Annotated in this window: 41 protein-coding genes, 2 tRNA genes and 4 pseudogenes (1 of these 47 running past the window's edge); 19 read left to right on the top strand and 28 right to left on the bottom strand. The window is 66.8% G+C overall.

Features of this window, described 5'->3' with window-relative positions:
- Both KF791_15095 and KF791_15090 read right to left on the bottom strand, forming a co-directional pair.
- On the bottom strand, nucleotides 1–1,186 hold the 5' portion of the coding sequence (locus tag KF791_15095) for an ABC transporter substrate-binding protein (protein MBX3733901.1). It extends 14 nt beyond the left edge of the window; only the first 1,186 of its 1,200 coding nucleotides appear in the window; the start codon lies at nucleotides 1,184–1,186; the stop codon falls past the left edge of the window.
- The gene (locus tag KF791_15090) at nucleotides 1,183–2,262 is read right to left on the bottom strand and encodes an SPASM domain-containing protein (GenBank protein ID MBX3733900.1); all 1,080 of its coding nucleotides are present in this window, start codon (nucleotides 2,260–2,262) and stop codon (nucleotides 1,183–1,185) included. The genes KF791_15095 and KF791_15090 overlap by 4 nt, the downstream gene beginning before the upstream one ends.
- Nucleotides 2,263–2,464: 202 nt before the next feature.
- On the opposite strand from KF791_15090, the gene KF791_15085 reads away from it, so the two are divergent.
- The gene (locus KF791_15085) at nucleotides 2,465–3,193 is read left to right on the top strand and encodes a hypothetical protein (GenBank protein ID MBX3733899.1); all 729 of its coding nucleotides are present in this window, start codon (nucleotides 2,465–2,467) and stop codon (nucleotides 3,191–3,193) included.
- A 12-nt stretch (nucleotides 3,194–3,205) separates the two neighbouring features.
- On the opposite strand, the gene aceE is transcribed toward KF791_15085, so the two are convergent.
- Nucleotides 3,206–6,052, bottom strand: coding sequence for a pyruvate dehydrogenase (acetyl-transferring), homodimeric type (aceE, locus tag KF791_15080; protein MBX3733898.1), 2,847 nt, complete (start codon nucleotides 6,050–6,052; stop codon nucleotides 3,206–3,208).
- A gap of 348 nt (nucleotides 6,053–6,400) precedes the next feature.
- Here aceE and KF791_15075 point away from each other — a divergent pair, with 348 nt between their 5' ends.
- Nucleotides 6,401–6,613: a 2-oxoisovalerate dehydrogenase gene (locus tag KF791_15075; protein MBX3733897.1), complete on the top strand. Its 213-nt coding sequence runs from the start codon at nucleotides 6,401–6,403 to the stop codon at nucleotides 6,611–6,613.
- Nucleotides 6,610–6,855 (top strand): type II toxin-antitoxin system HicA family toxin, encoded by a 246-nt coding sequence (locus tag KF791_15070; GenBank protein MBX3733896.1) that lies wholly within the window; start codon nucleotides 6,610–6,612, stop codon nucleotides 6,853–6,855. Before KF791_15075 ends, KF791_15070 begins: the two co-directional genes overlap by 4 nt.
- A 94-nt stretch (nucleotides 6,856–6,949) precedes the next feature.
- Here the strand turns inward: KF791_15070 and KF791_15065 are convergent, their stop codons facing one another.
- Nucleotides 6,950–7,162, bottom strand: a complete 213-nt coding sequence (locus tag KF791_15065) for a hypothetical protein (protein ID MBX3733895.1) — start codon at nucleotides 7,160–7,162, stop codon at nucleotides 6,950–6,952.
- A 360-nt stretch (nucleotides 7,163–7,522) separates the two neighbouring features.
- Between KF791_15065 and KF791_15060 the strand changes: the two genes are divergently transcribed.
- Nucleotides 7,523–9,661 carry a vanadium-dependent haloperoxidase gene (locus tag KF791_15060; GenBank protein ID MBX3733894.1) on the top strand — a complete coding sequence of 713 codons (2,139 nt, stop codon included), beginning with the start codon at nucleotides 7,523–7,525 and terminating at the stop codon, nucleotides 9,659–9,661.
- Nucleotides 9,606–10,352 carry a type II secretion system protein gene (locus KF791_15055; protein ID MBX3733893.1) on the top strand — a complete coding sequence of 249 codons (747 nt, stop codon included), beginning with the start codon at nucleotides 9,606–9,608 and terminating at the stop codon, nucleotides 10,350–10,352. The genes KF791_15060 and KF791_15055 overlap by 56 nt, the downstream gene beginning before the upstream one ends.
- A gap of 55 nt (nucleotides 10,353–10,407) precedes the next feature.
- Here the strand turns inward: KF791_15055 and KF791_15050 are convergent.
- Nucleotides 10,408–10,493, bottom strand: a tRNA-Tyr gene (locus tag KF791_15050).
- Between the two features lie 659 nt (nucleotides 10,494–11,152).
- Between KF791_15050 and KF791_15045 the strand changes: the two are divergent.
- Nucleotides 11,153–12,912 (top strand): annotated as a pseudogene (locus tag KF791_15045) (IS1634 family transposase).
- A 1,204-nt stretch (nucleotides 12,913–14,116) separates the two neighbouring features.
- Here the strand turns inward: KF791_15045 and KF791_15040 are convergent.
- The gene (locus tag KF791_15040) at nucleotides 14,117–15,121 is read right to left on the bottom strand and encodes a HEAT repeat domain-containing protein (GenBank protein ID MBX3733892.1); all 1,005 of its coding nucleotides are present in this window, start codon (nucleotides 15,119–15,121) and stop codon (nucleotides 14,117–14,119) included.
- A gap of 1,142 nt (nucleotides 15,122–16,263) precedes the next feature.
- The gene (locus KF791_15035) at nucleotides 16,264–17,721 is read right to left on the bottom strand and encodes a hypothetical protein (protein MBX3733891.1); all 1,458 of its coding nucleotides are present in this window, start codon (nucleotides 17,719–17,721) and stop codon (nucleotides 16,264–16,266) included.
- A 124-nt stretch (nucleotides 17,722–17,845) separates the two neighbouring features.
- Here KF791_15035 and KF791_15030 point away from each other — a divergent pair, with 124 nt between their 5' ends.
- The 3 genes from KF791_15030 to KF791_15020 all read left to right on the top strand — a co-directional run bounded on the left by KF791_15030 (nucleotide 17,846) and on the right by KF791_15020 (nucleotide 20,741).
- The gene (locus KF791_15030; protein MBX3733890.1) at nucleotides 17,846–18,664 is read left to right on the top strand and encodes a 1-acyl-sn-glycerol-3-phosphate acyltransferase; all 819 of its coding nucleotides are present in this window, start codon (nucleotides 17,846–17,848) and stop codon (nucleotides 18,662–18,664) included.
- The gene (locus tag KF791_15025; protein ID MBX3733889.1) at nucleotides 18,645–19,346 is read left to right on the top strand and encodes a GNAT family N-acetyltransferase; all 702 of its coding nucleotides are present in this window, start codon (nucleotides 18,645–18,647) and stop codon (nucleotides 19,344–19,346) included. Before KF791_15030 ends, KF791_15025 begins: the two co-directional genes overlap by 20 nt.
- A gap of 132 nt (nucleotides 19,347–19,478) precedes the next feature.
- Nucleotides 19,479–20,741: an MFS transporter gene (locus tag KF791_15020; protein MBX3733888.1), complete on the top strand. Its 1,263-nt coding sequence runs from the start codon at nucleotides 19,479–19,481 to the stop codon at nucleotides 20,739–20,741.
- A gap of 26 nt (nucleotides 20,742–20,767) precedes the next feature.
- Here the strand turns inward: KF791_15020 and KF791_15015 are convergent, their stop codons facing one another.
- Nucleotides 20,768–21,397, bottom strand: coding sequence for a hypothetical protein (locus tag KF791_15015; GenBank protein MBX3733887.1), 630 nt, complete (start codon nucleotides 21,395–21,397; stop codon nucleotides 20,768–20,770).
- Between the two features lie 145 nt (nucleotides 21,398–21,542).
- On the opposite strand from KF791_15015, the gene KF791_15010 reads away from it, so the two are divergent.
- Nucleotides 21,543–21,824 (top strand): hypothetical protein, encoded by a 282-nt coding sequence (locus KF791_15010; protein MBX3733886.1) that lies wholly within the window; start codon nucleotides 21,543–21,545, stop codon nucleotides 21,822–21,824.
- A 25-nt stretch (nucleotides 21,825–21,849) separates the two neighbouring features.
- Here the strand turns inward: KF791_15010 and infC are convergent, their stop codons facing one another.
- Entirely contained in the window at nucleotides 21,850–22,560 is a 711-nt protein-coding gene (gene infC, locus KF791_15005; GenBank protein ID MBX3733885.1) for a translation initiation factor IF-3, read from the bottom strand.
- 211 nt (nucleotides 22,561–22,771) lie between these two features.
- Between infC and KF791_15000 the strand changes: the two genes are divergently transcribed.
- Together KF791_15000 and KF791_14995 are read left to right on the top strand one after the other, a co-directional pair.
- Nucleotides 22,772–23,779 carry a hypothetical protein gene (locus KF791_15000; GenBank protein MBX3733884.1) on the top strand — a complete coding sequence of 336 codons (1,008 nt, stop codon included), beginning with the start codon at nucleotides 22,772–22,774 and terminating at the stop codon, nucleotides 23,777–23,779.
- Nucleotides 23,776–25,242 carry an O-antigen ligase family protein gene (locus tag KF791_14995; GenBank protein ID MBX3733883.1) on the top strand — a complete coding sequence of 489 codons (1,467 nt, stop codon included), beginning with the start codon at nucleotides 23,776–23,778 and terminating at the stop codon, nucleotides 25,240–25,242. The genes KF791_15000 and KF791_14995 overlap by 4 nt, the downstream gene beginning before the upstream one ends.
- Here KF791_14995 and KF791_14990 read toward each other — a convergent pair.
- The 3 genes from KF791_14990 to rph are packed head-to-tail and all read right to left on the bottom strand — an operon-like array spanning nucleotide 25,181 to nucleotide 27,467.
- Nucleotides 25,181–26,116, bottom strand: coding sequence for a 50S ribosomal protein L11 methyltransferase (locus KF791_14990; protein MBX3733882.1), 936 nt, complete (start codon nucleotides 26,114–26,116; stop codon nucleotides 25,181–25,183). The genes KF791_14995 and KF791_14990 overlap by 62 nt on opposite strands.
- Nucleotides 26,113–26,745 carry a histidine phosphatase family protein gene (locus KF791_14985; protein ID MBX3733881.1) on the bottom strand — a complete coding sequence of 211 codons (633 nt, stop codon included), beginning with the start codon at nucleotides 26,743–26,745 and terminating at the stop codon, nucleotides 26,113–26,115. Before KF791_14985 ends, KF791_14990 begins: the two co-directional genes overlap by 4 nt.
- Nucleotides 26,742–27,467, bottom strand: a complete 726-nt coding sequence (gene rph / locus KF791_14980) for a ribonuclease PH (protein ID MBX3733880.1) — start codon at nucleotides 27,465–27,467, stop codon at nucleotides 26,742–26,744. Before rph ends, KF791_14985 begins: the two co-directional genes overlap by 4 nt.
- 509 nt (nucleotides 27,468–27,976) lie before the next feature.
- Here rph and KF791_14975 point away from each other — a divergent pair.
- Nucleotides 27,977–28,061, top strand: a tRNA-Leu gene (locus tag KF791_14975).
- Between the two features lie 56 nt (nucleotides 28,062–28,117).
- Here the strand turns inward: KF791_14975 and KF791_14970 are convergent.
- A complete protein-coding gene (locus tag KF791_14970) occupies nucleotides 28,118–31,414 on the bottom strand; it encodes a hypothetical protein (protein ID MBX3733879.1) in 3,297 nt (1,098 codons plus the stop codon).
- A gap of 201 nt (nucleotides 31,415–31,615) precedes the next feature.
- Here KF791_14970 and rseP point away from each other — a divergent pair, with 201 nt between their 5' ends.
- From rseP to KF791_14950, 4 genes are all read left to right on the top strand, one after another.
- Nucleotides 31,616–33,022, top strand: coding sequence for an RIP metalloprotease RseP (gene rseP, locus KF791_14965; GenBank protein ID MBX3733878.1), 1,407 nt, complete (start codon nucleotides 31,616–31,618; stop codon nucleotides 33,020–33,022).
- Nucleotides 33,023–33,075: 53 nt separating this feature from the next.
- The gene (gene ispG / locus KF791_14960) at nucleotides 33,076–34,875 is read left to right on the top strand and encodes a (E)-4-hydroxy-3-methylbut-2-enyl-diphosphate synthase (protein ID MBX3733877.1); all 1,800 of its coding nucleotides are present in this window, start codon (nucleotides 33,076–33,078) and stop codon (nucleotides 34,873–34,875) included.
- 106 nt (nucleotides 34,876–34,981) lie between these two features.
- Entirely contained in the window at nucleotides 34,982–35,182 is a 201-nt protein-coding gene (locus KF791_14955; GenBank protein MBX3733876.1) for a type II toxin-antitoxin system VapB family antitoxin, read from the top strand.
- A gap of 4 nt (nucleotides 35,183–35,186) precedes the next feature.
- Complete coding sequence (locus KF791_14950) at nucleotides 35,187–35,612, top strand: PIN domain-containing protein (GenBank protein ID MBX3733875.1); 426 nt, start codon at nucleotides 35,187–35,189, stop codon at nucleotides 35,610–35,612.
- Nucleotides 35,613–35,664: 52 nt separating this feature from the next.
- On the opposite strand, the gene KF791_14945 is transcribed toward KF791_14950, so the two are convergent.
- The 6 genes from KF791_14945 to KF791_14920 form a co-directional block, all read right to left on the bottom strand.
- Nucleotides 35,665–36,525 (bottom strand): TIM barrel protein, encoded by an 861-nt coding sequence (locus tag KF791_14945; GenBank protein ID MBX3733874.1) that lies wholly within the window; start codon nucleotides 36,523–36,525, stop codon nucleotides 35,665–35,667.
- 23 nt (nucleotides 36,526–36,548) lie between these two features.
- A complete protein-coding gene (locus KF791_14940; GenBank protein ID MBX3733873.1) occupies nucleotides 36,549–38,003 on the bottom strand; it encodes a DUF1501 domain-containing protein in 1,455 nt (484 codons plus the stop codon).
- Nucleotides 38,004–38,418: 415 nt separating this feature from the next.
- Nucleotides 38,419–39,306, bottom strand: coding sequence for a complex I NDUFA9 subunit family protein (locus KF791_14935; protein ID MBX3733872.1), 888 nt, complete (start codon nucleotides 39,304–39,306; stop codon nucleotides 38,419–38,421).
- Between the two features lie 96 nt (nucleotides 39,307–39,402).
- Nucleotides 39,403–41,496, bottom strand: coding sequence for a hypothetical protein (locus tag KF791_14930; GenBank protein MBX3733871.1), 2,094 nt, complete (start codon nucleotides 41,494–41,496; stop codon nucleotides 39,403–39,405).
- A 330-nt stretch (nucleotides 41,497–41,826) separates the two neighbouring features.
- The gene (locus tag KF791_14925) at nucleotides 41,827–42,264 is read right to left on the bottom strand and encodes a hypothetical protein (GenBank protein ID MBX3733870.1); all 438 of its coding nucleotides are present in this window, start codon (nucleotides 42,262–42,264) and stop codon (nucleotides 41,827–41,829) included.
- A gap of 61 nt (nucleotides 42,265–42,325) precedes the next feature.
- A complete protein-coding gene (locus KF791_14920; protein ID MBX3733869.1) occupies nucleotides 42,326–43,597 on the bottom strand; it encodes an L-rhamnose isomerase in 1,272 nt (423 codons plus the stop codon).
- Nucleotides 43,598–44,190: 593 nt separating this feature from the next.
- On the opposite strand from KF791_14920, the gene KF791_14915 reads away from it, so the two are divergent.
- A complete protein-coding gene (locus KF791_14915) occupies nucleotides 44,191–47,922 on the top strand; it encodes a VCBS repeat-containing protein (protein MBX3733868.1) in 3,732 nt (1,243 codons plus the stop codon).
- 21 nt (nucleotides 47,923–47,943) lie between these two features.
- Here KF791_14915 and KF791_14910 read toward each other — a convergent pair whose 3' ends face one another.
- The 5 genes from KF791_14910 to KF791_14890 all read right to left on the bottom strand — a co-directional run bounded on the left by KF791_14910 (nucleotide 47,944) and on the right by KF791_14890 (nucleotide 53,448).
- Nucleotides 47,944–49,662 (bottom strand): TIGR03790 family protein, encoded by a 1,719-nt coding sequence (locus KF791_14910; GenBank protein ID MBX3733867.1) that lies wholly within the window; start codon nucleotides 49,660–49,662, stop codon nucleotides 47,944–47,946.
- Nucleotides 49,634–50,338, bottom strand: a complete 705-nt coding sequence (cmk, locus tag KF791_14905; protein ID MBX3733866.1) for a (d)CMP kinase — start codon at nucleotides 50,336–50,338, stop codon at nucleotides 49,634–49,636. The genes KF791_14910 and cmk overlap by 29 nt, the downstream gene beginning before the upstream one ends.
- Nucleotides 50,338–51,603 carry a 3-phosphoshikimate 1-carboxyvinyltransferase gene (locus tag KF791_14900; GenBank protein MBX3733865.1) on the bottom strand — a complete coding sequence of 422 codons (1,266 nt, stop codon included), beginning with the start codon at nucleotides 51,601–51,603 and terminating at the stop codon, nucleotides 50,338–50,340. Before KF791_14900 ends, cmk begins: the two co-directional genes overlap by 1 nt.
- On the bottom strand, nucleotides 51,581–52,501 hold the full coding sequence (locus KF791_14895; GenBank protein ID MBX3733864.1) for a prephenate dehydrogenase/arogenate dehydrogenase family protein: 921 nt from the start codon (nucleotides 52,499–52,501) through the stop codon (nucleotides 51,581–51,583). Before KF791_14895 ends, KF791_14900 begins: the two co-directional genes overlap by 23 nt.
- A 92-nt stretch (nucleotides 52,502–52,593) precedes the next feature.
- Nucleotides 52,594–53,448, bottom strand: a complete 855-nt coding sequence (locus KF791_14890; GenBank protein ID MBX3733863.1) for a cobalamin biosynthesis protein CbiX — start codon at nucleotides 53,446–53,448, stop codon at nucleotides 52,594–52,596.
- A gap of 480 nt (nucleotides 53,449–53,928) precedes the next feature.
- Between KF791_14890 and KF791_14885 the strand changes: the two are divergent.
- Nucleotides 53,929–54,591 (top strand): annotated as a pseudogene (locus KF791_14885) (transposase).
- A 312-nt stretch (nucleotides 54,592–54,903) separates the two neighbouring features.
- Here the strand turns inward: KF791_14885 and KF791_14880 are convergent.
- The 4 genes and pseudogenes from KF791_14880 to KF791_14865 form a co-directional block, all read right to left on the bottom strand.
- Nucleotides 54,904–55,407 (bottom strand): annotated as a pseudogene (locus KF791_14880) (UDP-N-acetylglucosamine 2-epimerase).
- A 715-nt stretch (nucleotides 55,408–56,122) separates the two neighbouring features.
- Nucleotides 56,123–56,215 (bottom strand): annotated as a pseudogene (locus KF791_14875) (transposase).
- Between the two features lie 457 nt (nucleotides 56,216–56,672).
- Nucleotides 56,673–57,104 (bottom strand): type II toxin-antitoxin system VapC family toxin, encoded by a 432-nt coding sequence (locus KF791_14870; GenBank protein ID MBX3733862.1) that lies wholly within the window; start codon nucleotides 57,102–57,104, stop codon nucleotides 56,673–56,675.
- Nucleotides 57,101–57,349, bottom strand: a complete 249-nt coding sequence (locus KF791_14865) for a hypothetical protein (GenBank protein ID MBX3733861.1) — start codon at nucleotides 57,347–57,349, stop codon at nucleotides 57,101–57,103. Before KF791_14865 ends, KF791_14870 begins: the two co-directional genes overlap by 4 nt.
- Nucleotides 57,350–57,671: the final 322 nt, after the last annotated feature.

The raw sequence follows: 57,671 nt of genomic DNA, 5'->3' as shown, positions 1-57,671 counted from the left end.
AGCGCCGTTCCCATTCCTGCTCCAGCCGGTCCATCCAATAGGGATGCGGTTCCGGGAGGAGCGGTCCGAGATCGCCGGGCGATGGACTTGCCTCGTGCCTGGGAAGCCGCTCGAACAGGTCCCGGTCTGCCGGATCCAGCCGCTCCACCGCCAGCACCGTGCGCGCTCCCATCTCCGACGGATCCTGCTTCCGCGCCTGGGCGACCGGGGAAAGGAGAAAGTTCGCGAGCACCAGGGCTCCGGATCGCGAGCGGCTGTTGAACGGAATTGCGAGGAAACTCACGTTGCCGATGGATCCGCCCTCGAATCCCGTGGTCCGCGCCGTGCCGGGGAGTTGCCCGCTGAGAATCCCGGATGCCGCCGCCTCGGGGCTGAAGGCAAGGGTCAGGTCCACCTCGGCGTCCGCCAACAGTCGCACCAGGGCCGGCCCTCCACCCGGGAACGCCCGGGCCTGACGCCACACGTGCGGATGCAACGCATCCAGATACTGCCACAGGGGGGTGGTCCACCGCTGGAATTCCGCGGCCGTCGCCGGGGATCCCAGTGCCGGGTGGTTCGTGGTCAACTGAAGCAGCAACTGTTTGAGAAAGGTCGTCCCGAGAAAATCCGGCGGTCGCGGGTAGGCGAACCGACCGGGATGGGCACGGGCCCACGCCAGCAGCGCGTCCGGCGTGCGCGGCGGCGTGGTCAGCCGGTCGCGGTCGAAGAGCAGCACCAGCTGTGCAACGCTCCACGGGGCCTCCAGGCCATCCGCAGGCACCGTGAAATCCGAAAGCAACGGCAGGTTGTTGGTGTCGAGCCAGTGATGGTTGGGCAGGAGGTGGACAAACGGGCCGTACAACAGCCCGTGCTGCTTCATCGCCGCAAAATTTTCCCCATTGACCCACAGCAGGTCCACGGACCCTCCCGAAGTCCGGCCCGCCGACTTTTCGGCGAGCACGCGGGACACCGCATCGGCGGTGTCCGCCAGTTTCACATGCCGGACTTCGATGCCAAACGCTTGCTGCGCCGCCGCCGCCGCCCAGGCGATATGACGGTTGACCCGCGCGTCACCACCCCAGGCATTCCAGTAGACGGTCTGACCCCGGGCTTCGTTGAGGATGTCCGCCCAGTCCGGGGCGGCAGCGCTCTCGACAACAACAGCGATCAGGGCGAGCAGCGCCCGAAACCGGCGTGACGCGATCATTGGGACTCGGCCCCCGGTCGCGGATGGGCGAGACGCGCGTCGCGCAGGGCGGCCAGCACCGGCCCCAGGACTTCCTCATGGAAGCGGTCGCAGCCGATGCACAGGTTCTGGTACGGACGACCCTTGGGGGTCTGGGTGCGTGAAGCCTCAAGGAACCGCTCCACCGACCATCCCTGACTGAGCCCCATGCGCTCCGGATGCCCCATGGTAATGGCCTCAAACACCGGATGTCCGATGAGGCTGGACAGAATGTCCATCAGGGGCTCCTCGACGAGGTTCCCCAGCGGCACCCGGGTCTTCATGCAGCACGGGTACACGGCGCCATCGGGCTCAATCGAGACCTCCGAGCCGGCGCGCCCCAAGTTCAGGAAATTCAACCCTCCCGACCACGCGTTGCAGAAATTGTCCGAGAGCGTCGCCTCCGACAGGTCGTTCGCCCAGGCCCGTCCCCGGGGCCAGATCTTCCCGATCCAGCTGTCCGGGGTGGCGCCAAAAAAACTGAACACGGGCCCCGTTTCGTCCTGCCACCGGTGCCGGCCGCCACGCGAACCGGAGCGGGTCATGCCCACACGTTCGAACACCCGGGTCAGATCCGCCTCCAGCGCCCCCCGCCGCGCAGGCGTCATCCCCGCGTGGAAATCATCCAGGCCTGACACGGAGATCATCCACACCCCGCGGGCCAGCAGTTCGTCCACAATGGGAGGCGTCAGCAAATCCCCCGTGGTCTGCACGACGACGTTCACGCCCCCGGCGGCGCGATACCGGTCCACAATCTGCTCAATGGCCGGGTACAGGATGGACTCGCGCACCTCGGGCACCAGGACCTCGCCTCCCGAGAGGACGATCCGCCCGGTCCGGACCGGCACCTGCTCACCGGGTGCCGCAGCCGCCGGGTCCTCGTAGCGCATCGTGTCGGGGAAATGCGCGATGATGCGCGAAAAGCGGTCCTTCACCCCGCCAACGACCTCCGCGAGCGCGTCCCCGTGGTACGGCCGGAATCGCTCCTCATAACAATGCGGGCACCGACGGTGGCAGAGCCACGAAAGGACATAGTAGATGGACTCCACCGATCGCATGAAATGCTCCTGACAACACTTGGAGCCCCGGAAGGCGGCCCCACAGCGGTGCAGCCTCCGTCACGTGCCACGGAACGCTCAACCCCAAACTCCTTCAAACTCCCGGCACAGGGTGCCGGACGGGCCGGTCCCGGACCCGGTTGGGCCGCGAACGATGGAGTCTTGCCCGGGTTCGTCGCCCGGTTAGCCTGCCTCCGTCGCCATGAACAGACTACCGCTCCTCCTTCTGGCCGGGGTCCCGTGCATGATTCCGGTCCTGACCGCGGCAGACGCCTCCAAGGTGGATGTCTCCCGGATTCCCCCGCCAGTGACCCGCAACGTGGATTTTGTTGCCGACGTCTATCCGATCTTCAAGGAGTCGTGCATCTCCTGTCACGGTCCGGAAAAGCAGAAGGGCAAGTACCGGATGGATACCCGGGAGGCCACCTTCAAGGAGACCGATTACGGCCCGACGATCGTGCCGGGCAGCAGCGAGAAGAGTTCGCTGATTCACATGGTGGCCGATCTCATTGACGAGATGCTCATGCCGCCCCCGAGCGACAAGCCGGGCCAGTCCGAGCCCTTGACCCCCGACCAGATCGGGATCCTGCGGGCGTGGATTGACCAGGGGGCGGCGTGGCCCGACGGCCCGGTGGACGTTCCGCGCACACTGACCTTTGACGCCGACATCCTCCCGGTCTTCCGCGAGCACTGCGGCTCCTGCCACGGAGGCACGGATCCCAAGGGTGGCTTCAACGCTGTGACGCTGGCCACAGTGCTCCAAGGTGGTGAAAACTACGGCGCCATCGTCCGCCCCGGGGACGCCGCGAAGAGCGCCCTGATCACCATCATCTCGGGGCTTGATGAAGACTTGCCGGAGCCGGAAAAACACCAGCTCACTCCCAAGCAGATCGAGCTGGTACGCCAGTGGATCGCGCAGGGCGCGCGATAGGCGCCCCACACTTTAAACGCATTCGGGCGACGACTTGTCCGGATCCACGCCCAGCTCCCGGATCGCCTGGGCGACCGTTGTTGCGGGAATTGCCCCGCGCTGCGCCAGCGCATGGAGCACCCCGATGGCCGTGCATTCGGCGTCCACCTCGAAAAACCGTCGCAGGCTGGGCCGGGAATCACTGCGACCGAACCCGTCGGTGCCCAGCGTGGTCAGGCCTCCCGGAATCCACGGGGCGATCTGATCCGCCACCAGCTTCAGGTTGTCGCTGACCGCAATCCAGGGTCCCGTTTCCCGGGCCACGGTCTCCTCCAGAAAGCTGCGGCGCGGAGGTTCCGTGGGATGAAGCCGGTTCCACCGGGTGGCGGCCAGGGCGTCGGAACGGAGCTTCTTGAAACTGGTCACGCTCCAGACGTCCGCACTCACGCCATACCGCTCCAGAAGGGTCTGCGCCGCGAGGGCCTGCTGGAGGATGGCTCCCGAACCGAGAAGTTGCGCCTTGTGCGGAAGCCCCTCCGCGCCCGGACGACACTTGTGGAATCCCTTCAGGATGCCGTCAGCCACCCCTTCGCCCTCGGGCATCGGGGGATGCGAATGGTCCTCATTGTGGAGGCTGATGTAGTAGAAAACATCCTCCTGCCCGCCCACCATGCGCCGCAACCCGTCGCAGAGGATGACGGCGAGCTCGTAGGCGAATGCGGGCTCGTAGGCCAGCAGGTTTGGCACACTGGACGCCACCAGATGACTGTGGCCGTCCTGGTGCTGCAACCCTTCGCCATTGAGCGTTGTGCGCCCCGAGGTGGCCCCGAGCAGGAAGCCGCGCGCCCGGCTGTCCCCCGCCAGCCAGATCTGGTCCCCGACCCGCTGGAATCCGAACATCGAGTAGTAGATGTAGAAGGGAATCATCGGCACCCCGTGGGTGCAGTACGCCGTGCCCGCAGCGACGAAGTCGGCCATGGAACCCGCCTCATTGATGCCCTCCTCGATCAATTGGCCGGTCTTGGACTCGCGGTAGTACGAGGCATTGCTGCGGTCCACCGGGTCGTAGAGCTGCCCCTTCGAGCTGTAGATCCCCACCTCGCTGAACAGGCCGTCCATGCCGAAGGTCCGGGCCTCGTCCGGAACGATCGGCACCACGTACTTCCCGATGTCGCGGTTCCGGAGGAGGGCGCTGAGCATCAGCACAAATGCCTTGGTCGTGGAAGCCCCCTTGAGCCCCTTGAGCATCTGCGGGAAGTCCTTGGGAACGGGCGTGGTCAGGGACGGAGCCCGTGGATCCCGGGAGGGAATCAGCCCGCCGAGGGCGCGACGCCGCTCCAGCAGATAGCGCACCTCGGGGCTGTCCGGAGACGGACGAAAGAACGGCATGTCCGCAATGACATCGTCCTCCACAGGGATGTTGAACCGCTTGCGAAACTCGCGCAGCTCCCGCTCGTTGAGTTTCTTCTGCTGGTGGCTTGGATTGCGCCCCTCTCCGGCCTCGCCCAACCCGTAGCCCTTGACGGTCTTCGCGAGGATCACCGTGGGCCGCCCCCCGGCCTTCGTCGTCGCGAAGTGATAGGCGGCATACACCTTCCGGGAGTCGTGGCCGCCCCGCATCAGCTTCTTCAACTGGTCGTCCGTGAGGTGGTGCACCAGCGGGAGGAGTTCCGGGTACTTCCCGAAAAAGTGCTTCCGGATGTAGCTGCCCGGCTCGACCACGTACTTCTGGTACTCCCCGTCCACCACCTCCTCCATGCGCCGGGCCAGCAGACCGGTCTGATCCCGGGCGAGGAGATCGTCCCAGTTCCCGCCCCAGACCAGCTTGATCACATTCCAGCCGGCCCCGCGGAACAGGCTCTCGAGTTCCTGGATGATCTTGCCGTTGCCCCGGACGGGTCCATCGAGGCGCTGCAGGTTGCAATTGACCACCCAGACGAGGTTGTCGAGGCCTTCGCGGCCGGCCATGGCGATCTGCCCGAGGGTTTCCGGCTCGTCCGTTTCGCCATCCCCAATGAAGCACCAGACGCGCGGTTCATTCTCCGTGGGGATCAACCCACGGTGCTGCAGGTAACGGCTGAATCGGGCCTGGTAGAGCGAGTGGATCGGGCCGAGGCCCATGGAGACCGTCGGAAATTTCCAGTAGTCCGGCATCAGGTAGGGATGCGGATACGAACTCAACCCGGGGTGGTCCTGGAGTTCCTGACGGAAGTTCAGGAGGTGCTGCTCCGTGAGACGCCCCTCAACGTAGGACCGGGCGTAGTTCCCGGGGGAGGCATGGCCCTGGAAGTAGATGAAATCCGGGGTGCGGCCCCCGTCCCCGCCCCGGAAGAAGTGGTTGTAGCCCACCTCGTACAGCGTCGCCAGGGACGCATAGGTCGAAATGTGCCCGCCGACGCCGAGGTCTCCCGAGTTGGCGCGAACCACCATCGCCATGGCATTCCACCGCACGTACGACTTGATCTGGCGCTCGATCGCCAGGTCTCCGGGATAGGGAGGCTCCTGGTCTGCGGGGATCGTGTTGAGATAAGGGGTCGAGGTGACCGTGGGGATCGCGTGTCCCCGTGCCCGGAGGCCCTCGATGAAGTCCGCGATGAGGAACTTCTGCTGCTCCGGGGATCTGCCGGTCAGCAAGGTCTCCGTGACGTCCTCCAGGGAGTCACTGAGGCGGATGAGGGAGGCGCCGGGTCGGGCCGGAGCCGAAGAGCGGGAGGCACCGGACGACCGGCCGGTGGGGGAGGGGGCGGTGAGGGAATTCACGTCCAAGCACCGGAGGTTACCCCAAAGCCGTCGGGTGCCAAGCGCAAGTCCTGAGCGCGCAGGCCCGGGGCGCGTCCAACGGGATTTTGGTGGTGTCCCCACGCGGCAAGGCCGGCGCATCCCCGCAGCGGGCAGAAACGGTCGAGCCACCGCCAGCCACCTCCAAAAAAGCCGCCGCCCGGAGGGCTGTCGCGCCAAAGTCCCTTCACCACCCGCAACATGCAGTGGTCATGGGCGAAGGGGAACGAGGCGGGGGCCCCGCGCCGGCGCCGGCGCGTGGGACCAGGATCACCGGTCGCAGCGGACCGCCGCCATCCCCAGATCTACTGCTGGATGTCCTGTCCCTGTTGGCTCTGTTGACTCATGTCCATTGGTGTTCCCCTGGATGGGGCAGCGCCGCCACCTTGCTGGTGGCCCCGAAGGGAGTCACGGCTTCCCCATGGGCGGGTCAGGTGATTCCCTCCCGCCGTGAACGAAGTAATCTTCGAGGTCCGCGAGGACGAGTCGGAAGGCGGCTTTGTGGCGCGGGCCCTGGGCCATTCCATCGTCACCCAAGCGGACACTTGGGAGGCCCTCCGGATCAACGTCCGGGATGCCGTTCGCTGCCACTTCGATGAAGGCAAGGCGCCGCCGGTCATTCGACTTCACCGTGGATACGATGAAGTGCTGGCTCTGGCATAAAACAGCCACGCGACCTCGCCTTAGGTGAGCTGGAAATGGCGTTGCGCCGGACGTTCGTGCATCAGTTCACCCGGCAGTCCGGCTCTCACCGGCGGCTGACGACTCAAGCCGGTGGCGAGCACCATCTGACCCTTCCGGCCCACGACCCGCTCAAGCCCGGAACCCCGCGCTCCATTCTGAGCGAAATCGCCAGCCATCACCATCTGAGCGTGGACGAAGTACTGAGGCGGTTGGACCTGTAGGACGACCTTCCGGCCGCCGCCGAACCATCGCAATGACCTCAGCGATGGCTTCCCGGGCCGTGGCTTCCTCGGCAGCCGCCGCCCCGTAACTGCATCAGCGGTAGTCCTTGGGATCCTTCACCAGAGGGGCCCGTACCGGATTGAGGTCAAAGGACGCCGCCATGGTGGCCGGCGGATCTCCAACCCCCTCCACCAGCACGCTCTTGAAACGATCTTCCCACGGCACCCTCCGGCGTCCCTTCCCCCGGTTGAACCACCGGGTGAACCGCTGCCTGAGGCGGTGGAGGTGGCCGCTGATGTCCCACATCGTGGCGCAGATCCGGTCGAGAAACGCACGTTCGCCGTCGGAATCACCGGTGGTCCGGAGCTTTTCGAGGCGCTGGCGGAGGCGTTTCGGGGTCAGGGCAGAGCAGGATCACCGGATTCCGCCATCGTCCGGCCCCGAAAAACCCTCATTTCACCCCGCCGGGACAGCGGCCGGACCCTCGACCTCACCAATCCCCACGGCCGTGGACACGATCACCGCACATCCCATGCGGTCTCGATTTCGCAGAATCTCGCGCGGCGCCCTGGTGAACTCCCACCCGCGCCTCGCTCCCCGCACCGCACCCGGCCAGGGAGCGCGACGGTCCGGGACCGCCGGAGGAACAAAAAACCTGTCTGAGCCATGAACAAAACCACCCTCAATTCCCAGTCTCGATCGAAAGCGCGTTGGACGCATCTCTCCGTCGCGTGGGTCATGCTCGCCGCCGCGTTCAGCTGCGGCGCGCAGGGCATCGTCTGGTACGTCCCCAACCCGGACTACTCCATCGCGCGCAACTGGAACGAACGCGCGCTGGAGGGGATCCGGATGGACACCCCGCATCCTCCGGGCCAGGCCCGCAACCTCTTCAGTTTCTCCGTTTGCATGTATGACGCGTGGGCCGCGTACGACGCCAACGCCGTGGGCTTCGTCTATCGCGGGAAGCACACCGCGACCGACGTGGCGGCCGCGCGGCGCGAGGCGATCAGCTATGCGACGTACCGGATGATGCTGGAGCGCCACGCCTTCTCGCGCACCGCCACGAACCAGGCAACGGCGAATCCAGCCTTCATGACGGCCCTCGGCTACGACCCCGAGAACCTTTCGCGCGACACCAGCACGCCCGCCGGTGTCGGCAATTCCATCTACGACGCCGTCTCGGCCTACTTCCTTGAGGACGGTTCGCGGCAGACGGCGGGAACCCCCTTTCCCGCCGCCAACCCGCCCGTGGCGTATCCCGACTATCCCGTCGGCCACCCGCGCCGCTATGACTTCGTGAACCCGCAGATGAATCCGTTCCTTCCCGGCATTAATGACGGAAACAACAACACGGTTGTGGACGTCAACGTGTGGCAGCGCCTCATCGTCGCCGGCTCCATTGATCAGAATGGCTTTCCGCAGAATCCGCTCCAGGGCTTTCTGGGGGCTCAATGGCTCTGGGTCCGCTCCTTCTCGCTCAGCCGGACCGACGGGGACAGGCCGTGGATTGATCCCGGCCCGCCGCCGTTCCTGGGCACGGATACCCACGCGGAGTTCCTGGAGAATCTCGTCGCGGTGATCCGCGCCAGCAGCGAGCTCACCACCGAGGACGGCGTCATCGTGGACATCTCGCCGGCGAGCATCGGCAACAATTCGCTCGGGGCGAACGACGGTCACGGCTACACCTCCAACCCGGTGACGGGCCAGCCCTATGTGCCCAACAATGTGCTTCGAGGTGACTTCACCCGTGCCCTCACGGAGTTCTGGGCGGACGGTCCGTCGTCCGAAACGCCGCCCGGCCACTGGAACTCGATCGCCAATCACGTATCCGACGATTTGACCTCGCTTCGCATCGGCGGTACCGGGCCCGAAGTGGACCGGCTGGAGTGGGATGTCAAACTCTACTTTGCCCTGAACGCCGCCGTGTTCGACGCAGGCTGTGCGGCATGGAGCGTCAAGCGCCACTACAACGGCTGGCGGCCCATCAGCGCCATCCGGTTCTGCGGTGGCCACGGGCAGTCCAGCGATCCCACGCTGCCCTCCTTTCATACCAATGGCCTGCCATTGGTCCCGGACCTGATCGAGCTGGTCACCGAATCCACGGTGAATTCAGGGCGCCATGCCGGACTCACTCCCGGAAAAATTGCCGTCCTTTCCTGGCCGGGGCAGCCCGAGTTCCCCGACGAACAGACCAGCGGGGTGCGTTGGGTGCACGCCGAGGACTGGATGACCTACCAGAAGAAGACGTTCGTCACTCCAGGCTTCCCGGGCTACATCTCGGGTCACAGCACCTTCAGCCGGGCCGCAGCGGAAGTGATGACGGCGATCACGGGCTCCAAGTGGTTTCCGAACGGCCTCGGCGTCTACACGCTGCCCGAGTTGGTGAACGAGGTCGGCCCGACCCAGCCCGTCACCCTGCAATGGGCCTCCTACTACGACGCCGCGGATCAGGTGGGCCTCTCCCGCATCTGGGGCGGCATCCATCCTCCAGCCGACGACCTCCCCGGCCGCCGCGTCGGGGCGCAGGCCGGACAGAGCGCGTGGGCGCTTGCCAGCAAATTCTTTGACGGCACCGTTGCGGACTCCGAGATCCGCCTTGCCGCCCGCCCGCTGAGCGACGGCAATGTGGAGCTGCGCTTCAACGCTGTCCGGGGACTCTTCTACACGATTCACAGTGCAGCGAACGTGGAGGGCCCCTACAATGCCGGGGAAAGCACCATCGCCTTGGAGGCCTCCATCGCCAGCACGAATGCACCGGCCGACCCTCAAAAGTTCCACCGTGTCTCGTCCTCGCTCACCCCATGAGGGCCGGCGGCCCGGCGTCCACGCCTTCACGCTCATCGAGTTGCTGGTCGTGATCGCGATCATCGCGATCCTTGCTGGAATGCTCCTGCCGGCGCTCGGCAGGGCCAAGAGCAGGGCGCAGCGCGTCACCTGCATGAACAACCTGAAGCAGATCGGGCTGGGGATGCAGCTTTGGGCCGACAACAATGAGGGAAAGTACCCCTGGAGACTGGACCAGGAGCGGGGCGGCGGAAGGCCAAACGGCACCGGCAACGCCCGCGTGAACTTCCAGTTCTCCCTGGTTTCGAACGAGCTCGCGTCCACCCGGATTCTGCTCTGTCCAAACGACGTGCGCCGCGTGCGGGCCACGAACTTTGCGAGCATCGCGCTGACCAACATCAGCTACGCCCTCTGCAACGAGGCGGACGACAAACGACCCCGCGTCATCCTGGCCACGGACCGGGGCATGAGCGGGTTCGACTTCACGGGACTGCCCAACAACATCAATTGCTTCATCCTGTCCTCACCGGAAACCGCGGCGCGCACCGCCAGATGGCGGCGGGACGTCTGCCACGGCGCCAATGCGGGGATGGTGGTGCTGGGCGACGGTTCGGCCCACCAGTGGAACGACTCCCGTCTCGTGCAGACCCTGCTGGGCTACGACATCACCACGGAGACCGACGACGGGAACCTCCAGTTCTACTTTCCCTGACGTCGTGCCGCCGGTGTCGCCGGTGTCGCCCGTGCCGGAGGGGGCGCCGCGGAATTGGTGGTGGGAACTGGATTCGAACCAGTGAAGGCGTAAGCCAGCAGATTTACAGTCTGCCCCCGTTGGCCACTTGGGTATCCCACCCCGTTTCCATCGGATGCCGCCCCGCGCGGCGAACGGTGAGTGAATGCGCACCGCCACCCGTCGCTCAAGCGCATTTTTGCCCAAATTTTTGTTCGCCCGGGATCGGACCGGTCCTGGGATCCGATCCATCCCAGGATCACCGGGATCGCCGTCGCGGCCAGTTCAATGTCCTGGCCCTCCGGACGTCTTGCCAGCCGTAGGACGCGTCGCTTCCTCCGTTCGCCCGAAACTCCCAGAAGATGCCACGCGCCGCCCCCGCTGTTCCACCCTATGCTGGCCGAGGCACGTTCACCTTGGGGCCTGGCGACCCTGCGTGGTTCTCGCAACGCTATCCTGGGCGACCACCCGGGCGGCATCACTCATCGTCTGCGGCCTCAACGGTGAGGGCCGGTTTCGAGGTGCCACCGCATCCGGCTCGACTTGTCCAATCGGGAGACCCTGTCGCGCTGGGAGAGAAAGCGGCAGAGGGCTGCCGCACTCCACGACGCTTCGCGACCGCCACTAGCCCGACTTTCGCAACTGACGTCGGGAAACGGGGATTTTTTGAGAGTGAAGCGAGGCAAGTGGCTGTGAATGAGGGGAGCGCATTTCGAAAGTGCGTGTAGTGAAGACCTGGCCTCTTCCCAAGGCGGGATTTTTGAGGAGGATATTGAGGCGTCATGTTCTTGCGGCACACGCGACGGTGGAAAGACGGGAAGGAGCACCTCTATTGGTCGTTGGTGGAGAACCGCCGGTGGGAGGCACCCGGGTGGTGCAGCATACGGTGTTGTACCTGGGACCAACGACAGTCAGAAGGAGCAGGACGCGCCATTGAGGTCTTTGACGAGGATTGTGGGAGTCCAGACCAACTGAAGCTCTTGCGGCGGAGCGGCCGTTGCCGGCGGATGCGCCGGACGGGGTTCAGGTTCGGCCCGGGATTTGAGTTGCACCGCCCGCGGCAGTGGGGCGGTTGCTGGCTCTTCACCGAGGTGTGGAAGGAACTGGGGCTGGATCGCTGAGCTGGCGGGAGCGCTTGGGGAAGTCGCGGGAGGGAACCGATTGGAGCATAAAAGCAGGTGACGCCAGCGCCTATCGGTTGCTGGATCCGGGCAGCGAGTGGCGCCTGCACCGGGTCTGGTTTGATCAGTCGGCCATGGCCGATCTGCTGGGTGAGGATTTCTCCTCGTTGCCAAGGACACCCTGTACCGGGGGCTGGATCATCTGGTGGAACATAAAGGCGAGCTGTTCACATTCTTGCGCCAACGGTGGCAGGACTCCTTTGGAGTGAAGTTCGAGGTGCTGCTCTATGATCTGACCAGCACCTACTTCGAGAGCGATCCGCCCTTCCCGGAGAAGGATCCGCGACGCTTTGGCTATCTTCACGCACAAACGCCTGACTGTGTCCAGGTGGTCATCGCCCCAGGATCACCCCGGAGGGCTTTCCCTGGCTTACGAGATGATGCCTGGCAACACTGCCGATAAAACCACCTTGCGCGGTTCCTTGGCAGAAGATCGAAACCCCAGTAATGGCAAGGCGCAGCGCATCTGATCATGGACCGGGGCATTCCCACCGAAGCGGTGCTGGCTGAGATGTGCGCGGCAGACCCACCGGTGCTCTACTTGGTGGGCACGCCCAAGGGACGGCTGAGCGCATTGGAGCAGGAGCTGCTGGAGGTGCCATGCGGCAGCAGACGCGCGAAGGGGTGGATGTCAAACTGGTGCCCAGCCAGGGTGAACTCTATATGTGCTGGCCCGCCCAAAGACCGTGTCGCCAAAGAGCGCGCCATGCGTCGTCGTCAACTCAAAGAACTCTGGACCCGGTTGCCGAACTGAAGCGCCAGGAGCCCAAATGGGATGCCCTCCTGCTCAAGGCGCCGCCAAGGCGCAGGTCCGCTGGCGTGGAAATTGGTCACGGTGGAAGTCAGCGCCGAAGGAACCCTCCAGTATTCCCTGCGCAAAGACCGGCTGCGGAGCGGCTCCGGCGGAAGGCCGTTACCTGCTTCGTTCCAATCTGACCGGAAAGGATCCCCGCCCAGATCTGGCACCTCTACATGCTGCTGGTCCAGGTCGAGGAAGCCTCAGGAACCTCAAAGGCGATCTATCCATACGGCCCGTCTACCATCAACTCCCTGAGCGCATCGAGCTCATATCCTGGTCGCCTTCCCGCCTTCACCTACTACCACCCCTGCGACACAAACTCCGCCAGAAAGCTCCAGGCCTGACGCCCCGTTCGCTGATCGAGCAACTGTCTGCCCTCCAGATGCTCGATGTCCACTTCCCGACCACCGACGGACGCACCCTCCTTTTCCAACGCTATACCTCACCCAATAAGACCCAGAAACTCCTGCTGGCTCAACTCGGACTGGAGCTTCCCCCGCAATCCCCTCCGCGCATTTCATCCCACCGCGCCATCGAGCCGCTACCGGAGTCCGCCCTGTAGTGAAGACCTTCCACCCCAATCTTCAGAATCAGGCCCATTCTCTCCCTTTTTCTTCTCCAGTTGCGAAAGTCGGGCTAGCCATCGGCACGCCGCCAGGTCTTGGACTGCGCTAGCCCCCTGGCGCTTTGCCACCGCGGCTTCCTTCCACGGCGAGGGCGCATCCCTCTCCTCCCGCGTTCGTTGAACCCTGGGGGAAAGCGGCAGAGGGCTGCCGCACTCCACGACGCTTCGCGACCCCCACAAGCCATCGGCACGCCGCCAGGTCTTGGACTGCGCCAGCCCCCTGGCGCTTTGCCACCGCGGCTTCCTTCCACGTCGGGCCCTCACCTCCTCCCGCGTTCGTTGAACCCCGGGGGAAAGCGGTAGGGGGCTACCGCACTCCACGACGCTTCGCGACCCCCACAAGCCATCGGCACGCCGCCAGGTCTTGGACTGCGCCAGCCCCCTGGCGCCTTGCCACCGCGGCTTCCTTCCACGTCGGGGGCGCATCCTTAACCTCCCGCGTTCGTTGAGGCCTGGGGGGAAAGCGGTAGGGGGCTACCGCACTCCACGACGCTTCGCGACCCCCACAAGCCATCGGCACGCCGCCAGGTCTTGGACTGCGCCAGCCCCCTGGCGCTTTGCCACCGCGGCGTCCTTCCACGGCGAGGGCGCATCCCTCTCCTCCCGCGTTCGTTGAACCCCGGGGGAAAGCGGTAGGGGGCTGCCGCACTCCACGACGCTTCGCGACCGCCACTAGCCATCGGCACGCCGCCAGGTCTTGGACTGCGCCAGCCCCCTGGCGCCTTGCCACCGCGGCTTCCTTCCACGTCGGGGGCGCATCCTTCTCCTCCTGCGTTCGTTGAACCCTGGGGGAAAGCGGTAGAGGGCTGCCGCACTCCACGACGCTTCGCGATCCCCACAAGCCATCGGCACGCCGCCAGGTCTTGGACTGCGCCAGCCCCCCTGGCGCCATGCCACCGCGGCTTCCTTCCACGTCGGGGGCGCATCCCTCTCCTCCCGCGGTCGTTGAACCCTGGGGGGAAAGCGGCAGAGGGCTGCCGCACTCCACGACGCTTCGCGACCGCCAGGGCCAGATGTCCTTCGTTCCGCGACGTCCCTGTACCCGAACGGCTCAGGGACGCCAGTTCAATGTCCTGGCCCTCCGGACGTCTTGCCAGCCGTAGGACGCGTCGCTTCCTCCGTTCGCCCGCCCATCCGTCCGTCACGGTGGATTCGGTGATTTCTCCAAAGTGCGGCGAGTCACCGTCCGGACCATCGCATTGCTGTCGTTCGTCGCCATCTGAAGCGCTGCGATCACTTCGGACTCTCGGGCGCTTGAGGCCTCGATGGTTCGGGCGGCCAGCCAGCGCACGGTTTCGTCGGGATCCTTCAGGGCGCTCAGGACACTGTTCAGTACTCGCGGCACCAGATTCGGAGCCGATTCGAGGAGCCGCATGGCCGCAGCACGGACTTCGGGGTCGGGATCATTCTGCGCCGCCGCCAGCAACCCGGCGACCTCGGGACCCTGCCAACCCCCGGCGGCGGCGAGATCCACCAGAGTCCGGAAATGTCCACGGCGCCCGATGTCCAGCAGCACGGGCTCCAACCCTTGGCGGTCGCCGCAAATCGTGCACACGGCCTCGACGAGGCGTTCCCGCTCAAAGAGCAACAACTGCGGGCGAAATGGACGGAGAGGCACCGTGGTGCCGATGGCAACACCCATCGGAATCGGACCAGAACCGGAGGAGTTGGTCGAAGTCAGCCCTCCCACCAAGGCGGGTACTGCGGACTTCGCAGCGGGCCCAAGGCTCAAAAGAATCTCGGTCGCATGGTAGCGACGCGTGGCGCGACGCCAGGGACTCGGGAACAGCTCCACCGCACGGGGCGGCAGCTTGGCCAGAACCTTCAAGTACCGATCGGAATCGAAGAATCCTGTCCGCACATGGCGGGCCAACGCGGGAACCGCCGCAGTCCCCATGGACACGAACGCTTCAAGTTCCAGGTCCTTCAGCGGCCGCAAGGTCTGAGCATCTCGAAGCTGGCGGGGGCCCGTCACCCGGAGCACAGAAGTTGTAGGCCGCTCATCCGCCACCGCATAGGCATCAAGCCACTCACTAACGGATCTGCCTTCAAATCGCGGCTCACGCTGGGTCCAAACGAGCCCCGAGATGACACCAAAGCCGATCGCCGCGGCGGTGACCCAAACGAACCGGTGACTGCGATTCATGTAGCAACCTTGGGAATAAGGCTTGACGCCATTTTGACAGTACGAAGCGCCTCAACGGTCCGTCAACCTGGCACCTGATCGCTGAATTAGCCAGTCGGCGCCGAACTCCGCGGCACACCTGCCTGCACCAAGGCTTCGGGCAAACCACATTCGCCCCATGGCGCAGCATGGCGGCCGGTTCCCGCAAGGGGACCGGAACGACATGCTCCGCCTCGGGCCCTGCCCCCTTCCTGTGTCTACCGGGGCTGCCTTCGCCGACCGGGCCTCCTGCTTGGAAGCCTAAAAACCGGCAAACCTCTGCCTCGTCGGAACTTTTTCATGCCCCTTCTGGGAAGGTGAATTTACCCCAACACGCCACGCCACGCCCGCCACCCGGATCCCATTCAGTGAGCATACCCGGATCCATTTCAAGGAAACGGTACGCCCAGTGGTGAGGGCCGGTTTCGAGGTGCCTCCGCATCCGGCTCGACTTGTCCAATCGGGAGACCCTGTCGCGCTGGGAGAGAAAGCGGCAGAGGGCTGCCGCACTCCACGACGCTTCGCGACCCCCACAAGCCATCGGCACGCCGCCAGGTCTTGGACTGCGCCAGCCCCCTGGCGCTTTGCCACCGCGGCTTCCTTCCACGGCGAGGGCGCATCCCTCTCCTCCCGCGTTCGTTGAACCCTGGGGGAAAGCGGCAGAGGGCTGCCGCACTCCACGACGCTTCGCGACCCCCACTAGCCATCGGCACGCCGCCAGGTCTTGGACTGCGCCAGGCCCCTGGCGCTTTGCCACCGTGGCTTCCTTCCGCGTCGGGGGCGCATCTTTCTCCTCCCGCGTTCGTTGAACCCTGGGGGAAAGCGGCAGAGGGCTGCCGCACTCCACGACGCTTCGCGACCCCCAGGGCCAGATGTCCTTCGTTCCGCGACGTCCTTGTACCCGAACGGCTCAGGGACGCCGCACTCCCAAACCCAGGCGCCAACCAACCCGGATGCCACGGCATCGCGTCGGTCGGCGCAATGCGCCTCGAAGTACGCGCGGCCCTCCGCCGTTTTCGGCGCAGGCAGACGCAGAACTCCCAAAGTTACTCAAGAATGCCAAAGATGCAGATCAGGCCCCAGAGAACCTCTCTGGACGGAAGTCCTTGATCCCATTTTGAGGGCTATCCGGACGCCGAAACATCCCGGAGGTCGGCCCGGGTGGATTCGTACGTGACGTGGTACTGCTCCACCTCGGCGCGAACGGGCACGCCGTTCCGCTCGCAGTACTGCCGATAGAGGCCCGGCCACCAGTTCTCGTGGGCGGTCAGCCCCTCGTCCCGCCATCGGGTCCATCCCAGGAGCACCTTGCTCCAGCAGGCATCCCCATACGCGACCGCCTGATGCGCATCGGCCATCTGGCTGACGTACCAGTCGCGGCCGACCCGGGCGTGGAGCACCTCATCCGCCCAATCGAAATCTTGAAACGTCGCCGCGAGCGGGTTGCCGGACCGCTGCCCCACCTCCCACTCATGGCGCTTGCCCGTTTTCGGCATCAGCCCCTGCTCGATGAAGTAGAGCACCGCATGGCGCTCCAGCGGCGTCAGCTGGGTGTTGAGGCCGAGGGACCAGGTGAAGTTCACCTTCACGTGCTGCGGCCAGTCCACCCCAAGGCTCGCAAAGCCGACCTCGCCCATCATCGCATGGCGGGCCTCGTCCCAAAGCTGACGGGTCATGTCCCGATGGAAGCCCCAGGGCTTTTCCGGCGACTCCGCAAGGATGCCGGCCATCACCTCGGGAACATCAATTTCGCGCAGCCGCTTGTAGAACATCATCAGCACCTTGGCGTCGGCGGGCTGCGACTCGTCGTACAGAAAAACCTCCGCATTCACGCCCATGTTGTAGGGATCCGGAAACCTGGCGTCGCGTCGGGGACGGCCGTCGAACACCCGGGGCTGCGCCGAACGGAGGCGTACCGGCACCGTTCCCCCGGCCCCGGCGCCATCAACGCCGCCTGCGGACGCCAGCGCCTCCCGGATGCACGCCATCGCCGGCAGGCAAGCCTCGCGCTCCGCGGGAGACACCAGGGCGGAGATCGCCCGCCGTCCGTAGGCTGCCAGATCCTCGAGTTCCAGAAGGGCCCAGCGGAGCAACCGGCGGGTGGGCTGGTCGGCCAGGGGATGGGTGACCTCCGCATGGCGCACCATCGCCTCCCGAAGCGCCGGCAGGGCCACCTCATAGAGCCCGAGCAACAGCTCCGCAGTGGTGTCCGCAGCCAGAATCTCGTCGAAGGCGACCTCCAGACCCGGATGCGGAATCCGTTCAAGTCCGAGGGGCGGCTCCCGCATCTCCCCGACTCGCGCCCGAAACGCCGTCACGTGCTCGGCGCACAGGTGGGCGTGCAGACTGAACGCCATCTTCAGCTCGTACACCGGCTCCGCGGTCAGGCGTCCGATGAAGATTCCGTGGAGTCGGAGGAGGACGTAATGGTGACGCTTGAGCCGGCGTACGGATTCCTCGACGGAGAGCCCCGGCCGTCCGGCTTCCGGGAAGGTTGCCAAACCGGCCAGTGGCGGCAGTCCGCGGTGCGTGCGGTAGGAAGTCAGCCAGGGGGATGCCGGGACTTGAGGAGCGGATTCCATACGCGGCTTGGCAGGTTAACCACCCCTCCGTCGCAAGGGCAAACCCCGGGAAGCCCGCGGCACCACGACACCATCGCGCTGGAGGCTTGCCAGCCGGTGTCCACCCGGCCGAGAACTCACCGCCATGGAGTTGACGTCCGTCAGAAGCGCTGCCCCGTCTGCCCCGGACGACGACGGGCTGGAACGTCCCACGTCCGCTCAATTCCTGGGCAATCCGCTGCCCCACCTGGAGGACCGCATCGTCACGCGATTCCTGTGCCGCCTGCTGCTGACGGTTTTCCGGCGCCAACTGGTGGGGTTCACCGGACGCGAACGAATCGGGGTCGCACAGGACCCCTTCATCCTGGCGATGAACCACTCCCAGGGGCCCGAGGCCATCCTGATCCCCACGTGGCTCTGCTTCGAGCGGGGGGGGCGGATGGTGCACTTCATGGCCGACTGGAACTTCCAGCTCATGCCCATTGTCGGCTGGATCATCCGGCTGCACGACCCCGTCCACGTCGTGCGCAAGGATGCACGACCGCGGTTCCTGAACCGGTTCAAGGACCGGTACCGCCGGCTCCCTCCGCCGTTCACGGAGGCTCGATACCGGCTGGAGTCGGGACGTTCCATCGGATTGTTTCCGGAGGGCACGGTCAATCGGCACCCCACCCGGATGCTTCGCGGGCACCTCGGCACCGCCCGGTTGTCCATCGAAACCGGAATCCCCGTCATCCCGGGCGGCATCCGCTTCCCGAGGCATCGCGGCGACGGTCCGATTGGCGATCGCGAACCCTTCAGCGTCCATTTCGGCACCCCAATTCACCCACCCGCGGTCGCACCGGTCTCTCCGCGAGGAGTCCACGAACACCACGCTCAAATCATGGCCGCCATCTCGACACTTTGCGGCAAGGAGTGGTATGCTGATTCAAGCCGGACGAAACATGTCTTCCCACCGAAATGACATCCGCGTGGCGCGCCTGGAGGGCGAGGCCGGTCGTCAACGCGCCCTCGCGGTGATGCAGGCGACCTACCGGGACGAAAAGAACTGGCTGAACCGGGACGACCAGCTGGTGGATCCGGCGGAGCTGGCGGATCCCGACGTTTCCTGGTTTCTGGCCACCCGGAATGACACCCCGGTCGGCGTTCTGCGGGCGCTGTACGCCCCGCCCCTGGATCTCTACGCCACTTACGGATTCCAACTGGTCACCCGGGAGCTCGATCTGGCGGCCTTCATCCGGAATCATCGCATCGCCGAGATCGGGCGCTTCGCGGTCGTGGCACCCCAGCGCGGACAGGTGCTGGTTTCAGCCGCCCTGATGCGGGCCGCGCTCGCGGAGGCCGTGGACCGGGGCTTCACGCACTACATCACCGATGTCTTTGAGGGGGAAGCCCACAGTCCGCTCGAGTTCCACAAGCGTGTGCTCGGATTCGAGGTGGTGGCGACGCATGAGGTGGGAGAGCTCAACTGCCCAAACCGCCGGATCACCCTGCTCCTCGACATCCGACGCGGCCTGCGGCGGCTCCGCGACTCCGGGAACTGGCTGTTCCGGCATCTGACGGAGGGCTGGAGCGCCGCACGTTTCCGTGCCGCGGGGCTGGAGGTTCCGGCCGCTCCGGCGCCGGCAACCGTCGAAGCCCGCTGACCGGCATCCGGATCCGCCCCGCTCTCAGGGAAGCCCGCCGGCGGCCGTTCGCGAGGCAGACCTCACGCGGCAACTTGCAACATCCGGGTCGCGGCTGGTTCACTCCGCCGTTCCCCGCGCATGAGCCCCCCGATGCACGCCCCGCCTCCCCGTCTCCGGGACATCACACGACCCCAATGGCGCGCGGGCATCGCGGCGTGGCTGGGATGGATGTTCGACGGGCTCGACATGCATCTCTACACCCTTGTGGCGACGCCGTTCGTCGCCGAACTGCTGCGCACGGCCGTCGCCGATCCTGCCGTCGGACGCCACGGCGCCGTGATCCAGGCGGCGTTCCTGACCGGATGGGCTCTCGGCGGGGCATTTTTTGGCCGGATCGGGGATCTGCTCGGACGCAGCCGCGCGCTGTCGCTCACGATCCTGACCTACGCGGCGTTCACGGGACTCTCGTTCGTGTCCACGGAGTGGTGGCACCTGATGATCTTCCGATTCCTTGCCGCGCTGGGCATCGGCGGGGAATGGGCGGTGGGCGCCTCGCTGCTGGCCGAGACCTGGCCCAAACGCTGGCGCCCCTGGCTCGCCGCCATCCTGCAAACGGGGGTCAACTGCGGTGTCCTGCTGGCCTGCTTGGCCGGACTGTTGCTTTCAAACGCCCCACCGCGTTGGATCTTCCTGGTCGGGGTGCTGCCGGCCCTCTTGGTGCTCTGGATCCGCAGGGCAGTGCCGGAACCTGAGGGCTGGCATGCAGCACGACAACAGCACGCGGGCAGGATGCCCGGAATCCTCGACCTGTTCCGCGGCCCCGTGGCGCGTGTCACCATTCCCGTGTTGATCCTTTGCGCCTTGAGTCTGACCGCTCACTGGACGTTCCTGTTCTGGCAGCAGGCCAACGTGCGTCAGCTGCCCATGGTGGCCGCCCTGGATCCCGCCGCACGAACCCGCTTCGCGACGACAGCACTGTTCCTGGTCATGGCGGGTTCCATTGCCGGAAACTTCTTCGCCGGCTGGCTTGCGAAGCGGTTCGGATACCGGCGGGCCATCCTGGGGCTTTTGATGGGTTACGGGATCACGATGCTCCTCACGTACGCGCGTTCGCTGGACTGGGCGCAATTGCGTCCGCTCCTCGTGCTGATCGGCCTGTGGCAGGGAGTCTTCGCCCTGTTCACCATGTGCCTGCCGCCCCTGTTTCCCGTGCTGCTCCGGACCACGGGTGCCGGCTTCTGCTACAACTTTGGCCGGATCGTCTCGGCCGCCGGCGTGGTATTTTTTGGCATTTTCACGACGGTGGGCGATACCCGGCGCGCGCTGTTCTTCGCCGGATTCCTGTTCCTTCCAGCCGCAATCGCCGCCCTGTGGCTCCCCGAGCCCAAGGACGACTCTCTTGTGGAAACCTGATCCGGCCCAGCCAGGGGGGAAACCGATCAAACGACGCTGACCACCCGTAGCGCCACGGCCGTCAACCCGAGGATCCACAGCGGCTCCGGGTCGCCCGAAGGCACCACGGACCGTTTGTCCACCAGCCAGGGAGTGGTCACCACATGCGTGGCAGCCAGCACCAGGGTCCAGGAAAGGAGCATCGCCGGACGCCCGACACCGGCAGCCATCATCGCGACGAGCGCCAGCCCGAGTGAGGTCAACAACACCCGGATTCCGAAAAGGGAATGATGCGCCTGTGGCCGGAGCAGCCATCGGGCGGCCAACCGCCCCCCCAGCGCCAGGGTCACGCACTGGCCCCCCGCCTGCACCGGGAAAGCGGAGGGACCGGTCACCCACTGCGAGGCCACAATGCCCAGCGCGGCGGCAATTCCAGCCGCACTCAAGAGGTTCTGCAGGGGAATCCGGCGCATTCCGAATGCGACCACGGCCGCACCCGCAACCCACCAGAGCATGGTTGCCACGACCTGAACCCGGCCGGCCGGTTCGGGACCCATCCGGATCCAGATCAGCGCCGGGCCCACGAGCATCACGAGCACCGACGCGACCGCCCGGAGGCCTGACCCACGACGTCCCGGCATCGGGGGCACGGCAATCAACGGCTCCGGTAGCGGCATCCAACCGCGAGCGTAGGCTGCCCGCGCCTTGGGGTCACGCCCCCATGGCGGAAGAAACGTTGATGTGTCGTCACGGTGTCCCGCCGATCCCGCGTTCTGGCAATCCCGTTGAGACCTCATGCCGCCCGGTGATACCCTCCCGCAGATGAAATCCGCCTACGAACTCGCAATGGAACGGCTCAAGGGGGGGACGCCCTCCGCACCCCTTTCAAAGGCCCAGCGCGGCGAGCTTGCCGAACTGGATGCGGTCTATCAGGCGCGTGTTGCCGAGAAGGACCTCGCCATGCAGGCCGCCGTCGCGGGACTTCTGGCTCAGGGCGATGAGGAACAGGCGAACGCCGCTCGCGCCCGGTTCGTCGCCGAAAAACAGGAACTGCTGCAGGAACTTGAGTCCCGCAAGGACGCCGTGCGCCACCCCGGCCGGTAACCCGCGGTCGGCCTCAGCCTCAGCCTCACGGTGCCGACTGAATCGGTGCCGACGGGCCGGCGACCGCCAGTTCGGGCGGCTCCGGAACCGACGCCGGCGCCCTGCCGGTATTGCCCGTCTTGTCGCCGGCCGCCGGTTCGGAAACCGCAGCGGCCTCGCCCTCGGGTTCCTTGGGATTGCGCGCACGCTTGGCCCGGGGCAGCGGGCTCACCATGACGTTGATCGAGCGTCCCACCAGCTTCGGGGTGAAGTCCGGATGCCCCCACGGTGAAAGATCCTTGAGAAACTTCTGCACCACGCCCATGCCGATCTCGGTGTGGGCCATCTCGCGCCCGCGAAAACGCAGTGACACCTTCACCTTCATGTCCTCGCACAGGAATCCCACCGCATGATCCTGCTTGATTCCCAGGTCATGCGGATCAATCCGCGGGGTCAACTGGACTTCCTTGACGATGTTGGCGTGGTGATGCTTGCGGGAATCGCGCTCGCGCTTGGCCTGCTCGTACTTGAACTTGCCGAAATCCACGATGCGGCACACCGGCGGGTTGGCCGAGGCCGAGACCTCCACAAGATCGAACCCCTGGCTGCGCGCCATGTTGATCGCGGCGCCGAGATCCATCACCCCGATCTGGGAGCCGTCGGAACCAATGACCCGGACTTCGCGGGCACGAATCTTCCCGTTGACTCGAAACTGGGGGGGCGGAGGGGAGTGACGGGAGAGATACGGGCGGCTCAAGCTGCTCTCTCCTTTTGAAGTGTGGCCATGACGAATCGGAAACCTGCAGGTCGCGATCGCGACTTACGGCGACGATGACGCCCGGATTCCGCCGGAGGGGCAAGCCTATTCTGCTGAGCTCAACCGGGTTGCTTGTCCCCCGCAGCGGAGTGCTGCCGGTTCCGGACGCAGCCTTGCTGCGGAGCCGGCTGCACGATACACAGCCGGGGCGATGAGCGTCGAACCCCGCCCCGCGGTCCATGCCTCCGAACTGCTGGTGCGCAGCCTCGGGAAGGGGCGTCTGGGACATGCCTATCTGTTCGCCGGCGACGACTCCGGCGTGCTCGAAGAGGCCGCGATGCACCTCGCCCAGGCCCTGACCTGCACCGCCGGGCCCGAAGCAAGGCCCTGCGGGGCCTGCCCGGCCTGCCGGCGAACGGCCGGCGCAGGACATCCGGACGTCACCTGGGTGCGACCTGGGAAGAAGAGCCGCATCCTCTCCATAGACCAGATCCGGGAGCTCATCCAACGGGTGTCGCTCCGCCCCACGGAGGCCCGACACAAGGTCGGCGTTCTGGTGTCCGCCGAACGGCTCCGCGTCGAGGCGGCCAACGCTTTTCTCAAGACCCTCGAGGAACCGCCGCGCGACTCGGTGTTCGTGCTGCTCACCCTGGACCCGGACCAAGTGCTGGAGACGCTGCGTTCCCGCTGCCTGCGTCTCAACTTCGGCAGCGGCAGCATCCGGATCGAGCCCGACGTCGCCCGCTGGCTCGAAGGGTTTGCCGGCGCCGTCACCGCGGCATCGGCATCCCTGCTCGACCGCTACCGGCTCGTGGAATCCCTGCTCTCGGAACTCGAGTCCACCCGCTCGGGCATCGAGGAGACCCTCACCGCCACCTCGCCGCTGAAGCGCTTCACCGACGCCGATCCCGCGCAACGGGACCGCTGGGAGGATGAACTCGACGCCGCCGTGGAGGCGGAATACCGGAGGCGCCGCTCTCAATTCCTGGCGGGGGTGCATGCGTGGCTGCGCGACATCTGGGTGCGCACCCTGTCGCCGGAGGCGCCCGCCTTCGTGCCTGCGTTGACCGATGCGACGGCCACCGTGGCCCGCCGCATCAACCCGACCGACGCCCGCGGGAACCTGGAGGCCTGGGAGCGCACCTCGCGCCTGCTCCTGGCCACCAATGCCCAGGAGGCGCTGGTCATGGAAGTCGGGCTGCTCCGGCTCAAGCTGTGACCCACCCCGCGCCCTCACACGCCGCCGCCGCCGTGGTCCCCGACCGCCATGCCCGCCCGTGGCTGGTGGCCTGGGGCGCACTGCTCGGGCTGAGCCTGCTGAAGTTCGGCAACCCCGTCGTGCTTGACCGCCAGATCCCGGTGCCGGCCTCCATGGCGGAGGCGTTTGCCGATCCCTGGCCGGTGCGCTGGGCCCTCGTCCTCGGTGCGCTCCTCCTCATCGCTGGCGGCGTGATCGCGTGGAGGAGTCTTGTGGCCCGGTGCGCCCGGTTGCCGGTGCTGCTCTGGCTTGCGCCATCGCTCTGGCTCGGATGGCAGTTCCTCTCCACGGCCCAATCCGAGGATCGTTCCCTCTCCTTCGGGACACTCGCGCAGTTCGGCGGCGTCGCCGGGGCGTACGCCGCCGGCATCGCCTTCATCACCGACCGGCGCCGGCTCACCTGGGTGCTGGCCGGGGTGCTGGCCGGGTTCTGCATCTGCCTGATGCGCGCGGTCAACCAGCGCACCGAATTCCCGCAGGTCCGTGCGGCATTGATCGAGGGTGAACGCACGGGCTGGACCAACTTTCCGCCGGCTGCGGTCCGGGACCTTGAGCGGCAGCAGTTGATCGTCGTCACCAATGGTCTCCGCGTCGCCAACCCCCTCATCCTCCTCAAGCTCGATCGCGGACGCGTCCACGGCACGCTCGTGTATCCCAACGCGCTCGCCGGGGCCGTGCTGCTGCTGCTCCCGGCCCTGTGGGTTCTGGTGCGGGAGTGGACCCTTCCCGGGCGTCCCGTCACCCGGTTCGCGGCAATAGGCCTGCTCCTCCTGCTTGGCATCGTTGCGCTCGCCTGGAGCGGCTCGAAGTCCGGCTGGCTGATCGCACTGATGATGATCGGAGCCCTGGGATTGCGGCTGCCGCTCCCCCTGCCGCCGCGGTGGCGTCGGGCTGCCGTGGCCACCGTGGCCGCCGCAGGGCTCCTCGTGTTCGCCCTGCGGTTCCAGGAATACTTCGGCGCCGGCGCCACCAGCGTGGGTGCCCGATTCGACTATTGGAGATCGGCCGTCCATACGACCCTCGACGAGCCGTGGCTGGGCACGGGACCCGGCACCTTCCAGCGGTCGTACGCGGCACGGAAGTCACCGGAGTCCGAGATGGCCCGGCTGGCCCACAACGATTACCTGGAGCAGTTCTCGGATTCCGGCGTCGCCGGCGGAATTCTGTATCTCGCGTGGATTGGCGGCTGGGTGTGGGTGTCCGCCCGACGTGCCTGGACGGGTCCCGATCCGCTGGTGCTGGCCGCCGCCCTCGGCGTCACAGCGTGGTTCGCCCAAGGGTTGAGCGAGTTCAGCCTGTACGTTCCCGCCCTGGCGTGGACGGCGTTTACGCTCGCCGGGGCGGTCACCGTTCTGACCACACTCACGGCGCCCGAAACCAGCCCGACCGCCACTCCCCTTCCGTCCGCGCCCCGCACCTCCTGAGTCCGCTTCCCTCCAGAGCGCGCTCCACCGAGGGAAACTGCTCCCGAAGGATGCCCGCCACCACCAGGGCACCACCGGACTTCAGCCGGGCGACCAGGCGGGCCCGCTCTGAAACCAGCAGATCCGCCATCAGGTTGGCACACACCACGTCATACCGCCTGTCGGGCCGGCGCGGGAGGCGCGTCAGGTCGGCAACCTCCGGAACAATCCGGTCGGCCACGCCGTTCAACCGGCAGTTTTCACCCGCAATCCGCACCGCCGCGGGATCGTGATCCAAGGCGCCCACCGGACCATACCCCAGCCGGGCGGCCGCAATCGCCAGCAGGCCGCTGCCGGTGCCGACGTCCCAGAGCGACTGCAGGCGGTCCGGCCGCCTCAGGGCCACGATGCGCTCGAGGCAGTAGCGCGTGGTTGCGTGCTGGCCAGTGCCGAAACTCAGGCCGGGATCCAGCAGGACCCGGACCTGACCGGAGCGCGGACGCCTCCGGCTCCAGGTGGGCAGCACCAGCAGCAACTGCCCGATGGCGATGGGCTTGAAATGCCGCTTCCACGATTCACTCCAGTCCCGGGCAGGCACGCGGCGCATGCGAACCGTCACCGGACCCGTGACTTCTCCGCCGGCGCAAAGCGCCTTGAGACGTCCCTGCAGCCGCGACCGCATCGGGGCGGCCTGAGCCCGGGACAACGGCAGGTACGCGCTGACGGTGCACTCTCCGGTGGTGAGATCCGTGAAGGTGACCGGCGGGCTTCCGCATTCGGATTCCAGCAGGGCCGCGACCGGTCCCTCGTCCCCGGGCCGCACGCCAACGGCAACTTGCCGCAGGGGTTCCCCGTCCCCGGAGGCCCCGATGTCAACACGCCGGCCACGATTCATGGCAGGTCCCGCCACGGGGTGAAGTTGAGCAACTGGATTTCGTTGCGGACCCGCCCCGCCTTGACCACACCCACCTCCACCCAGGTGACGCTCGCATAGTCCACCTCCACATGCTCGAACCACCGCAGTGGCAGGCCCAGCAGATACGACAGCAGCCCGCGAATCACGCCTCCATGGCAGAAGATGCCCACCGTTTTCCCGGCCTGCTCGTCCAGGATCTGGCGGATGGCCGCGACCAGCCGGTCCTGAAAGGTCTGCAGGGTCTCGGCCCCGGCAACGCGGTCCTCTTCGAGATGATGCAGCCAGTCATACGCCGACATGCCGAAACGGGCCTCCACATCGTCCCAGCCCAGTCCGGTCCAGTCCCCAAAATCAATTTCCCTCAGCCCGGGGAGGATCACCGGATCGGCATCGAAAAACCGCCGGGCCGGTTCCCAGGTCAACTGCACGCGCCGCATGGGGCTGGCATACACCGCGTCGAGGCGCGTGCGGGCCAGCCAGTGGGCCAGGCGTGCCGCCTGGAGGTGCCCGTGGTCCGACAACTCCATGTCAATCCGGCTGCCGCCAAAGATCCGGTGGTAGCGCGATTCGACCTCGCCGTGGCGGATCAGATAGAGCGTGGTTTTCACCCGGCGGCGAGGGCGCCCGTCTGGGCCTCGAGAAGCCGGGTGATGCCCTGACGCCCGAGCTGCAGCATCGTGGCCAGCTGGCCATCCGTGAACGTGGCCTCCTCGCCGCTGGCCTGAAGTTCGATGAATTCCCCCGCGCCGTTCATCACCAGGTTCAGGTCCACCGCGGCGGCGACATCCTCGCTGTAGTCCAGGTCGAGCAGCACCGCGCCGGCCACCACGCCCGTGCTGACCGCGGCCAAGGGCGACCGGATGGGGTCCGCGGTGAGGAGGCCTTCGGACCGGAGACGCCGCACGGCCAGGCTCAGCGCGACCCACGCACCGGTGATGCTGGCGGTCCGGGTGCCACCATCCGCCTGCAGGACGTCGCAATCCACCCAGACGGTGCGCGGTCCGAGGGCCTCCAGGTCCACCACGGCCCGCAGGGAACGGCCGATCAGCCGCTGGATCTCCTGGGAGCGGCCATCCAGCTTCAGCTTGGAAATATCCCGCGCCTTCCGGTCGGGCGTCGAGTAGGGAAGCATGGAATACTCGGCCGTCAGCCAGCCCCCCTCCACCTTCCGGGCTTTCATCCAGCCGGGAACCGACTCCTCGACCATCGCGGCACAGATCACGCGGGTGTTGCCCCATTCGATCAGCGTGGATCCCGTGGCCTGCGGCGCCACGTGGTTTTGAAATCGGACCGGGCGCAGCGCGTCCGCCCGTCGTCCATCGCGCCGCAATTCGGGCGCCCCTTCGGGATTGCTCATTGGCGGGCGGAACGTACCGCCCGCCTCGCACGCGGAGCAACCCCGGAGGGGCAAGGACGACAAGGGACGGCCAGGAATCGGACCGGGGACTGTCCCAACCAAGACCCGGATCAACTCGATTGCGCCATGGCACGAGCGAGAAGCAACGTAGGAAGCACCGCCACATCGGGTTGTTGCGCGTGCGGCGGGGTTGTGCGCGACCGATGCCGGAGCAACTCGCCTTCGTCGCGAAGTGTCGTGGACTGCGCCAGCCCTCTGGCGCTTTCGCCCAAGGCGAGGCCAACCCGGGGTGTGGAGAGTCGTCCGGCGTGGGGCGGACGCGCGGTGCCAAAGCGGCAGAGGGCTGCCGCACTCCACGACCCGCCTTGCAGGCGATGCATCCCGCATGGGTTTGCGTCGCCAAAATCCCCGAAACTCCTCAAAAAGGAACTTGTCGAACGTGCGTCGCCCGCCTATTTCCACTCCGCTTCAAGGTTCCTGCTGCGCCCGTGGCGGAATTGGCAGACGCGCTAGATTCAGGTTCTAGTGAGTAACATCGTACAGGTTCAAGTCCTGTCGGGCGCACCACTCCCCTTCCCGTCCGCCCGCATTGACCTCGCCCCGGGGTCGTCAGGTCGCGCCCTTCAGCGGATCTCCACCGCCTGGTAGAACCGGACATCGCCGTCATCCGACACCGCGTCGCGGGCGAACACGGCCTCCGCCCCGGAAGGATAACGGCCGACGGGCGTCCAGTGCCGGAGGTCGGAGCTCACCTGCAGTTCGTGGACGACTCCCTCCGAAACCTCCGGAAGTTCGAGGCAGATCTGGTGGGATCCGTCGGGCAACGGGTCCACGCCAATCAGACGGGGCGTTCCCTCGCCGTTCGTCGCCGGATCCCGCTTTCGGACCGGCACCGACTGACCATCGAACGATGCCATGCCGCGGACGGTATCGGCGCCCCCCGGGCCCCGCAGCGTGTACTCCCAGGTAATGGCACCGCCGCCGGTGGTGGGCCCCCAGCGCAGGATCCGTTGCGACGCCTCAAAGACGCCGTCGTCGCTGACATTCGAGACAACCGCCTCGGCGGCCAGATGTTCCTCGACGGCAAACGCCCGGGTGCCCGGAGCCGGGATGACGCGCACACGAACCCGGACGGATCCGTCATCCAGCAATTGCCCGCTGCGTAAGCAGGTACCAGTGAAGCCAGGGGGGGTGGCCGCACCTTCTCCGTCCGCCCATCCGGTCGGTGCGAGGACCCAGCAAAGCGGCGGGGCGCCGGCTCCCGGATCGTACCGGTAGCGCTCGCCTCCCTGCCACAACGCGGCCACCCGGGTGACGTAGTCCATGGGAATCGGCTGCGGCCCGGCCGGCCACGGCTGACCGCGCTTCCATGCGGCCGCATAGGCGGTGAGTTCCGAGGCCGTCAGCACGTAATCTTCCGGCGCATCATCCGCGGGGTGCGTCACGACGGACCTCAGGACCTGATCGCCACGGATCGGCGATTCCACCCCGTCGGCGACGCCCACACCATCAAATGGAGCCGCATCCACGACGAAATTTGGCACCAGTTCATAGGTCAACGAACGCGGGGCGGCGTCGAAGAAGGGTCCGAACTTCAAGCGACCGGTCCGCGGGTCCACGACGCCGCCATGGCTGATGGCACGAACCTCCCAGAATGGCGCCGGCAGGTCCGGCCGACCGGGCATGGGCCGGGTGAAGGGCGGCTGCTCCTCAACGACATGGGCTGAGGTGGTCGCCGCCGGGTTTACCTCCAGACGAACGACGAGCGGCCGGCCGGCGCCATGGCGTTCGGGGAGGATGCGCCGCACGAACGACACGGGCGGGTCTTCGGGGGTCACCACGATGCTCCGCGGCGCCGACACCACACGAACGCCGTCCGCCCGCACGGCAAAGGCACGAAGTTCATGGCGTCCCGCCGGCGCGCCGTCCCAGGTCATCCGGTGATCGAGCACCACCCCGGGGGCCAGCCGGCATTCCGGACACGAAAACACCGATTCTCCAATCCGCTGCCGCCCGGCGAAGAATTCCACGTGGATCAGGGCGCCGGCGGGGTCCACCGCCTGGACGTGCAGCGGGATCGGATGCCCACGAAGGAAGCGGTCGCCGTCCGCGGGAAGGATCCACTCAATCGCTGCCTCCGTGGGTCCCGCGTGGACCGTGACCGGCGGCGAGGTCACGGCCAGATCGGCGCCAAACCAGCCAACGGCCTCAAGGTCGTACCGCCCGGGTGCCGATGGCGTCCACGACAGGCTGTTGAACACCGGGGTGCCCGGAGGGACGAACGCATCCAGCAGGCAAACCTGGCACGATTCCCCGATCTTCTGCCCGTTGGCAAAAAACTCGACGGTCCCGACCACCGACTTGGGATCCATGCCGATCGTCTCGATGGACACCGGAACACCCGTCGGAATCCGAGCACCCTCGACCGGCGACAGCACCACGAGTGAAGCGGCATCCGCATCCAGAATCGCCACCGATGCCACGCCGGGGGCCCCGATTTGGTAGGCGCCGGTCCACGGCCAGATCAGCGGCATGAACGGAGGTTGAACCAGTTCCAACCGGACCAGCTCCACACCCTCGACAAGGTCATCCGCCTCGGCGGTGAACGAGACGGTGGTCTCCGACTCGCCGGCGGGAAACGTCGCCACCTTCAGGAAGTCGGGGTGGGGCAGGTTGGCCCCGGGCGCCGCATCGGCATCCTGCGGAATCGGATGATTCCACTGATAGTCCACACCCGGCGTCGCGGTGCCGCCGACCGTGAGGTACACCGTCAGCGGGGGAAGGTCCACGGATCCTCCGGAGCGGTTCAGGACGAAGCTGCCATGGCGGCTCTTGAGGTCGCCGTGTTCAAAAGCGGGATTCTTGCCCGGCGCAATGGTCACCAGCGGCGGGATCCACTCGCCCCCGACACGGATGAGCCGTGAACGCTCCGTGACCACCAAGGTTCCATCGGGCAATGGGGCACGCACCGTGATGGGGTGGTCGCCCCGAGGCGCATCGGTCCAGATGAACTCGTGTCCGATGGGCGAACCCGGGGGCGGCGCCTGGATGAAGTTCACGACCGATTCACCGATCTTCCTGCCGTTGGCAAGGAACTCAACGTGCGGCACGTAGCCCTCACGCCAGGTGGCCACAATGCGAATGAGTATCGGCGACCCCAGTGGATGGTCCCGCCCCAATTCGGGCGCTTCAAAGACAAACTGCGGCTCGTCATCTTCGATAAGTGCGCGCGCGCGACCCCGCAGAGGATCCACCTGGTAGGACTCCACCGGTCCCATGGTCGGAGAAGGGTCGAGTGCCAGAACGACCGACTCGGGTCCTTCGCTCAAAAGGTCATCGAGGACGGCCAGCCGGACCTCAGCGTGCGATTGACCCGCGGGGATCATCACCGGCCCCCCGGGCACCTCAAAATCCCTCCCCGGCTCAGCGTCCCCTTCAAAGTGGAAGAACACCGGCAGATCACGTTCACCGTCGCCACTCCGACGAATGCTGAATCCGAGCTCCCGCGGCGCCCCGCCCGGAGTCAAAGGCCCCTCACGGACGGCTGTCGGCGGCGTAACGTCCACCCAGACCACCGGCACACGCGGATCTCCGAGCACCGAAATCCGGACCCCCGCCGATACCACCGCAATTCCTGCCCGGGAAACCGCCCGTGCCTGGAGGATGTGGGTGCCGGCCGGAGGATTCTCCCACGGATATTCGTGGGTGCGGGGCCGGCCTGGAATCTCGACGTCCCGGGTGAGGATCTGCGACACCCCAATTCGCCGGTCCCCGGCAAAGAACTCCACCGTGCGGATCTCCCCGTCCGGATCCACCGCCACCGCCTGCAGCAGCACGTCCTGTCCGGACTGAAAACGCGCACCGTCCCGGGGCTGAACCAGCCGGAGCGAGGCGGCGGCGGATCCGGGAATGTCTGGCAATCCCGATGCCTGACCCCAACCCAACCCGCAAAGGAGCGCGACCACTCCAAGCATCCCCGCCGTCCGCTCTCCTCTCATGGATGCGATAAGCTCGCCGCCTTCAGAATCCAAGGCAAGGACGGCGTCGGCCGATCGCGCCATGCCGGATGTGCACGGTACGTTGCCTTTGGGAGGCGCCCCGCCTAGGTTCGCGACTCAGGTATGGAATCCCTACTGGGTTGGATCTACGTCGCCGGGGCGGTGATTGTGCTCTTCGGAGCCAGCATCTTCGTCCACGAATACGGCCACTACTGGATGGCACGCCGCCGGGGAATGAAGATCGAAGGGTTCTCGCTCGGATTCGGACCGAAGATCTTTTCGTGGATGCAGGACGGCGTGGAGTGGTCCGTGCGGTGGATCCCCGCAGGCGGGTTCGTGAAGCTGCCGCAAATGATCACCTCGGAGGCCATTGAGGGCAAAGGAGCCTCCGAAGGCCCGCCGGCACCCCCGGTGTCCCGAATCCTCGTCGCCGCCGCCGGTCCGGCGATGAACATCGTATTCGCACTCCTGATCGCCACGCTCCTCTGGGGAATTGGCCTCCCGGTTCTGGTCAACCCCCCCATCATCGGGCGGGTGGATCCCGCGTCGGTGGAGGGGCAGCTCGGAGTCCGTGCCGGCGACCGGATCGTCGCCATCAACGGGCAGCCGGTCGGCTCCTGGCAGGACATCAATCTCGAAGTCATCACCGCCCTGACCAACGTGGTCAACGTGACCTTCCAGCGGGAGGGAAACTCCTTCACGGCCCCCCTCCCCACCCGGCGCTCGGAAACCCTCGGTTTGAAGTGGCTGGATCTGGAGCCTCAGGAACGCCCGATCATCGGGCTCCTCGAATCCGGGATGCCCGCGGAGGGTGCGGGGCTGCAGGCCGGGGACAAGTTCCTGTCCTTCGACAGCGTTCCGGTGCTGAATCAGGAGCACCTGACGGAACTGATCCGGAAGGCCGAGGGACGCTCCTGCGAGGTGGTGATCGAACGTGGCGGGGAAAAACTGCAGTTCCAAATCACCCCGATCTTTGATCCAAAGACGGACCGCGGCCGCATCGGCATCGGCTTTGCCGGAGGCCACTACGAGGTGCAACGACCGGGTCCGACTCCGTGGGCCCAGTTTTCCGAGGTGCTGCGGTTGATGGGCAAGACGTTCACCGCGCTGTTCCACTCCCGTGAAACGGGGGTGGGGGCCAAGGACATGAGCGGGCCGGTGGGCATCCTCGGAAAGCTCGCGGTGGACGTGAAGACCGACTTCCGCCTGGCGCTGAAGTTCATGGTCATGCTGAACATCAACCTCGCCCTGCTCAACCTGCTGCCGCTCCCGGTGCTCGATGGCGGCCACATCCTCATGGCCCTGTACGAGCTCGTGACCCGCCGCCGGGTCGGGGTCCGCTTCCAGGAATACGCCACGACGGCCTTCGCGGTGCTCCTGATCTCGTTCATGCTGTACGTGACCTTCTACGACGTGCGGCGCGCCTCCATCTTCGGGCAGTTGCTCCGCCAGAAGAGCTTTGTCGAGTCCCCCCGGGCCGTGGAACCCGTCCCTGAACCCGCCGCCGGAGTCCCCGCCGCCGACCGCTGAAGCGCCCCCCTCGACGCCGGCCGGGAGTTCCGCCAAGAATGGGGCCTGTGACCATGCGCTATTGCCCGTCTCCCTGGAGCCATTCCCGACGCCCCGCGCGCGAGGTCGTTGTCGGGGACCCGGCCCGCGGCGGCGTGATCATTGGCGGCAACCACCCGGTGGTGAAGCAGTCCATGCTGACTTGCGACACCATGGACACCGCCGCCTGCGTCCAGCAGACCCTCGACCTTGTCGCCGTGGGGTGTCAGATCGTCCGGATCACGGCCCCCACGGTCAAGGATGCCGCCAATCTGGAGCCCATCGTCCGCGAGCTGCGCGCCCGGGGTTGCCTCGTGCCGATGGTGGCCGACATCCACTTCAAGCCCGAGGCGGCCATGGAGGCGGTGAAGTGGGTGGAGAAGGTGCGGGTGAACCCGGGGAACTATGCCGACAAGAAGAAGTTCGCGGTGATCGAGTACTCCGACGCCGATTATGCCGCGGAACTGGAACGGATCGAGCGGGCCTTCACGCCGTTGGTTCTTGAGGCCAAACGCCTTGGGCGTGCGCTCCGCATCGGCACCAATCACGGATCCCTGAGCGACCGCATCATGAATCGGTATGGCGACTCCCCACTGGGCATGGTGGAAAGCGCCATGGAGTTTGCGCGGATCTGCCGAAGCCACGGGTTCCACAACTTCGTCTTCTCGATGAAGTCGTCGAACCCGAAGGTGATGATCGAGTGCTACCGCCTGCTGGCGGCGCGCCTGGAGGCGGAGGGTCCCGACTGGAACTACCCGCTTCACCTCGGGGTGACCGAGGCCGGCGAAGGCGAGGACGGCCGGATCAAATCCGCGATCGGCATCGGCTCCCTGCTCTGCGACGGCCTTGGCGACACCATCCGCGTCTCGCTCACCGAGGACAGTCCACGGGAGATCGCCGTGTGCAGCGACCTGATCGCCCAGATCCCGGACCTGGCCCACGTCGGCTCCGGACCGTTGCCGGCGGCAACCGACGAACTCCCGTTCGATCCGTTTCGTTACGAGCGCCGGTGCTCCGCGGAAGCCGACCTGGGTGAACTGCGGGCCGGCGGGGAACAGACGGTGCGGGTCGTGATGTCCCGGGCCGCCGTGGAACAGGTGGCCCCCAGGATCCCGGTCGGGGCGGATGTGCGCCCCGAGGCGGTGTTGGAGGATCTCAACCTGCTGGAACTGGACCCATCGGCACCGATCTCCATCGGCGCCATTCCGTGCGACACGCAGCTGGTCACCGTGGCCGATGGCGTGCCTCTCCCGCCGATCCGCGCCTTTCGTCTGCTCGCGCTCCAATTGCACCGGCTCGGACGACGCAATCCGATCCTGATCAAGGATTGCCTGAACACCCCGCCGCCCCGCCTCACCCCGGAGACCGCGCTGCTTCGTGCCTCGGTGAACCTGGGGTCCCTTCTCGCGGACGGCATCGGCGACGCGATCCTGATCCGGGGTGAGCCCGGCGCGGGGCAGTCCCTGCGGCTTGCCTACAACATTCTCCAGGCCGCGGGATGCCGCTCATTCAAGACCGACTACGTCGCGTGTCCCAGCTGCGGACGAACGCTGTTCAACCTCCAGACCGTCACCGCCCGGATCAAGGCCCGGACCGACCACCTCAAGGGGGTCAAAATCGCAATCATGGGATGCATCGTGAACGGTCCCGGGGAGATGGCGGATGCCGATTTTGGCTACGTCGGCGGCGCCCCAAACAAAATCAATCTCTACGTGGGCCGCAGGGCCGTGAAATTCAACATCCCCGAGGCCGAAGCCGTGGAACGTCTCGTGGACCTGATCAAGGAACACGGGAAATGGGTCGAGCCAAAGCCGCACGCCGAAGTTCCTGCGTGATGACAATCCATCCAGATTCAGGAATATGACGCGATTTCGATCCATCATTGATGCCAAAACATGATTTTTTAGTTGCCAGATTGATGAAACTGACGATGATTCGATCATGAGGATCACGATCGAAATCGAAAAAGCGGTTTTGGAGGACTTGGCTGCCATCACCGGGGAGAAAAAGATGAGTCCTGCGGTCAACAAGGCCGTGACCGAGTTCGTCAAGCGGCAGAAGGCCCGGCAGTTCGGTCGGTTGCTCCGGGAAGGGACATTCGACTACGAACTCACCAACGACCAGGTGGAGATGCGGGACTGAGCCTATGGTGCTCGTGGATTCGTCGGTATGGATCGAGGCGATCCGTCGTGCGGGGCGACTGGACGTCAAAGTCGCCCTGGAAGGGTTGCTCGAGGAGTACGAGGCCGCCTGGTGCGGACCGGTGAAGCTCGAAGTACTCGGAGGCGCCCGGTCTGAGGATCGCGCCCGGTTGGAGGGCTGGCTTTCCTGCATTCCCTACCGCACGATGACCGAAGCCGCCTGGAATCTGGCGAAGGAACGCTACTGGGCGCTGCGCGACGCTGGCCAGACGCTGCCGTGGAGCGACGTCCTGATCGGCAGCCTGGCACTGGCATGGAACTGCCGCGTGTACGCCGTGGACCGCCATTTCGAGGTCATGCGGGACCGGATTGGCCTGCGCCTCTACCAGCCCGGATATGGCGGGAGATTTGAACCGGAGCAGGGCAATTGACCCCAGAACCGTCGCCGTCCGCACCGCCCGACGTCCACAAACCAGCCACCGGTCACACGTCGCAAATCGTGACCCCCTGCTTCAGGGAAGCGAGCGGATCCGGACGCGCCGGGATAAACTCCTGGGCCACATGTCCCTGAAATCCGGTGTCCACAATCGCCCGCATCACCGCCGGATAGAAGATCTCCTGCGATTCATCAATTTCATGACGCCCCGGAACGCCTCCGGTGTGGTAGTGGGCGATGTAGGGATGGGACTTGCGGATCGTGGCAATCAAATCGCCCTCCATGATCTGCATGTGGTAGATGTCGTAGAGGAGCTTGAAGTGCTCGGACCCAACGGCCCGGCACAGGTCCACCCCCCAGGCGGTGTGGTCGCACTGGTAATCCGCGTGGTCCACGCGCGAGTTCAACAGCTCCATCACGAGGGTCACCTGATGCTTCTCGGCCACGGGAAGGAGGCGCTGGATGCCGGCGGCGCAGGTCTTGAGCCCCTCCTCGTCGGAGAGCCCCTGCCGGTTGCCCGAGAAGCAGATGATGTTCCGGCAGCCCAGCGCCGCGACCTTGGGGGCGGTGACCTCAAACCATTCGGCGATGGCATCGTGGTTCGCCGCCCGGTTCAGCCCGCGGGTGATCCCCCCGGGCACACCACTGACCATCGCGCAAGTCAGGCCATGCTTCTGAACCGTCGGAATGTCCTCCACCACCAGCAACTCGATGGATCCCAGCCCGTGCTCCCTCCCCCAGCGCGCCAGCTCGTCCAGCGGCACATTCGGATAGCACCATTTGCAGACGGAGTGGTGGATGCGGCCCTTGAGTCCGGTGGCCGCGTCGGCGGCTTCCAGACGACGGGCCAGTCCGGCGAGTGCGGTCGAGGCGGTGGCGGCAAGGGCGGTGCGGCGGGTGAGCTTCATGGGAAGGGAGGGGAGGATCAGAATCAGGCAATGAGATCGCGAATGACGTGGGACTCCTCCACGCCGGTCAACCGCTGGTCGAGTCCCTGATGCTTGTAGGTGAACCGTTCGTGCTGCATGCCCAGCAGATGCAGGATCGTGGCGTGGAAGTCCCGGACGTGCACCGGATTCTCGACGATGTTGTAGGAAAAGTCGTCCGTCTCGCCGTACACCATGCCCCCGCGGGCTCCTCCCCCGGCCATCCACAGGGTGAAGCAGCGCGGATGGTGGTCGCGTCCGTAGTTCTCCCTGGACAGGCCTCCCTGGGAATAGATGGTCCGGCCGAATTCCCCGCCCCAGATGATCAGGGTGTCGTCGAAAAGGCCCCTCGACTTCAGATCCTGGATCAGACCGTAGGTGGCCTGGTCCACGTCGCGACACTGCATGGGCAGGCGTCCGCCCACGTTGCTGTGGTGATCCCAGTTGTTCAGGTACACCTGCACAAACCGCGTCCCCCGTTCGAGGAGCCGGCGCGCCAGCAGGCAGGTGTAGGCGTAGGTTCCCGGCTTCCGGGCCTCTTCGCCGTAAAGCCGGTAGGTGGCCTCCGGTTCCTCCGAGACACGGGTCAGCTCGGGAACGCTGGACTGCATCCGGAACGCCATTTCAAATTGCTGGATTCGCGTCTGCGTTTCCGGATCGCCCAGTTCCCGGTGGGTGAGCTCGTTCAACCGGCGCAGACCGTCGAGTTGACGACGGCGCAGGTCCGAGGGCACTCCCGGAGGGTTGCTGATGAAGAGAATCGGATCGCCGGCACTGCGGAAGGAAACGCCGGCATGCTCACCCGGGAGAAATCCACTCGACCACAGCCGCGCGCTGATGGCCTGGATCTGCTCCTTGTTGGTCGGCTCCGCCACCAGCACCACGAAGCTGGGCAGATTCTCGTTCATGGAACCCAGCCCGTAGCTCACCCACGAGCCGATGCAAGGGCGTCCCGCATTCATGTTGCCCGTCTGCATGTGGCAGATGGCCGGCTCATGATTGATCGCCTCGGTATGCATGGACCGGATGAAGCACAGGTCGTCCACACATTTCGCCGTGTACGGAAGCAGCTCGGTGTTCATCCACATCCCGTTCGAACCCACCTGGCTGAACCGGTATTTGGACGGAGCAATCGGGAAGCGGGCCTGTCCCGAAGTCATCGTGGTCAGCCGCTGGCCCTGGCGGACCGAATCCGGAAGCTCCTTGTCGTACCACGCCGCCATCTTCGGCTTGTAGTCGAACAGATCCATCTGCGACGGACCGCCCACCATGTGCAAATAAATCACCCGTCGGGCCTTCGGGGCCACATGCGGGAGCAGGATCGGGGAACCCTCCCCGGCCATCCCGGTCCCAAGACGCCCCAGCAGGCTGCCAAGGGCCGCATACCCGACCACATTCCGCCCGCGGGCAAAGAACTGTCGCCGGGTTTCCAGCAACCGGACGTTCTCGAGGAGATTCATGGGAGACAGCTACCCGTTGGGACGCCGCTGCGAAAGGAGGAATTCGAGACCGCCGGTGACGTCCCCCGCCTCCCCGGAACCGGTGCACGGAAAAGGGCGGCCATCGGCGTGGATCACGCGAGCGTGGTCCCCTTGGTAACGACCCGTGGGACCGATGGCCGCCCAGAAAACGGCGGCCCGACGCCGGTCGGCGGCGGGCCCAACTCACTTCTCCCCGATATTACATAAGCAAACGCTGTGCCACGGAGCTCACGGGCAATCCGCCGCAACCCGCTTGCGGCGGACGGCGGACCGCCCGGAGGGTCACGGAAACACCCTCACGCCCAATGAGCGCGGAAGCCGTCCTTCGGTTACGAAGTATTCGGGAGACTTACTTTCGGGGTCAGGTGCCACCGAATCCGCAGGGTCCCGACGGTCAAAGCCAGCGGCGCAAACCCGCAGGAAACGGGACGGGCTCGAAGTCGAAGAGGCGGCAGGCGGGCTCAGGATCCCCGATGTTGTCCTCCTGAAGCATCAGGATCTGGTCCCGATTCAGCGGAGGAGCCTTTCCGAGAAGGCTCGGAAACACCCACTCCAGCATTCGCGCCTGGGCGTTTGCGAGACTCCACGGCAGATGGACCCGCACGCGCGAGCGCCCCATCGCCCGGAGAATCTCCGACAGGATCGCGTTCAGGGTCAGCGACTCACGCCCGCAGAGGTCCAGAGTTCGACCGACGCTCTCCTGAATCTCCAGCGCCCCGGCAACGCATCGGGCCACATCCTCCACGGCCACCGGCTGCAACCGGCAGGTGCCCGGGCCCACCACCGGCAGCACGGGCGAGCGGCGGATCATCCCCGCGAAGCGATTCACGAAACCATCCCCTGGACCGTAGATCAGGCCCGGTCGAAGGAGGGTCCAGGTCAGTCCGCTGCTCCGTACCGCCTCCTCTGCCGCCCACTTGGACCGATGATAGCGCGAGCGGGCCTCGGGTCGCGTGCCGAGCGCGCTCATGTGGACGAAGCGTCCGACGCCCCCCGCACGCGCCGCCTTGACGACGTTCCTTGTGCCGTCCACATGCACCCGCTCATACGTCTGGTCCCCCACTTCGCTGATGATCCCAACGAGGTGAACCACCGCCTCGCATCCGTTCAGGGCGCCTGGAAGGGAATCGGGTTTGAGCACGGATCCGGCGAGACCCTCGGCGCCGGGCGGGACCGAACGTGTCCCGCGCGAAAGGACCCGGACCGTGTGTCCACGTTCCTGCAACGCCCCCACAACCGCCCGGCCGACGAATCCCGTGCCACCGGTCACCAAAACGCGCATGAGCTCAAGCTACCGCACCCACCGGTTTCCTGCACGCGAACCGGTGCGAACGGGTGGAGCCCCGCGCATTCACAGGACCTCAAGTGTCCTCCCCCGTCAGGGTGCGGAGGAGTCCCGAACTCTGAAGACACCCCCATCGGCGGTGGCCGGCAGGCTCGCAGCCCCGGCGTTGACGGTTGCCAGGTCGTTCCATGCGCCCTCGCTCAGTGATACCTTGCCCTCGACCACAAATGGAGGTGTCCCCCCGGACCAGGAGAGGTTGATGGTATCCCCGGACACCGCCGCCAACAGCGCGCCAAGGGGCGGATTGTTCGGGGCGGTGGTGATGCGGACGTCATCGAGGGCCACGATCTCAGTCCACCAGGTGGTGCCCGCCCGCACCTCGACGATCAGGTCGGTCGAATCGGCGGGCAGCGGGTACGTGAAGTCCGAGAACTGGCGCGTCAACCGCCGAGAAAACCCGTCCAGTGCATCCGCCATCCATGGTTGAAGGGCGTTCTCCACGCCCTGAAACCGCGCGAGGGTGACCGCGCGCCCCGACTCCCCTTGCGGGTACGCAATGATTTCGAGAAAATCGCCGTCCTCGAAGTCCACCCCGGTTGCCGCAAGGGCCACGGTCAGCCGGAGGTTGGGTTGTCCGGCAACCGGGATTGGCCCCAGGCGCACGGACCGGTGGTTCTGTCCCTCCGGATACGCCCAGCGGTCCAGACCCGCGCCAGCGAGAAACCCCGCACCTTCGAATCCGGTGAAGGGCCCACCATCCAGGAGGCGTCCGGGCGGGTTGTCCGCAGGCCCGTTCAAGAGGACGATCAGAGGCACATCGAGGTCCACGCTTCCTCCGATGGGCAGGTACCCGGTCGCGGCGACGGGTCCGTCCAACCGGACCGGTGAGACCGCCCCCGGCGCACCCAGCAACTCCCAGAAGCCCGAACTCAGCGCGTTGTCCGGCACCGGCCCGGCCCGCCTGGCCACCGAAAGCTCAAGGCTCCCGGGACCCCCGGAGTTGAAGGAGCGCACCTCGAAGACGTACAGGCCGGCTTCGGGGAAGGTCACATCCGCGTAGGCCACCTGGTGGCCGTGCGGGCCGGGATTCTCGAGCACGGTATCGGCCAACGTCAGCCCGTCGCGGTTCAGGTCAATTTGCAGGCGCGCCCCCTTTTCGGATCCCAAGGCAAAGCGGTAGGTGCCCGGAGCGGATACGGCAAGGCGCCCGATGGCCCGCAGTCCCCAGACCCCGAGATAACCACCGGGGATGTCTTCGTCCACCGACCATTGGCCGTCGCGGCCGTCCCAAAAATCAAGTGCCGTCACGGAGCCCTCCGAAATTTCATGGGGCCTGGTCCCTTCAATCATGGCATCCACGTCGGCGAGGCTGGCAACGGTTGCCGGAACGGTCCGGGACACCGTGGCCAGCGGGATGGCACCCTCCGGGAGAAACGGGCCGGTGAGCTCGAAGGGTTGGTCCCCGGTCAAACCCGTGAACCGGCCGGTGCGCCCCCCGGCGGCCGGATGTCCGGGTGTCGCGATGGCGACCGGCCCCGGCTCGAAGATCCGCGCCTCCCCGACGCTGCCCACGAGCAGGTCATCGTAGTCGGGTGCGCTGATGACAATCACCGGCTTCGGCACCAGCACGAACCGGCTCGGCTGGCCCGCGCCCGGCCCATGGATGAACAGGTCGGCCTCGATCGCCAGTTCGTCCGGACTGGCCACCGGATCGTCGTCCAGAACCGTGTGGCCCGCGGCTGCAAGCCGCGCGGCCAGCGCCTGGCAGGCGGCCGCGTTGGGGTGGATCACGACCACCGCGTTGGGGCGGCCGTCCAGGAGCCAGTCCACTGCCGCGTTCCAAAGCGACCAGAACTCCTCCGTCGCGGCGGCGGCATCCACACCCCGCCACGTCATCATCATCCGGCGCGCCGGAATCGCGGGTATCCCGACGGCGGACACCTCAAAATTGTGGGCCCAGAACACGGGCCCCTTCTGATCAGGCTCATTCAACTCCGACTGGATCCGCGCCACCTCGAACACGTCCCTTCCGCTGAGTGTGTACCGCCTGGGCGTGCCCGCCTCGCCGTCATCGTTGAACCCCTCCCGATACAGAAGGGTCTGGCCCGCAACCGGCGCCGCCAGCGCCAGACCGAGGAGGAGGCTGGGAAATGCGAATCGAAACCGGGGCAGCGTACGATGTTCCATGGGATCTCTTTGCCGCCTCGTCATCGGGGTCAACCGACGGATGCTCAAGGCGACTGAAGACCCTAGCAATGCCTCACGGCCACTTCAATGACGCCGAACAGGAGTCCGCCAGGTCTTGGACTGCGCCAGCCCCCTGGCGCTTTGCCACCGCGGCTTCCTTCCGCGTCGGGGGCGCATCCTTCTCCTCCCGCGTTCGTTGAACCCTGGGGGAAAGCGGTAGAGGGCTACCGCACTCCACGACGCTTCGCGACCCCCACAAGCCATCGACACGCCGCCAGGTCTTGGACTGCGCCAGCCCCCTGGCGCTTTGCCACCGCGGATGGTCGTGACCTATGGCATGGCTTGCTCCTCCTCGAATTGGTGGAGTTGGCGATGGAAATCAACCGTCTGCTCCTCGGGTAGTGCCATCAGCCAGTCCAGCAACCGGTAAAGTTCTAAAATGTCCCGCTTTCCGTAGCCCCGCTCGTAAAGCCGCCAGGTCAATTCCCATCGCTCTCCAAGCCGCCGTGCCGGATCACCCGCCGTCCGCTGGGTCGCCAGGTGCGCCGCGATCATCACGGCGGCGGGATTTGTTACGGCGGCGGCGTCCAGTTCGGCCGCCCCGAAATCCAGCAGCTTGCAGCACGGGTAATCGAACGTCAGCGAACATCCCCACAGGTCCTCCCGATAAACCCCGGGCCACCAACCGGGCTCGGTATCCCCCAGCACGGCCAGGCTGGCGACCCGGCATCCGTAGCGATCCGCAATCCGGTGGTGGTAGCGATCCATCCGCCGCAGGAGGAAGGCATGGCTCCGGCAAGGCTTGAGGGGGTGTTGGGGTGCGGTCCGCTCAGTGCCTCCGGGAAAGGACGTCGCGCTCGTACCGTTGAACCACGGCGAGCCAGCCACCGCCCGCTGGGACACCGGAGCGTTCGCAGTAGTGGTCCCAGATCGCGCCCACGGGAAGGGCGCGGGCCTCCTCCTGATGCACCAGCCGCGCCGTAAAATCACCCGCCTGCTCCGCCTCACGGATTGCGGGTGGCTCCAGGAGCGCAGCCAGCAGGCATCGCAACAGCGCCCGGGCGCCAATCACCCAGGCCGCGATCCGGTTGATGCTCGCATCGAAATAGTCGAGTCCGAACCGGATCCGGTCCACGCCACCCATCACGGCCTCACGCGCCACAAGCGCCAGCTCGTCGGTTCCCGTGGCGACGTGGTCGCTGTCCCAGCGCACCCCGCGGCTGACGTGCAGCAGCAGTTCAGGGAAGAAGGGGCGCAGCGCCGAGAGCTTGTCGGCGACCGATTCCGTGGGATGAAAATGGCCCAGGTCCAGACACAGGAGCTTCCGGCGCGTCAGCGCATAGCCCAGAAGCAGCTCATGCGAGCCCACGGTGCAGCTTTCGGCGCCTATGCCGAAGAGCTTAGGTTCCACCGAATCGCGGTGATGACGCGCCGGCAGCGGACGCCGGAAGACGGCGTCCAGGGATTCCACCAGACGTTCCCTCGGTGCGACGCGGTCCGCCGGCGTGTCCTTGAAGCCGTCGGGAATCCACAGGTTCGTCACGCAAACACCACCAAGCGTCTGCCCCATCCCCGCCCCAATGGCGCGGGCGCGGCGGCAATGTTCGATCCAGAAGTCCCGGATCCCGGCATCCGGATGCGACAACGTCAGGCCGCCCGAGGCCTTGGGATGGGCAAAGCAGGTGGGGTTGAAGTCCATGCCGAGGGTGCGGACGCGCGCCCAATCCATCCATCCTGCATAATGCCGCGCTTCAATGGCGTCGCGGTCCACCCGGCCGCCCCCGAATTCACCGTAGGAGGCGTGCAGGCTGATCCGGTGCCGGCCCGGGATCAGGGCGAGTGCCTGATCGAGGTCCGCGCGCAACTGATCCACGGTGCGGGCACGACCCGGATACGCACCGGTGACGGCGAGGCCCCCATCCAGAGTTCCGGCACCGGGTTCAAATCCCCGAACATCATCCCCCTGCCAGCAATGCAGCGACACCGGGATCCGTCCCAGGGCCGTCATGGCGCACTCCACGGACACACCGTGGCCCGCGTAGCGGTCACGGGCGATTTGAAACGACCGGGCGATGCCACGCGAGGAGGAGGGCCGGGACATGTGGGGCCATTCTTCCCGGCCCGGACTCCCCGGGCAATGCCGCGGGCCAGGCTTCCAGTCGCACAATCCGACAACAGAGGGACAGGTCAATGGTGGGCCCGGAGTCTCGTACCCACCACGGGAGTGGGCGTTGGAGCCCCACGATCCGGTGATATCGGTGGGGCAAGGCTCCTGCCGCGCCGTCCGCGTATGCAGTCCCCACGGGCCAGGCACCAGGTTGCCCGTACGGCTCGCCGGGAGTCTCACCCCACCGGAGGTAAATCGGTGGGGCGAGGGTCCTCACGAGCCGTTCGCGCAACCACGACCCCAACGCGTGGCAACTCCACCTACCCACGGCTCGCCGGGAGTCTCGCCCCACCGGGGGTAAATCGGTGGGGGTACGAGGGTCCTCACGAGCCGTTCGCGCAACCACGACCCCAACGCGTGGCAACTCCACCTACCCGCGGCTCGCCGGGAGTTGCCCCACCAGCTCACCCATCGCCCCCCCGGAACCTCACCATGGAGGGACAGGTCAGTGGTGGGTCGCCAGGCTGGCATCTTGGGGCTTTGCCAGGCGTGAGTCCGTCCGTAGCGTCGCGGACAACTCCCCCGCAGTGAACTGTACCGCGCACCGCCCGGTCCCCGCCCGCGCCCTGTCCCTGCCGCTGCGGCTGCACCGCGCCTTGGGCGCCGGATGGCTCTGCGCTCTGCTCGCCGCCTGGCCACGGGTCGGGGCGGAAGCGCCCTCAAACGGGACTTCCCGACCGGGAGTTCACCTCAGTCCCGTCTTCCCCGTCGCGGGACCACGCCCGGGCCCCGGCTTCACCCTGCTGCCACCGGATCGAACCGGCGTCCAGTTCACCAACCGCCTGTCCGACGCCACCGTTGCCCAGAACCGCCTGCTGGAGCTGGGATCGGGCGTGGCGCTGGGGGACGTGGACGGCGACGGCCGGGTGGATGTCTATTTCTGCTCTCTGGAGGGCGACAACGTCCTGTACCGGAACCTCGGCGACTGGCGGTTCGAGGACATCACCGAAGCGGCCGGCGTCGCATGTCCCCGCCAGTTTTCCACCGGCTGCGTGCTGGTGGACCTTGACGGCGACGGCGATCTGGATCTGCTGGTCAACAGCCTCGGAGGTGGCACCCGCGCGTTCTACAACGACGGACACGCCCGCTTCACCGAGGCTCCGGACCCAGGCCTGATGCGAGACTCAGGGGCCACCTCCATGGCCCTTGCCGATGTGGACGGCGATGGCGATCTGGACCTCTACGTCGCCCATTACCGCACGGATACCTTCCATGACCCGCCCATGGGTGTCAGGATCGAATCCCGTGTTCTGGCCGACGGCGGCACGGTGATCGAACCGCGCGACCGGTTCGCCGGCGTGCCCACGCTTTCGGGCGGCGTGTCGGTGCTGGAGCGCGGCGAGGCGGACGCACTCTACATCAGCCGGGGCGGGACCCATTTCGTCGTGGCCCCGTGGAACGTCGGGGTGTTTCTCGACGAATCGGGTGAAGCCCTTCAGGAACCACCGCGCGACTGGGGCCTGGCCGTGATGTTCCGCGACCTCAACGGCGATCACCTCCCCGACCTCTACGTCTGCAATGACTTCGTTTACTGGCCGGACCGCCTCTGGCTGAACCAGGGCGGCCGCCGCTTCCAGGCCGCCGGCCGCACGGCGCTGCGCACCATCAGCCTGTCCTCGATGTCCATGGACGCCGCCGACATCAATCGCGACGGCCACGACGATTTCTTTGTCGGCGAAATGCTCAGTCCCTCCCGTGAAGACCGCGCGCGGCAGCGTCCGGACACCCTCGATTCCGTCGTTCGCTGGCCCGTGGACCACCCGGAGTTCCGTCCGGAGGCGCCCCGGAACACACTGCAGCTCTCACGGGGCGACGGCACGTGGGCGGAAATCGCCCAGTGGGCAGGGCTGGCCGCCACGGATTGGACCTGGTCCGTGGCCTTCCTCGACGTGGACTTGGACGGCTGGGAGGACCTCCTGATGACCACGGGCAACAACCACGACGTGCAGGATGCCGACGTCCAGGAGGGGATCATCCGGTCCGGGAGCTGGCGGTCCCCGGAGCGCCGGCTCCAAGGCCTGTCCGGCATGCCGCGGCGTCCGGCGCCCTCGCTGGCCTTCCGAAACCGGCGCGACCTGACGTTTGAGGACCGGAGCCGCGACTGGGGATTCGATCAGCGCGGGATCGCCCACGGCATGGCGTTTGGCGATCTCGACAACGACGGCGACCTCGACGTGGTCATCAACACGCTCCACGCGCCCGCCCGCCTGCTGCGCAATGACACGACCGCGCCCCGCCTGGCCGTCCGCCTTCGCGGCGCCCGAGCCAACACCGCGGGCATCGGCGGACGGATCCGCGTCACTGGAGGCCCCGTGACCCAGACCCAGGCGATGATCGCCGGCGGACGCTATCTGTCGGGCGACGAAGCGCTCCGGGTGTTCGCCGCCGGTGACGCGCCGGCCCTGGAGATCGAGGTCACCTGGCGCAGCGGACGTCGCAGCGTGGTGCCGGCGGTGCCTGCCAACCACGTGGTGACCATCGAGGAGGTGGACACCCTCGAACCCGCCGCGGCACCAGCCCCCCCGCCCCCGCTGTTCGGTGAGTTTCCCGTCCACGGCGCCACGAACGACGCGGTCCGCCCCTCCGGAGAATTCGACCGCCAACCGTTGCTCCACCGCCGTCTCAGCAACGAGAGCCCCGGAATCAGCTGGGGGGATGCCGATGGAGATGGCGCGCCCGACCTGATCGTGGCCGGGGCCGGAGGCGGTGGGTGGATGCAATTCCGCAACGAAGGCGCCGCCGGATTCCGCGCAAAACCCGGACCGGATGCGGGCCACGACCTCACCAGCGTGCTGATCCTTCCCCGGCCCCGGGGAACGCCACAACTCGTGGCCGGGATCTCCTCGTGGGAGCAGGCCCTGTCCAATACGCCCCCCTTCGCCATCCTGGGTGCGACCACCCCAACGACGCCCGCCACGCCATCCGAGGGCACGAGCACCGGTCCGCTCGCGTTGGCGGATGTGGACCGCGACGGTCACCTCGATCTTCTGGTGGGCGGGCGGGTTCGGGCCGGCCGCTATCCGGAGCCGGGCCGCACCCGGATATTTCGCGGGAAGGACGGGGAATGGACCGATCCCGCGGTGATTTCCGACGGCCTCCGCGTGAATGGCGCGGTATTCACGGACGTGGATGGCGACGGCGACCCGGATCTCATCCTGGCCTGCGAATGGGACAGCCTCCGGTGTTTCCGGAACGACGGCGGGACCTGGGTGGACGCCACCGCCGCGTCGGGGCTGGACCGATGGCGCGGTCTCTGGAACGGCGTGACGACGGGGGATTTCGACGGGGATGGCCGCCTGGATCTGGTGGCATCCAACTGGGGACGCAACTGGCGCCTCGACCAGACGCCTGCCGGCCCGGAGTTCCGTCCGGCCCCGGTGGAACTGGTCTTCGGAGAGTTCGGCGAGCCGGGAGTGGTCCATCCCCTGTTGGTTTCGACCGATCCACTCACGGGACGACGCAGCCCGTGGCGCTCGCGGAGGGCCCTCCTCGGGGCGATGCCCGCGCTGGCGGACCGGGCACCCACGTTTCGGGACTTTGGGCGCCTCGACATTGAACAACTCCTCGGACCGTCAGCGGCCCAGGGGCAGACCCTCCACGCGGACACCTTCGATTCGATGGTGTTTCTCAACCGGGGCGGACGCTTCGAGGGACATCCGCTCCCCATGGAGGCGCAATGGACGCCGGCCTTCGGAGTCTCGGTGGCCGACTTCGATGGCGACGGGAATGAGGATCTTTTTCTCGCCCAAAACTTCTTCGGCGTGGATCCCGAGACGTCCCGCCAGGATGCCGGAGTTGGACTGCTCCTGCTCGGTGATGGCCGCGGGGGCTTTCGGGCACTGGGGCCCCTGGAATCAGGCATCCGAATGTCCGGCGAACAACGCGGGAGCGCCGTCGCAGACGCCGATGGGGATGGGCGACCGGATCTCGCCGTGGGGCAGCACTCCGGGCCGCCCCGCATTTTCCGAAACGTCCGGGGCGTCCCCGGGGTGCGGGTGACCGTGGAAGGTCCACCCGAAAATCCCACTGCAGTGGGCGCAGTGCTGCGGCTCCGAATGGGGGATCGCCGCGGACCCGCACGTGAGATTCATGCCGGCGCCGGTTTCCGCTCCCAGGACGATGCCACCGTGGTCCTCGCCACGCCGGAGACACCGACCGGATTGGAGGTCCGCTGGCCGGGCGGCCGGGTTCAGGAGTTCACGTGGCCCGCGGGGTGCCGGTCCGCCGTCGTCCGCACCGAGGGCATTCGCGCCCGATGATGCCCGACGCCTGCGCCGGGTTCAGTTCCCCGGCGGCTTGGGGGGCGTCAGTCGGTCCACCTCCGCCTTGAGGAACGGGATGTCGTCCTTTCGGTCGAGATCCCTCGCATATCCCAGTTGTTGTCTCCGGACGGCCAGCAGGTCGGGATGCCCGGGAAATTCCTTCACAAACGCCTGCAACGTCGCATACGCGTCGGCCGATTGGTCGAGGATGCGCTGCCAGTCTGCGATCTCCAGGTAGAGGCGCGCCCGTTCGGCAGGAGTGCCGCCGGCATCGAGCGCCCGGCGCCCCCAGGTGACGGACTGCCGGAGTCGCGAACGGTCCGCGTACAGCCGGGCCACCTTGGAGGCCAGCACCACATTGGTCGCGGCGTTCGAAAGCGTCTCCAGGTCCCCGAGGGCACGCCCCACGTCGCCGCCGTTCTGCAGGAAGAAATTCACCCGGTGCAGGATGGACCACGACAGCAGGGGACTTCCGGTGCGCTCCAGCTCCTGCGAGCGGGCGTACAGATCGGGCGAAAACGGCCGGTAAAGGGGATCCCCGATGAGCACGGTCTGCCACGAGAGCACCGGCTGCCCGACCAGCCCGGCCTCCGCGAAGTTCATGCCCAGCGCCAGGCGGGACAGAAACGCGCCGAAGTTGGGTGTCATCTGCAGGTAGGGCTCGTCCACACAACCCAGGGTCACCGTGGCCCCCTTGGCCACCAGCGGACCCACCCAGTTCTGGCTGGGACTTCTCGGGTCGAACGCAGAGTAGGAATGGATGTGATAGGCGATGGCCCCCGTCCGAAAATCCACCGTCGGGAGCGTGAAGGGTCCGGACACGTTTGCATCGTACCAGCCGGCGTAGATGCCGATGTCGGACATCGGGAAACCGACCGGGAAGGTCGCCTCATTCCGGTCCACCTCCGTTTCAAATCCCAGGAGGCGGCAGGTGGCCTCCGCGCTGGCCAGCCATTCGTCACCCAGCTTGTACGAACCGTCCTTCAATCCGCGCAGATCCAGGTAGGCACGCCCCCACAACCCGTCCCGATCGGCTTCCATCGCCTGGGTCACCAGCCCCATCGCCAGCTCCGGCGTCGGCCCATCCAAACGCGACACCAGGAACAATCCGGCCTCCGGACGGATCGCCGCCGCGTTGGTGGAGGCGTAGTGCGGATTCTGGATCGGTCCGGCCAGGGTGAGGGCGACCGGCGCGGGCAGCAGCATCAGGTCGGCATCCACCGCGGCTCCGTTGTTCTTGAGGGTGTCCGGCAGGCTCGCCGCCCCCTCCTCCACCAGCTGGGGATCATGAAGGATCCGGTACGGCATGCCGTACACGGTCACCAGGTACCGGATCTTCGTGCCGGTCATGCGCGACGGCTGCCCGCTGTCGAACTGGGCCAGCCCGCGTTCCGCCAGAATCCGCCGCAAGGGTGCCACGATTTCGGCGTCAAACGCCTGTCGGCTGATCAGGGTGTCCGATCCGCACTCCAGTCCGATGACCTGCGCCTCGGGGACCCCCCGCTGCCGGGCATAGAACTCCGCCACGTCCCGGGAGCGCGGTGCATTGGCGTTGAACAGGACCGCCACCTTGCCGGCTTCATTGCCGCCCACGGGTGGCGCGGCGGCGAACGCGATGCCGAGGGCCAGGACCGCAATCCATCCCCGCCCGGCCGTCCATCGGCGCCCTTCCGTCCCCGCAGTCCCCGGGCGGCCCCCGACCGCCGCCTCATTGCAATCCAAGTCGCTCGACCACATGACGGCGAATGATGGCATACGTTTCGTCCGGAGTCTGCCCGGTGTTGTTGATTCGAAGGGCATCCAGGGCGGGCACCAGCGCCCCCTTCCGGCGCGTGCTGTCCATGTGGTCCCGCCGGGCGGCGCTGGTGCTGCCCCCGCGTCCCTCGATGCGCCGCTGCCGCTCCGACTCATCGGCTTCCAGGAAGATCTTCACCGGCGCCAGCGGAAACACGACGGTGCCGATGTCGCGCCCTTCCATGACCAGCGGCCCGAAGGCCACGCAGTCCCGTTGCCGGGCCACCATCCAGTCGCGCACCCGGCTGATCTGGGCCAGCACCGGCACGGCATGCTCGACGGCGTCGCCCCGGATCTCCTTCTCAGGGAAATACCCCTCGACATGGATCCACGCCTGCCCGGCGACCACCCGGGTTTCCGCCTTCCAACGGCGCATCAGCTGCACCACGGCGGCGTCGTCCGCGGGCGACATGGGCGCCTCCACCCGCAGCCCCTTGCGCAACGCCCACCACGCGAGCGTGCGGTACATCGCCCCGGTATCCACATAGACGAAGCCCAGGTCCGTCGCGAGACGACGGGAGAGGGTGCCCTTGCCCGAGGCGCTCGGGCCGTCCACGGCGACGACGCGCGGCAGCGAAAGGGTCCGCGCCGCACCCTCCTGGGTGGAGGCCTGAGCCATCAGCGGGGAAGCAATTCGGCGGCCCCGGGCCGCGAGCCGGTGACGACGTCCCGGAGGCCCGCGCCCAACCCGGAGGGCGCCGGTCCGGCCAGTTTCTGGAAGAAATTCGGGAAGGTCTTGCGCACGCAGGACGGATCCTGAATTCGGATCCCGGGCACCTTCAAGCCCAGGGTCGCAAAACTCATCGCGATGCGGTGGTCGTTCCACGTCGGAATCTCGGCCCCATGCAGCGGCCCCGGAGTGAAGGTCAGCGTGTCGCCGGACTCCACCACCCGGGCGCCGCAACGCTCCAGTCCGGTGCGCATGGCCATCACCCGTTCGCATTCCTGCACGCGCAGCCGCCCCAGATCGGTGAACCGCACCGGATGCCCCGCCCCGGGCGCCAGGATCATCGCGGTGAGAATGCTGTCGCCGAGATCCCGGTCGCGGGAGACCTCGCCGGGCAGTTCGAGAAAACGCGGGAAGGCCGCATCCACCTGCCATCCGCTCTCCGGCCAGGACCGGATGGTCACCCGCCGTCCCAGCAACGCGCCCGCCGCCCAGAAGTAGCTCGCGCTCGACGCGTCAGGTTCGATCCGGAACGCGCCGCCGGCCCCGGGAAAGACCGAGATCAACCGCCGCGTCATGTCCACATAGGGGAGTTCCTCGGGATGGGCGCCCGTCACCGTCACCTCCCAACCGGCCACCGCCCCGGCCAGCAGCAGCGCGGACGCAAACTGCGAGCTGTCCCCGACCGCGATTTCGACAGGGCCCGGACGCGGCCCGGCCCCGTGAATGACAGCGGGCAGGCAGTCGCCGGGGGCGTCCACCCGGTAGCCCAGCCGGCGCAGGGCCTGCAGGAGCGCCGCCTGCGGACGCTCCTGCATGCGGGGTACGCCCTGGAGGCGGTACACGCCCCGCCCGAGACAGACCAGCGCCGCCAGGAAACGCGCCGCGGTTCCGGCATTGCCCACCTGCAGTTCGAGGGGGGATTCCGGCGTCCCCCCGTTGGGAATCGTCCCGCCAAGGCCGCAGACCCGGAGCGTCCGATTGGCCGTCTCCCCGGGCTCAGCACTCACCGCGATTTCAAATCCGAGCCGGCGCAGGGCCTCCACCATGACCTCGGTGTCTTCGCTCCACAGGGCTCCGGTGAGGGTCACGGGGCCGCTGGCCAGCGCGGCCAGCACCAGGGCGCGGTTGGTGAGGCTCTTCGATCCCGGGATGGTCACCAGGACCGGCGAGCGATCCTCCGGGGGCAGGATTTCAATGAGATCGGGGAGCGGCACGATGGGATTCGCTTGATGCGCCTTCCGCTTCAGCGCCGGACTCCAGCCACGCCTCCCGGCGACGTCGGGCATTCGCAAAGAACTCCTCGATTGCAGCACCATCGCAATCCTCCAGCGCACGCTGGAATTCCTGCAGATCCGCCACCAGCACGCCCAGCGAGCGCCCCACATGCCCGCGATTGGCCAGGACGATGTCCCGCCAGAGTTCGGGCGAGCCGCTGGCGATCCGGGTGGTGTCACGGAACCCGTTCGCGCACAGCAATCCCTGGGTTCGGGCATGGGACGGGCTCAGCACGTAGTTGGCGAGCCCGGCTGCCACCACATGCGGCAGGTGGCTCGATCGGCTCACCAGTTCATCATGCTGCTCGGGCGACAGGGTCAGGAGACCCGCCCCAACCGAGGTCCACAGCGACGCCACCTGCTCCCGGGCGGGCCCATGCGTCCGCTCCGTCGGGGTCATCGCGCACACGGCCCCCTCAAACAGGTCGGCGCGCGCCGCCTCGTAACCGGTCCGCTCCGAACCCGCCATCGGGTGGCTGCCGACAAACCAGGCTCCTGCGGCCTCCAGGATCGGTTCCAGCGCCGAGACCACCGGGCCCTTCACGCTCCCCACGTCGGTCACCACGGTGCCCCGTTCGAGATGGGGCACCAGCAGTCGTGCGAGGGGGGCCATCTGGCCGATCGGCGTGCACAGCACCACAAGGCCGGCACCGGAGACCGCGGCGCCCAGGTGGGCGGTGGCGGCATCCACCACGCCGGCCGCCCGGAGGTCCGGGACGACCTCCGGACGCCGCACATACCCATGCACCTCGGAAGCAAGTCCACGGGCCTTGAGGGCCAGCCCGAGGGAACCCCCGAGCAGGCCGACCCCGACCAGTGTCACCTTGCCGAATGGCACCCCCGCATTAAGCGCGACCCGCGCAACCCCCCAAAGAAAATTTCGAGCCCCCTCCGGATCCGATCGCTCCCGCCCTGCTCCAAACCCCGGTCTCAAGCGCCGGCCAACTCCCGGACCCGCTCAAGGATCACGTCCGGCAGATGGGGCTCCAGTCCGATGCCCGAGGCGTACCACACCCATCCTCCCTCGATGGCCGTCGGATTGATCCAGGTGGGCAACCCATCGCGCAACCGGGCGCGCACCGCCGCCTCCGGCGCCCCGAGCATCATCGGGATGTCCTCAAAGCTGTGCAGTCCGTCACTGATGAAGAACGGCACCATCACGCGGTACGGTGTGGTCGCCAGCCGGTGGCAGGCCTCGATCCGGGGTTCCTCCTCCATGAACACCCCCTCCACCCGGGCGAAGATGCCGCGTGCGCGGATCCGCTCCACCTGGGCCTCGATCGCGCGCCGGGAGTTCTCGTTGTTGCCCGTGCCATGGCCGGCGATGAAGAGGCACACATCCGAGGCCTCCGGCACCTGGCCCCCGGGCAGGGGATGTCGCGCCAACACCTCGCGTGCCCGTGCGAGGATCACCCGGGTCATGCTGGCATGTGTTCCCACCGGACCGCAGTAATGGATGCGGACGCCCCCGCGCTCCTGGATGCGGTCCCAGGCGGTTGCCGTTGAGTCCGGGGCGCGCAGCCCGAGTTCCCGCGGAATCACCTCCTCGGTGAAGTAGCCCTCGCTGATGAACAGCGGAACGACGAACGCTCTGGGGGTGAACACCTGGCGCAGGCAACCGGCGAACGTGGGGTGCTCCTTCCAGTAGCCCGTGACGACCCGTGCGAAGACGCCGCGCGCCCTCAGTGCGTCGGCCTGGACGCGGGTGGGGCGGGAGGAGTCGGCGTTGAGCGTTGAGCCATGGCCCACCAGCACCAGTGTCGCGTCAGTGAAATCGTCGGTCACCACCGGTGACCTTGCCCCCGCCGCCCCGGGTCGCAAGCCGATGCCGTCTTGAGACCCGCTGAGGCAAATCGGCGAGGCAAATCGGTGAGGTAAATCGGTCGGGCAAGGCTCCTGCCGCGCCGTCCGCGTATGCACTCCCCGCGAGTCAGGCACCAAGTTGCCCGCACGGCTCGCCGGAAGTCTCACCCCACCGGAGGTAAATCGGTGGGGCAACACCTGAGGGTAGCCGCGCAAGAGGGTTGATCGGTGGGGCGAGGGTCCTCACGAGCCGTTCGCGCAACCACAACCCCAACGCGTGGCAACTCCACCCACCCACGGCTCGCCGGGAGTCTCGTATTGGTGAGCCGAAGTTGTTCACCGGGGCGGGCGGAGCGGAGCGAGAGCTCCGCCCGCCCGGGTGAACAACTTCGTAGGGGGGCGTGGGTCCGACTTGGGCAATCGCTCCTTTCCTCGCAGGGTGAAGATCGGCTCCGGGAACGTATGGGATCCTCACACGTTTCGACGAGCATGGGGCAACGCACACGCCCGGGGCCGGTCTTCACGATGCGGATACGCATGCTCAGGTGCCGCCTCCACGGCTCTCAATACGACCTGCGCCCCGCTCGTTCAATCCATAGTACTGCTCACATGTCTGACTCCGCTTCACTCCTCCAAGAACCCATCGCCGCCTTCATCGGTTGGGATTGGGGCCACCGCGCTCACGCCCTGGCACTCCAACCCGCGGACTCCTCCTCCATCGAAACGGTGGATCTGGCTCACAGCCCCGAATCGGTTCATGCTTGGCTGGACGGCTTGGAACAACGCTTCCAAGGCCGCACCGTCGCCATCGCCCTCGAAGGCGCCAAAGGTCCCATCTTCACCCTCCTCGGTGAGCGGCCTTGGATCCACATCCACTGCGTTCACCCCGCCACCACCGCCCGCTTCCGCGCCGCCTTCACTCCCTCCGGCGCCAAGGACGACCGCCCCGACGCCCTCCTGCTGCTCGATTTGCTCCGTCACCACCGCCACAAATTCCACCTCCGCCACCGCCCCGGTGCCCCCACCCAGCGCCTCGACCTGCTCTGCCGCCTGCGCCGCGACATCGTGGATCGGCGCACTCAGCTCACCAACCAAATCCACGCCTTGCTCCAGAAATACTTTCCCCAGGCTGTGGACTTCACCGGCGAGCACCTCTACACCCCCATGGCTCTGGCCTTTCTCCAACGCTGGCCCAGTCTGGTACACCTCAAGGCCAGCAAGCCCACCACCTTGCGAAGCTTCTTCTTCCAGCACAACGTCCGCAGCCCCCAGTGCGTCGAGCAACGTCTCCAACACCTGGCCCAAGCCCGGCCCCTGACTTCGGATCAGGACTTGGTCGATATTTGCGTGCTGGAACTGCGCCTGCTCCTTCACCAATTGGCCGGCCTCCAAAAGCATCTGGAGGGCGTGGAAAAAGCCATTCAGCAGGCCTTTGGGGAGCATCCGATCGTCGGCGACGCCGGACCGGCGGTGGTTATCGTTCGCGGTCTCGCTGGTGGTGAAGAACCAGTGGGTGATGGAGTCGGTGACGACGCGGTTGATTTCCTCGGGCATGGTCCAGTCTCCGGAACGGATGCCCCCTCCAACGTGCGCGACCGGAATTCCGGCTTTGCGGGCAACAATCGCGCAGGCCGAGGTCGAGGTGACATTCCCGACCACCAGGCAGAGGTACGAAAGCTCGCGCGCGATCAACGCCTCGTGGCGCCTCATGATGGCACCCGTCTGCTCCGCCTGGGTGCCCGAGCCGGCCTCCAGGTTGACGTGGCTCTCCGGAATGCCGAGTTGCTCGAAGAAGGCGCCGCACATGGCACGGTCGTAGTGCTGCCCGGTGTGGACGAGGCGGTAGCGGAGTGCCAACGGGATCTGCGGTGCGCCTTCTCCCACGGTCCGGGGATCTCCGTGACGACGGTGGAGCGCATGAATGATCGGCGCGATCCTCATGAAATTCGGTCGGGCACCGGCGATCAGGTCGAGGAGGGGCAAGGCAGGCGGGAGGCTGCAGGCGGGAGGCAGGAGGGAGCTACGCGCGGAGCGCCGTGGAGTGCGGCGGCCCTCCGCCGCTTTCGGAGCGGGCCGACGCGTGACCGCGAGGCGGCGGGTCCAGCGGTGCCAGCGGTGGGCAGGGAAGGCCGCAGGGAGTTCAGCGACCGCGGCGGGTGGAGTTGCCGGGTGGAAGTCTGCGGTGGTCGCGGTGGCGCGTTGTTCGAAAACGGCGGAGGACCGCCGTACTCCAAGGCGCTTCGCGACCCCCACAAGCCATCGGCACGCCGCCAGGTCTTGGACTGCGCCAGCCCCCTGGCGCTTTGCCACCGCGGCTTCCTTCCACGTCGGGGGCGCATCCTTCTCCTCCCGCGTTCGTTGAACCCTGGGGGAAAGCGGTAGAGGGCTACCGCACTCCACGACGCTTCGCGACCGAGAGGTCAGCCTTTGGCTCACGCCCAAATCCTCGGATGGAGCCCATGGACCTGCAGCCTCCGGTCTCCAGCCCCCCAGCCTCCTATTCCCGGCGCAACGCCCGTTCAAACGTGGCAAGGTCCGGGGCCAGGACGGCTTCGCGATGCAGGCGCTTTAGTTCGGCAGTGTCCGCCACCGCCAGGAGTTGTTCCCGCAGTGGATAGGAAACGTCGCCGAAGCGGGCCTCCAAGGCATCAAAAACCAATTGTAGAAGGCCCTCCTGACGGCCCTCCTGACGGCCCTCCTGTCGGCCTTCTTGTCGGCCTTCCTGTCGGCCCTGTTGCAGACCCATCCGCTCGATGGTCGTGACGTATGGCATGGCTTGCTCCTCCTCAAACTGGTGGAGTGCGGCAGCCCCCCGCCGCTTTCGGAGCGGGCCGACGCGTGACCGCGAGGCGGCGGTGCCGGCGGTGCCAGCGGTGGGCGGGGGAGGCCTCAGGGAGTTCAGGGACCGCGGCGGGTGGAGTTGTCGGGTGGAGTTGTCGGGTGGAAGTCTGCGGTGGTCGCGGTGGCGCGCCGCCTTACCAGGGCATGGGCGTCCGCGTCTTCATCAGGTGAAGTCGCAGCGTGCTCACGGCGGATCGGGGGCCGAGTGCGGGTGCTCCAAACCGCGACACGCCCGATGTTCTCCCTCCAGTTGAGTCTCAATCTCCTGCGGGTGAAGTTGATCGTAGGCCAGCGCCGCGTGGATAGCGGTCACACATCGCCGCGCCTGTCCGTCCGGCCCTCCGCCGGAGACGCCGCAGCATGGGCTATCCAACCATCACCGCTTGGATGCCAAGCGCAGTGGCGGCGCGGGTCTGGTGAACGTCGTAGGTGTGGATTTGGGCAAAGTTGTGATGCAGGGCCGTGACGAGGTGCAGGCAATCGGCCGCGCGCAGAAAAACCGTCTCCGGCAGAGTGACATAGGTGTTGGCCGCGGCCGCCACAATCGGCCCCGCGAGCGGCAACCAAGTCCAGAACCCGCCAAGGTCGTCGAGGGAGAACTGGTGAACGGCGGCGAGGAAATCGGCCCGGGTCCATTTTCCCTCCCGCAGCCGGCGATGGAAGACGCCCATCAACTCGGGCCGCGCCAGTTCGGACAGGAACACTTCATCCTCCGTCTCGAGCCGCTGGCGCACGGCGGCGGATTCCGGCTCGGGAACGTAAAGTTTCGCGGCAAATGAAGTGTCGCAGCAAATCATCGGTCGCCGCGGACGGCGTTCAGATCATCCAACACGTCGTCACCGGGGGGCCGCGCCATCAGGGCTTCGTATTCCGGGAGCAATGTGCGCCGGCGCCGCTTGGGCTTGAGCAGCGCGGGGTTGGCCAGAACGGCAACCGGTTTGCCGCGATCCGTAACGAAGACCGGCGAGCGTGACGCCCCGATGCGCCGGACATGCTCGCCAGTGCTGGCGTGGAGTTCTTTGATGGTGATGCTCGGAGGCACGATAAACCTTGGGCCTGGATGGGAGCCGCGGTCAAGTGTAACAGTGTCACACACTGCGACGTCACGTCTGGACTGGGGGCACGGCACTCGGGTCGCGTGCCGGTCTGGGCGGAATCAGGTGACCCGGTGTCAGGATTGGAGAATCCCCGCGGATTCGGGGTCGGCAGCAGATGGGGAGGGGTGGTCGTCAAAGGACGAATCACGAATCGGCCACCTCACCCTGGCCCTCTCCCTCAGGGGCGGAGAGGGACGAGGGCGGGAGATACGAACTTGAGGGTTTTGCGCGTGCGGGGGTGGATGGGGCTGCGCGCGAAGCGCCCTG

Source organism: Verrucomicrobiia bacterium, from assembly GCA_019634635.1.
Classification (GTDB): domain Bacteria; phylum Verrucomicrobiota; class Verrucomicrobiia; order Limisphaerales; family UBA9464; genus UBA9464.
Note: the sequence above shows the minus strand (reverse complement) of the source record. Positions and strands in the feature narration are given on the sequence as shown.

Excerpts from the sequence above, each read along its gene's own strand:
- KF791_15090 (MBX3733900.1), bottom strand. The coding sequence starts at position 2,262 with ATGCGATCGGTGGAGTCCATCTACTATGTCCTTTCGTGGCTCTGCCAC.
- KF791_15085 (MBX3733899.1), top strand. The coding sequence starts at position 2,465 with ATGAACAGACTACCGCTCCTCCTTCTGGCCGGGGTCCCGTGCATGATT.
- aceE (MBX3733898.1), bottom strand. The coding sequence starts at position 6,052 with ATGCGCCGGCCTTGCCGCGTGGGGACACCACCAAAATCCCGTTGGACG.
- KF791_15065 (MBX3733895.1), bottom strand. The coding sequence starts at position 7,162 with ATGTGGGACATCAGCGGCCACCTCCACCGCCTCAGGCAGCGGTTCACC.
- KF791_15060 (MBX3733894.1), top strand. The coding sequence starts at position 7,523 with ATGAACAAAACCACCCTCAATTCCCAGTCTCGATCGAAAGCGCGTTGG.
- KF791_15055 (MBX3733893.1), top strand. The coding sequence starts at position 9,606 with ATGCACCGGCCGACCCTCAAAAGTTCCACCGTGTCTCGTCCTCGCTCA.
- KF791_15040 (MBX3733892.1), bottom strand. The coding sequence starts at position 15,121 with ATGAATCGCAGTCACCGGTTCGTTTGGGTCACCGCCGCGGCGATCGGC.
- KF791_15035 (MBX3733891.1), bottom strand. The coding sequence starts at position 17,721 with ATGGAATCCGCTCCTCAAGTCCCGGCATCCCCCTGGCTGACTTCCTAC.
- KF791_15030 (MBX3733890.1), top strand. The coding sequence starts at position 17,846 with ATGGAGTTGACGTCCGTCAGAAGCGCTGCCCCGTCTGCCCCGGACGAC.
- KF791_15025 (MBX3733889.1), top strand. The coding sequence starts at position 18,645 with ATGTCTTCCCACCGAAATGACATCCGCGTGGCGCGCCTGGAGGGCGAG.
- KF791_15020 (MBX3733888.1), top strand. The coding sequence starts at position 19,479 with ATGCACGCCCCGCCTCCCCGTCTCCGGGACATCACACGACCCCAATGG.
- KF791_15015 (MBX3733887.1), bottom strand. The coding sequence starts at position 21,397 with ATGCCGCTACCGGAGCCGTTGATTGCCGTGCCCCCGATGCCGGGACGT.
- KF791_15010 (MBX3733886.1), top strand. The coding sequence starts at position 21,543 with ATGAAATCCGCCTACGAACTCGCAATGGAACGGCTCAAGGGGGGGACG.
- KF791_15000 (MBX3733884.1), top strand. The coding sequence starts at position 22,772 with ATGAGCGTCGAACCCCGCCCCGCGGTCCATGCCTCCGAACTGCTGGTG.
- KF791_14990 (MBX3733882.1), bottom strand. The coding sequence starts at position 26,116 with ATGAATCGTGGCCGGCGTGTTGACATCGGGGCCTCCGGGGACGGGGAA.
- rseP (MBX3733878.1), top strand. The coding sequence starts at position 31,616 with ATGGAATCCCTACTGGGTTGGATCTACGTCGCCGGGGCGGTGATTGTG.
- ispG (MBX3733877.1), top strand. The coding sequence starts at position 33,076 with ATGCGCTATTGCCCGTCTCCCTGGAGCCATTCCCGACGCCCCGCGCGC.
- KF791_14955 (MBX3733876.1), top strand. The coding sequence starts at position 34,982 with ATGAGGATCACGATCGAAATCGAAAAAGCGGTTTTGGAGGACTTGGCT.
- KF791_14950 (MBX3733875.1), top strand. The coding sequence starts at position 35,187 with ATGGTGCTCGTGGATTCGTCGGTATGGATCGAGGCGATCCGTCGTGCG.
- KF791_14945 (MBX3733874.1), bottom strand. The coding sequence starts at position 36,525 with ATGAAGCTCACCCGCCGCACCGCCCTTGCCGCCACCGCCTCGACCGCA.
- KF791_14940 (MBX3733873.1), bottom strand. The coding sequence starts at position 38,003 with ATGAATCTCCTCGAGAACGTCCGGTTGCTGGAAACCCGGCGACAGTTC.
- KF791_14935 (MBX3733872.1), bottom strand. The coding sequence starts at position 39,306 with ATGCGCGTTTTGGTGACCGGTGGCACGGGATTCGTCGGCCGGGCGGTT.
- KF791_14930 (MBX3733871.1), bottom strand. The coding sequence starts at position 41,496 with ATGGAACATCGTACGCTGCCCCGGTTTCGATTCGCATTTCCCAGCCTC.
- KF791_14925 (MBX3733870.1), bottom strand. The coding sequence starts at position 42,264 with ATGGATCGCTACCACCACCGGATTGCGGATCGCTACGGATGCCGGGTC.
- KF791_14920 (MBX3733869.1), bottom strand. The coding sequence starts at position 43,597 with ATGTCCCGGCCCTCCTCCTCGCGTGGCATCGCCCGGTCGTTTCAAATC.
- KF791_14910 (MBX3733867.1), bottom strand. The coding sequence starts at position 49,662 with ATGTGGTCGAGCGACTTGGATTGCAATGAGGCGGCGGTCGGGGGCCGC.
- cmk (MBX3733866.1), bottom strand. The coding sequence starts at position 50,338 with ATGGCTCAGGCCTCCACCCAGGAGGGTGCGGCGCGGACCCTTTCGCTG.
- KF791_14870 (MBX3733862.1), bottom strand. The coding sequence starts at position 57,104 with ATGATTTGCTGCGACACTTCATTTGCCGCGAAACTTTACGTTCCCGAG.